The organism is Corynebacterium sp. NML 120412, assembly GCF_002285155.1.
Taxonomy (GTDB): Bacteria; Actinomycetota; Actinomycetes; order Mycobacteriales; family Mycobacteriaceae; genus Corynebacterium; species Corynebacterium gottingense.
In genome coordinates this window covers 1-57,671 of the sequence record NZ_NSGL01000001.1, presented here as the reverse complement: position 1 = coordinate 57,671, position 57,671 = coordinate 1, and the positions used below count along the sequence as shown (strand labels likewise).

Below are 57,671 nucleotides of genomic sequence, written 5' to 3'. Positions count from 1 at the left end.
GCGCAGGGGTGGCAGGTGCTGCGCTTCGCCGAGGGGACTTTAGCCAGGCTGCCTGAGAGCGTTGAGGAGGTGTTGCGCCGGACCCTGTGACAAATTTCGCATAGGAAACAAATACATCGCTCCACGACCTGGGGAAATGCTCACCTGTGCGTTTGCTGTGGTCGACGATGTCACGGCGCCAACCCCGCCCACCGCCGATACACCTCCGCGGCCACTTCCGCGAAGCCGGAATTCTCAGTGCTTAAGGGCTGCATCCTCCGCACCGCTTCGGCTAGCTCCTCCGAAGCCTGCCCAGCAGTGTCACATACAGGCACCCCATGCACCCTTGCACCGGGGACGGAAGCACAAGCAACCAGGGCAGAGAAGGAGCGCACCCGGGCACCCGTATAGGCGCAGTACTCATCGGCAACGGCTAAAAGTTGCTCGGCGCTAAAACCCCTCATCGCGCTTGCCTGATGCGCGATTCCATAGTTTTGTACCCGGGGATGAGGGAGCGTGCGAGGTCGGTGACGGTGGCGTCGTCAAGCAGCCGCGATGCGGAGGTGACCACGGCGCGGCGGGCGGCCTCCTGCTTGGAGCAGCCCCACGCGGAGGCGAGCAGCACGAGCGCTTTGTCCTCGTCTGTGGTGAGCCGGAGTGTCATAGCCATACCACTTTGATACCACTGCTCAGCGCGGCAACGCGTCACAGGGCCGGTAAACTACACGTGAGCACAATAAGAAAGGTGAGCAATGAGCGACGACACCACGGGTGGCGGCAACTTCGACGCCATCCAACCCATTGACATCAATGAGGAGATGCAGACCAGCTACATCGATTACGCGATGAGCGTGATCGTGGGCCGCGCGCTACCAGAGGTGCGCGACGGCATGAAGCCGGTGCACCGCCGCGTCATTTACGCCATGTATGACGCCGGCTTCCGCCCGGAGCGCTCGTACGTGAAGAGCGTGAAGGCCGTGGGCGAGACCATGAGTAACTACCACCCGCACGGCGACAGCGCCATCTACGACACCCTCGTGCGCATGGCGCAGCCGTGGGCGATGCGCTACCCGTTGGTGGACGGCCAGGGCAACTTCGGCTCGCCGGGTAATGACGGCCCGGCCGCGATGCGTTACACGGAGTGCAAGCTCACCCCGCTGGCCATGGAGATGGTGCGCGACATCCGCGAGAACTCCGTGGACTTCGCCCCCAACTTCGACTCGAAGACCCAGGAGCCGACGGTCCTGCCGTCGCGTGTGCCGAACCTGTTGATGAACGGCTCGAACGGCATCGCGGTCGGTATGGCCACCAACATCCCGCCGCACAACCTCAACGAGCTGGCGGAGGCCATCTACTGGATCCTGGACAACCACGACGCGGACGAGAAGGCGACGCTCGACGCGGTGCTGGAGCGCGTGAAGGGACCGGATTTCCCCACCTCCGGCCTGATCGTGGGCGACAAGGGCATCAAGGAGGCCTACACCACGGGCCGCGGCTCGATTCGCATGCGCGGCGTGACCGAGGTCGAGGAGGTGGGCAACCGCCAGGTCATCGTGATCACGGAGCTGCCGTACCAGGTCAACCCGGATAACTTCATCCACAGCATTGCGGAGCAGGTGAACGCGGGCAAGATGGCCGGCATCGCCAGCATTGATGATGAGTCTTCGGACCGCATCGGTATGCGCATCGTCGTGAAGCTGAAGCGCGACGCCGTGCCTCGCGTGGTGCTGAACAACCTGTACAAGCACTCGCAGCTGGAGACGAACTTCTCCGCTAACATGCTCTCCATCGTGGACGGCGTGCCGCGCACCCTGCGCCTGGACCAGATGCTGCGTTACTACGTGAAGCACCAGATCGAGGTCATCGTCAGGCGCACCCAGTACCGCCTCGACGAGGCCGAGAAGCGCGCCCACATCCTGCGCGGCCTGGTCAAGGCCCTCGACGCGTTGGACGAGGTCATCGCGCTCATCCGTCGCAGCCCGACGGTGGACGATGCGCGCCAGGGCCTCATGAAGCTTCTCGACGTCGACGAGATCCAGGCCAACGAAATCCTCGCCATGCAGCTGCGCCGCTTGGCCGCTCTGGAGCGCCAGAAGATCGTGGACGACCTGGCGGAGATCGAGCGCCTGATCGCGGACTACAAGGACATCCTGGCCAAGCCGGAGCGCCAGCGTGAGATCGTGGCGACGGAGCTCAAGGAGATCGTGGACAAGTTCGGCGACGAGCGCCGCACCCGCATCGTGGCCGCCACCGGCGACGTCACGGAGGAGGACCTCATCGCCCGCGAGAACGTGGTGGTCACCATCACCTCCACCGGCTACGCCAAGCGCACGAAGGTGGACGCCTACAAGAGCCAGAAGCGCGGCGGCAAGGGCGTGCGCGGCGCCGAGCTCAAGCAGGACGACGTGGTCAAGCACTTCTTCATCTGCTCCACGCACGACTGGATCCTCTTCTTCACCAACTTCGGCCGCGTCTACCGCCTCAAGGCGTACGAGCTGCCGGAGGCTGGCCGCACCGCCCGCGGCCAGCACGTGGCGAACCTGCTGGAGTTCCAGCCGGAGGAGAAGATCGCCCAGATCATCCAGATCCAGTCCTACGAGGACGCCCCGTACCTGGTCCTGGCCACCCGCGATGGCCGCGTGAAGAAGTCCCGCCTCACGGACTACGAGTCCGCGCGCTCCGCCGGCCTCATCGCCATCAACCTCAACGAGGGCGACGCCCTGATCGGCGCCGCGCTGACGCAGAACGACGATGACCTCCTGCTCGTCTCCGAGCAGGGCCAGGCCATCCGCTTCCCGGCGGATGATGATCAGCTGCGCCCGATGGGCCGCGCGACCGCCGGCGTGAAGGGCATGCGCTTCCGCGGCGACGACCAGCTGCTCGCCATGACGGTGGTGCAGGACGGCGAGTTCCTGCTCGTGGCCACCAGCGGCGGCTACGGCAAGCGCACCGCCATCGAGGAGTACAACCAGCAGGGCCGCGGCGGCATGGGCGTGATGACGTTCAAGTACACCCCGAAGCGCGGCAAGCTCATCGGCGCGCTGGCAGTGGACGAGGACGACCAGATCTTTGCCATCACCTCCGCGGGCGGCGTGATCCGCACCGAGGTCAACCAGATCCGCCCGTCCTCGCGCGCCACCATGGGCGTGCGCCTGGTGGATCTTGGCGACGACGTCGAGCTGCTGGCCATCGACAAGAACGTCGAGGACTCCGGCGAAGAGGAGGCCACCGCGGTGGCGAAGGGCGAGAAAACCCTTGAGGAGGCCCAGGAGGCGACGCAATCGTCGATAAGCGGGGCCCCCGACGACGCCGAGGGTGAGGAGTAGGCGATGGCCGCACGCAAGGTAACCATCCGCAACGTCGGCGCGGGTTCCGTGTTCAAGGTGGCGACGATCCTGGCGCTGATCGGGTTCGTCGCGTGGATGCTGGGCATCACGATCGTCTACTTCGGCCTCGAGCAGGCTGGCGTGATCGAGTCGGTGAACTCGCTGATCGGCGGCGTCGGCGGCGACCAGGCCATCGACATGACCATCGTGCTCTCCGCCGCGGGCCTGCTGGGCCTGATCGGCGTGGTGTTCACCGCGATCATGGCGCCGCTGACCGTGGTGATCTACAACAGCATCGCGGATCTGGTTGGCGGCGTCACCTACACCATGTCCAACCGCGCTCGGTAGGTTCGGCGGGGCTTTGGGGTGCTTATCGACGCCACGTAACCGCCCCAAAAACCCGCCCCCACCAGTCGATTTGGTGGTTATGGCGACGGTGCGTAATATTCTTATCCGTTGCCAGGGCCTATAGCTCAGTCGGTTAGAGCGCATCGCTGATAACGATGAGGTCGCAGGTTCGATTCCTGCTAGGCCCACTGGGACGCTATAATATATAGAGTCTCGGCAATGGGGCATTAGCTCAGTTGGTAGAGCACCTGCTTTGCAAGCAGGATGTCAGGAGTTCGATTCTCCTATGCTCCACAGGACAAACCCTGTACCGTGCGCGGTGCAGGGTTTTCTGTTTCCTCCAACCCTGCTTCCTTCCGGGACCGGAACCGCGGGCGTTTCGGCGGCTTTCTGTGCTGATTTTAAGTTTTTGGGTGGGGTTTGCGCCTATCGGCGGGGGTGGGGCGGAAATGTGGTGTATATCACGCAAACTTTTTTGGGGTATTGTCAGGTTGTAAATGTCGAGGTCAACGCGTTTCTGCGTTGGCTTGGGTGTGGCTGTGCGTGTTGTGGTGGGGTTTTCGCGGTGTCTGTGGTGATAGTGGACTACTTTCCACGAAATTGTTGTGATTGAATGAAAGTCTGTCAGTGTGAAGATCCGTGTTCAGGAGATCTCCAGGCTGCTTCGAATATCTCCGTCAAGTTTTTAAGGATTGAGCCGTTGCAAAACGCACATCTTAAGAAGCGCGTCATGGCCGCGCTTATCTCCACCGCCGTCGTCGCTGGTGGAACTGTCGTTGCTACCCCGTCCGCGCACGCAGACATTGCTGTTACGAGCAAGTATTCCCAGCTTCCTGCAGATGAGCAGCAGGCAGCTGTGCAGTTCAACTCCAACATCCGCTACCAGCAGGGTGCGTTTAATCAGGCGCACCTGATGTACGCCAACAACTTCGGCCCCGGCTGGTGCATCGACTTTGCGCAGCCCGCTCCGCAGCAGGATTCGCCCTACGTGGTGCGCAAGCTCGACGGCGTTTCCGGCCTGTACGGCTACAACGGTGAGCAGGGCGGCAACCTGGAGATCAACCCGGATATTGAGCGCGCCGCCATCGCCGGCACCAAGCGCATGCTTGACGCGTTTAACAAGGGCGACATGGAGCAGGCTGCGAAGCTGAACTTCGCCCTGCAGGCGCTCCTGTCCAACCACAAGGAGACGCTGAACCTGCAGCGCGGCTACATCTACGGTGACTACAAGGAGACCACCGGCGGCTTCCCCAAGATCACCAAGGAGGAGTTCGCACAGTGGACCGGCTTTGAGGTGCGCAAGCAGAGCGGCTCTGTTTCCGGCCAGTCCCAGTACGTCCTGCGCAAGAGCGCCTCCTTCCAGGAAGCGACCAGCAATGTCCAGGACGGCGAGTACGTCACCGTTCTGGTCCCGCGCGACTACAACATCAGCGACGAGCTTGGTAAGGAAGGCACGACCCAGCGCCTCATCACCATCGGTCAGCCGGGCCTGGTTGGCTACGACCCGAACCCGAAGGGCCCGAACGTGACGGTGAAGACCACCACCGTTACCGAGACCCCTGAGGTTGTGACCAAGACCGAGACCGTCCCGGGCAACACCTACACCAAGACGGTTACTGAGCAGCCGGTCACCGAGACCGCACGCAAGACCGTCACCCCGACCTCCACCGTCACCGAGTGGGAGCAGCCGCAGGCTGAGGTGACCAAGACGGTCGAGCCGACCCGCACCGAGACCGAAAACGTCACCCCGCGGACCACGGTGACCGAGGTTGAGCGCGAGGACACCGAGACCGTCACCGAGACCACCACGCTGCCGCAGCGCACCGTCACCGTGCGCAAAGGCACCCCGGTGGTGAAGACCGTGACCGAGAAGGCCACCGCCACCGCAACGGCAACCGGCGACGCGAAGACCGAGGTTGCAACCGTCACGGCTGAGCCGAAGTACGTCACCGAGACGCAGACCCGCCCGGCGACGACCTCCACCAAGACCGTCACCGCCGAGCCGTCCACCGTTACCGCAACCACGACGGTGAAGAACGAGACGCACCAGACGAGCGAGAAGACCATCGAGGTCGAGCGCTTCTTCCGCTCCTACAAGTACGCTTTCAACTTCTCCCAGAAGAAGGACACCCGCGTCATCCCGGTGGAGAAGCTGACCAACTGGAAGATCGACTTTGTCGACGACTCCAACGGCCTGGTCAAGGTGACCAAGTCCAAGGACGGCAAGAGCCTGGACATCACCCCGGTCAAGGAGGGCGAGGGCGATGTGCGCATCGTCGTCGTCGATGGTGAGGGCAACCGCCACGAGTACACCATCCATGTGATCAACAAGGCCGAGAAGAAGATCGAGACCACCGACGTTGTGGTGAACAACCACTACTTCAACGTCTCCATCGCCGGCCACACCCAGACCATCCCGGTCCCGCAGGGCTGGGAGTGGGAGATCACTGAGGGTGGTAACTACATCACCACCAGCGAGAAGGACGGCAAGATCACCGTCAAGCCCAACGATGGTGTCCTCAGCGCTACCGCCAAGATCTCGGTTCACGAGCCGGGCGAGGCTCCGCGCAACGAGAACAACTACATCATCAACATCGCTGCGGACAGCAAGTACGACCAGCACCGCGTGATTGGTAACTCCAACAACTACGTCCTCGAGCTGGACAACATTGCCGGCGAGCCGAAGGTTGTCGAGGGCGAAGACATCGTCGACTCCCTGGAGAAGGACAAGGACGGCAACTGGGTCCTGACCCCGAAGGCCGACAAGACCGGCAAGGTGGTCATCACCGCCAAGGACGAGAAGGGCGACGACTACCAGTTCACCCTGGACGTCCGCCAGGGCACCAACGTGCTCGTCGACGTCGAGACCGCAAACATTAAGCCGAACACCGACGAGGCTGCTGAGCTCAACACCGCCGACGGCGAGTACGAGCTGGAGTTCAAGCAGGGCCAGGACATAGCCACCGTCAACGGCAAGGCCGTCGAGGGCGACACCGTCAAGCTGACCGGCGACACCAACAAGATCCAGGCCTCCGGCGAGGGCGTCATCGTTGCCAACCTCTACGAGATTGTCGACGGCCAGCGCATCCTGGTTGGCGTCTACACCATCATCGCGGGCGACCGCACCAAGGTGGAGACCCAGGAGGTCGAGCGTGAGATCAAGGACCGCCAGACCGTAGAGATCACCAAGGGTGCCGAGGACCACGAGATTGTGGTCGCGGAGGGTGCTGACAACGTCACCACCGCGGTGGTGGAGAAGGACGGCAAGGAGATCACCCGTGTCATGCCGAAGCCGGGCTTCGAGGGCACCGTCGTGGTTGAGGAGCGCCTCGGCGACGAGGTCGTGGTCCGCTACACCATCACGGTGACGCCGAGCGAGGTCAAGGAGCGTAAGCAGGACGTCAAGGCGACTTCCCAGATCAACATCACCCGTGATTCCGACCTGCAGCGCCTGGTCGTGGTCTCCGGCGAGAACCTGCTCAACACCCTGCCCAACGACAAGGACGGCCAGTACACGACCGACTTCAAGCCGGACGCTGAGGGCCAGGTTGTCATCGAGCTGCGCAACTCCCGCGACCTGCCGATCCAGCGCTGGATTCTCAACGTCTCCCCGGTTGCTCCGCGCGAGTACAACTACGAGATCACCGACCGCTCCGAGCTGAAGCTCACCGCGCCGGAGGGCTCCACCTACGAGGTTGTTGAAGGCAAGGACCTGATCAAGGTCACCGAGAACGGCGACCAGATCACCGTCAACCCGGTCGAGGGCGCCGAGGGCAAGGCCGTCGTCGAGTTCACCAAGCCGAACGGCGCCAAGGAACGCTACGTCCTGGACATCACCCCGGTCTCCGGTAATGGTGCCGGCAACGGCTCTAACGGCGAGAGCTCCTTCAAGGTCTCCGAGCTGGGTCACTTCACCGTGACCATCCGCAACGAGAACACCTACAAGGTGATCAAGGGCGAAGAGTTCGTTGACATCACCGAGAAGGACGGCCAGTGGGTCCTCACCCCGAAGGAAGGCACCTCCGGCAACCACGTGGTTGTCGTAGAGACCAACAAGAAGGGTGAGATTGTCAACCGCCACAACATCGAGATCACCGGCCAGGGCAGCGAGCTCTCCTTCCGCGAGGAGCGCCGTGTCCTGGACCGTGACATTGAGACCAAGGTGAACCCGGGCAAGGGCAACACCTTCACTGTGGTTCGCGGCTACGACCTGATTGAGAACCCGGAGCCGGACAAGGCGGGCAACATCAACATCAAGGCCCTGCCGAACAAGTCGGGCACCGTGCTCATTGAGGAGCGCGACAGCAACGGCAACCCGGTCCGCATCATCGAGGCCGAGATCCCGGAGACCTCCGGCGGTTCCTCCATCCCGGCTCCGGAGATCACCTGGAACGAGAAGACCGGCCGCGGCTCCGATGGTTCCATCACCATCGTTGTCGAGGGCAAAGGCGACTTCATCGTTGAGGGCTGCGACAAGGGTGGCAAGTGCACCCAGATCGACCCGGACAAGATCAAGGACAACGGCGATGGCACCCACACCATCGAGCAGGGCGCTATCCCGGGCGGCACCACTGAGATCCACGTGACCCCGGTGGGCAACGGCGTTGTAGATGAGGGCGGCACCATCAAGATCAACGTCAACGTCGATGCCCAGGGCAACGCCAATGCTGGCGCTGGTCAGGGTGATGTGAATGTTGGGTCGTCTGATCCGAAGTGTATTGCTTCGTTGGTTGGCCTGGCTTCGCCGTTGTTGCTGCTGATTCCGTTGGGTGTGCTGTCTCAGGTGAACATCCCGGGTCTTGAGGGTGTGCGTGGTCAGTTGAATGCGGCGATCCAGGATGCGAATGATCGTATTCAGCAGGGTCTGGGTATTTATGATCGTGATCGTGCGCAGCGTGCTGCTGGTTTGCAGGGTGCGTTCTCGGTTGAGAATTCGCAGATGATTGGTGTGGCTGCTGGTGCGCTGGGCGTGATTACTGCTGGTCTGTTGATTGGTGATGCGGTTCTGCGTGCTTGTGGTCAGGAGGAGTCGACGTCTTCGTACCAGTTGGGTGAGGCGACGGATAATGACACTCTGCGTTATGGTTCGTCTGGTAAGCCGGCTGAGTCTGTGAAGTCGGAGGAGGCTGCGAAGCCGGAGGATGCTGAGGCTGCTGAGAAGTAGTTTGTAGCTCCGGCAACCGCCCGTGTTGGTTGGGCCCCGCTGAGGGGTCCACGGCCCGCACGGGCGGTTCTGTCATGGCACTGCGCTTCAAGATGTCGACGGTGCACAACTCGCGTAGTATCGTTAAGTGAAGGGGCCAGGGTGGCGCGGAGGCCGTTCCGAACCACCCCGGAGCCCCTTTTTACTTTTACGAGAAAAAGGGGAGCGGACACGAGGCCTCAATGCGGTCCCGAGCCCCTCCTGACGCGGCCCGTATGTGGCCGCTTTCTGTGCTGATTTTAAGTTTTTGGGTGGGGTTTGCGCCTATCGGCGGGGGTGGGGCGGAAATGTGGTGTATATCACGCAAACTTTTTTGGGGTTTTGTCAGGTTGTAAATGTCGAGGTCAACGCGTTTCTGCGTTGGCTTGGGTGTGGCTGTGCGTGTTGTGGTGGGGTTTTCGCGGTGTCTGTGGTGATAGTGGACTACTTTCCACGAAATTGTTGTGATTGAATGAAAGTCTGTCAGTGTGAAGATCCGTGTTCAGGAGATCTCCAGGCTGCTTCGAATATCTCCGTCAAGTTTTTAAGGATTGAGCCGTTGCAAAACGCACATCTTAAGAAGCGCGTCATGGCCGCGCTTATCTCCGGTGTCCTCGCCACCGGTACCACTGCCGTCATTGCTACCAACGCGTCTGCAGACCAGCTGGTCGTTGACGCATACCAGAAGATGGACGAGGCGCAGCTGCAGGAGCTGATCGCCGAGCAGAAGAACCTCGCCCAGATCCACACTGGGTACGACAACAGCACCCAGACCCTGCCTACTGAGTATGGCCCGGGCTGGTGCATCGACTGGGGTATTAACAACCCGTGGAACAACGAGGTCGGCGGCTACGACGTACGTAAGCTCACCGGTACCTCCGGCCGCGTCGGAGATGGCATGGCCATCGACGAGAACGTCCGTATCGCCGCGATTAACCTGACCAAGTCCATGCTCGCGGACTACGACAAGTACATGAACGGCGATACCTCGGTGCTGCCCATGCTGGAGAAGAAGAACACCTTCCTGCAGGCACTCCTGGCCAACAACCTCGGCGTGCTCAACAACGTTCGCGGCAACATCCAGCAGCAGGATTCCACGCTGTTCTACAGCCTTACCGGTTTCAGCATCGTGCACCAGAACCTTCCGGCTGGAAACCCCAACCACGAGGCCAACTACGTCCTCAGTCCGGACGAGAAAAAGCTGGCGCAGATCAAGCAGACTGTCAAGCCGGGCGAGTTCGTCACGGTGCTGGTTCCCAAGAACTACAACCTGAACCTGGACCCGAAGGCGTCCAAGACCTTCCAGCGAATCATCACGATTCACCAGCCGGGTCTTGACATCTACCCGGACAAGCCGGACTACAACTTCGAGACCGAGGTCGAGGAGACCACGACCCCGCGCTCGACCGTCACCACCACGGTGAACGAGCCGGATCACGAGGCCACCACGACCGTCCCGGGCGGCAACCCGTACACCACTACGGTGACCGAGACCGCTCCCGCAACCGTGACCACCGAGCGTCGCAGCCGCGAGCCGATCACCTCCACGGTGACCACCACTCGCCCGGAGCGCGTCACCACCGTGACCAACACCAAGCCGGTCGAGACCGAGGTTGTCACGACCACCGAGAACGGCACCCCGGTCACCAAGACCGTGAAGAAGACGCCGGAGCCGGAGATCGTCACCGAGACGATCCCGTCCACGGTCGCCACCGAGACCCAGACCATCACCGAGGAGACCGTCACCAAGACGGTCCCGGCACAGCCGGTCACCAAGACCTCCGTGGTTACTCCGGTCTCCACCGTGAAGACCACGGTCCCGGGCCGTACCGGCGAGGTCGTCACCACCGTCACCGGCGAGCCGACCACCGTTACCAAGACCATCAGCCAGAACGACCACTACTACACCGAGAAGGTGTACGAGAAGGTCCGCGAGGTCTACGAGTACTACCAGTTCGCTGGCTTCACCAAGGAAGAGCAGTCCAAGGTCATCGACCTGGACAAGCGCATTAAGGATTCCTGGACCTTCGAGGTCACCGAGGGCTCCGAGTACGTCATCGTCGAGCGTAACGAGGACGGCAAGCTCGTTGTCACGCCGCGCCCGGGCTTCAAGGGCGAGGGCAAGGTCACCATCGTCGTGACCGACTCCGACGGCAACGAGCACGTCTACCGCCTGACCATCAACAACACCGTCAACGTAGATGAGTCCACCCACGTCAAGGTGAACAACTTCTTCTACAACATCAACACCGGTGGCAACGGCGATCGCTTCAAGCTCATCAACATCGACGAGGGCGAGACGCACAAAACCGTCAAGGGCGGCGACATTGCGGTCGTGAAGGACGACGGTCAGGGCCACCTCAAGGTCACCCCGAAGGACGGTGTGACCAAGGGCGAGGTCATCGTCGAGATCACCGACAAGCAGGGCAATACCCGCGAGAACGTGATCACGATCGAGAACAAGGAGTCGCAGTACAACGTCTCCCGCGAGATCCTGAACACCTCCGTGGGCTTCGTCGAGCACCGCGGCGGCAAGGCAGAGATCACCGAGGGCAAGGACGTCATTACTGTCGAAGAGGCCGAGGTCAACGGCGACAAGGTCTGGAAGATCGTTCCGAAGGACGGCGTCACCGAGGGCGAGGCGCACGTTGTCTTCACCGACGAAGAGGGCATCGAGTACAACTTCGACTTCAAGGTCGTCCCGGACCCGAACGGTGGCCCGAAGGTCATCGAGCACGACATCAACTTCGACGGCAACGTCGACGTTCAGCGCAAGGACGGTTACGAGGCCAAGGTCGTTGAAGGCCAGGATCTCGTCGATCTCACCGAGACCGACAAGACCTGGACCGTCACCCCGAAGCAGGACAACGATGATCTGCGTACCAAGGGTGGCAAGGCTGTTGTGCACGTCAAGGACGCGAACGGCCAGCTCGTGGCCGTCGTCACGATTAACATCAAGCCGCAGTCGTTCGAGGTTCCGACGGAGCCTGCAACTCGCGAGCGAGAGATCGTTGACCGCGCAACTGCGAACTTCCACCTTGGCGCGCAGGATAGCGGCCACTGGTTCAAGGTCGAAGCGCTTGACGGCAGCTCGCTGAGCGACCTCCTTCAGAACTCGGAGGACTACGACGGCAAGAAGCTGGAAGAGGATCTGGAGCTCCACTTCAAGCCGGGCGCAGACGGCAAGTTTAAGGTCACCGAGTTCCTCGATTACGGCGAGGACCAGGTCGATGAAAACGCTATTCCGCTCGTTGAGTACACCTACACCGTGAAGCCGTACCAGCCGCGTGAGGCTGAGTACACCATCACCTCTGAGAACGAGATCGACCTGCAGGGCACCAAGCTCAGCGTCGTCGAGGGTGAGGACCTGCTCGAGTCCGTTCCGACCGCCGGCGAGTCCAAGATCAAGATCACCCCGAAGGGTGACGCGAACGGCGACGTCGTCATCGAGAACAAGACCGACGACGGGTACGTCTTCGAGCGCTACACGCTGCACATCACCCCGGGCCGTGGTGCCAACAAGGGCGAGGTCACCGAGAAGAACATGACCTGGACCGGTACGGCGCGTATCAGCAAGGACGAGGGCGACACCTACAAGATCGTCTCCGCCAAGGACGCCGAGGGCAACGATGTCGACGGCAACGACCTCGTCCGCGTGAAGGAAGAGAACGGCCAGTTCGTTGTCACCGGCCGCGCCGGCAAGACCGGTGTCGTCACCATCACCGTGAGCGACAAGCGTGGCGTCTACGCCACTTACAAGCTCAACATCGGTGAGGCTGAGGGCGCGCGCGTCTACAACTACCAGATCTCCACCAACTCGGAGTTCCGCGCAACCCTGGTTGAGAAGTCCAACAAGTTCGTCGTCATCGACGGCGAGGACTACTTCGAGAACCCGACCAACGACGGCAACCAGTGGATCGCCAAGCCGAAGGCAAGCGCTGCGGGCAAGACCGCCACGATCGAGGAGTGGGACGCTGACGGCAACGTCATCAACACCTACAACCTCAAGATCGTCGAGGGTAAGTCCACCGGCAGCCGCGAGGTCCGCGACTACATCGTCATGGGCTCCACCAAGACCGATAAGCCGATGACCAAGGGCAACTCCTTCAAGGTCGTCTCGGGCACCGAGTTCGTGGATGCGAAGTCGAACAACGACGGCACCTTCTCCGTGACCCCGAAGTCCGGCACCGAGGGCAAGACCGTCGTCACCGAGGAGTACGACAAGGACGGCAACGTCGTCCGCAAGATCAGCTCTCTGATCGTCCCGTCCGGCTCCAAGGTTGAAAACGGCGCCATCCTGGGCGAGAACAAGGACCTCGGCGTCAAGATCGATCGCGATGAGAAGACCGGCAAGGTCACCATCAAGTTCGAGAAGGAGGACGGCTCCATCGCTGTCCTCGAGGGTGCCGAGCTGGTCGATCAGGAGACGGATAAGGACGGCAACGTCGTCCTGACCCCGAAGAACCCGAACGGCAACAACAAGGTCATCTTCATTCCGCTGGCTGGCGGCGTCCAGGGCAAGAAGCCCATGGAGGTCGACGTCCAGGTCAACGTTGACGCCGACGCAGGTGCCAACGGTGGCAACGGCAAGGGTGATGTGAATGTTGGGTCGTCTGATCCGAAGTGTATTGCTTCGTTGGTTGGTTTGGCTTCGCCGTTGTTGCTGCTGATTCCGTTGGGTGTGCTGTCTCAGGTGAACATTCCGGGTCTTGAGGGTCTGCGTGGTCAGTTGAATGCGGCGATCCAGGATGCGAATGATCGTATTCAGCAGGGTCTGGGTATTTATGATCGTGATCGTGCGTCGCGTGCTGCTGGTGTGCAGGGTGCGTTCTCGGTTGAGAATTCGCAGATGATTGGTGTGGCTGCTGGTGCGCTTGGCGTGATTACTGCTGGTTTGTTGATTGGTGATGCGGTGTTGCGTGCTTGTGGTCAGGAGGAGTCGACGTCGTCGTACCAGTTGGGTGAGGCGACGGATAATGACACTCTGCGTTATGGTTCCTCTGGGAAGCCGGCTGAGGCTCCGAAGTCCGAGGAGTCCGAGTCTGTGAAGTCGGAGGAGTCTGAGGCTCCGAAGTCTGAGGATGCTGCGGCTGCTGAGAAGTAGTTTGTAGCACCGATAACCGCCCGTGTTGGTTGGGCTCCGCTGAGGGGTCCACGGCCCGCACGGGCGGTTTTTCGTATGCCGGCTACTGCTCCCGCAGCACGCCGCGGACTACGTCATCGAGCCAGTCGACGGCGTAGTCGTACCCGGTCTGCCCGTCCACGTTGAACCCGCCCGCGCTATCGGTGTACCCGAGCTTGTAGTACGACATGTGGCGCGGCCCGAAGTCGCCGGCCTGGCTTGCCGACGCCAGAAGGTTCGCGTTGACGGGATTGCGCCTCGCCGCCTGCAGACCGGCGGCGCTTGCCACCTGGTCCATCAGTTGCGTTACCGCACCATGGGTCGCGACTTGTCTGCGCTCCGTCGGCGTCGGCACGCGCGGCACGACCCCGGCACGGGCGAGCTGCAGGTAGAACCGCTCCGTGGCTTGCGTCGCCCGCATCGTTTCTAGCGCCACGTCGAACCACGCCGTCGCACCCCCACCAGCCTCCTCGTCCGCAGCACCGTCACCCGAAGCTGCCGCGACCGCGCCGCGCAGCCCCTCGAGCGCCGGCAGCAGGTACGTCCAGGTCACGCCCTCCTTCGCCAGGTTCGGCAGCGCCGACAGCAGCGTCACCGCCACGAGCTGCTCGGGCGGGGTGGCCGCCTGCTCCGACCGGGTGGCGCCATCGGCCGCCTGGGCGAAGAGTGCGATCTCTCCGAGGATGAGGGCGGCGGCGGGGGCGTCGAGAAGCGATAGCCCAGACTCGCGCACCGCCTGCTGCACCGGCACGCCCGCGTCCATGCGGCGGGAAAACTCCAGCACGTGCGCGCCCGTCGCCGCGTTGGGCGGGCCCACGGCCTCCTCGCGCATCGCCACATCCGCCAGGTCGCGCAGCGCGGAATCCGGGTCCGTCGAGCACGCCATATCGGCGGGGTTGCACAGCGAGAGCACCTTGCCCTCCAGGCCGGCGAAGCTCAGCGCGCGCTCGCCGGCCAGGCCCACGCGCTCCGGAATCACCCCGGACCCGCCACCGTTGATCAGCTCGCCGCCGCGCGCCAGCACCCCCTTCGGCGCGGGCGCGTACAGCTTGGCGGGCGGCAGTGCCCGTTGCCTATCGACGCTCGCCCGCCCCGGATCCGCAAACAACACCACCCCGGCAATCTGCTCCGGGCCCACCCCGCGCACCTGGCCGTGCGCCGCCCGCGCCGCCGCGTCGCCGATCAGGTGGGCGCCCTGCGAGTAGCCCACCATGATGAAACGGGTCTGCGGGCACGCGCTCGCCACGGTCTCCATCTCGCGCACCGCGTCGTCCGTTCCTTGCGTGACGGACTCGCCGTAGGTCGCCGCCTCCGTGCCCTCGATGCCGCCGCTGGCGCTGCCGAGCGCGCTCAAGCGGCCCAACGAGGCGGGGTAGCGGACCTGGTAGCTGCGCACCGTGCGCGCGCCGAAGTGTTCGGTGAGGTCGGCGGCGGGGGAGGAGTTGTCGTCGAAAAGCGGGGTTAAGCGACAAAATGTGTGCTTTTTGAGCTATAGATTCCCGGTCTTACCTCCGGCTACGGCGGGAAAGTGCTCGTCGAATCGGGATTCCTGGCTTGCAACATGAAGGTCCACCACTCCAGCCATGAGATGTGCTACTGGCACTGGCTGTTAAACCAGCCTGCATGCCAACTCAACACAGAAAGAGAAAACACAACAGACCCCTGTGCCCGGCATGCCAGCACACCACCATAAAAATGGGCACCACCTCCAGCGGAACACAGCGATGGCGCTGCACACACTGCCGACACACCTTCACCAACCCCAACGCGGCAAAGACCAACGCATACCGGTTTGCCATCTTCATCGACTGGATTACCGGCCAGCGCCCCCTCGATGCTGTCGCTGCAGCCCACAACGTCTCCAGGCGCACACTTATCCGCTGGTTTACCTACTTCTGGTTCATCATCGTCCCGTGCAAACCAGACCCGTACCGCGTCTACGACCAACTTTTTATAGACGGCACCTACTTCCACAAAAAATGCCTGCTTGTCGCCGCAACCAGCGATCACGTCGTCGCCTGGCACTGGTGCACACGAGAAACCGCCTATGACTACGCCAAACTCTTCGACCTGATCGCCGAACCCCTCGTCGTCACCACAGACGGCTCCGGTGGCGCGCACAAAGCCATCAAACAATGCTGGCCAAACGCCTCTATCCAACGCTGCCTCGTCCACGTGCGACGCGACACCATCAAAGACACCACACGCCAACCAACACTGACCGCCCACAAAGCACTCCTTCGCCTCGGCAACCAACTGACCCACATCACCACCCGTGAACAGGCAATTGACTGGGCACTTCGCCTCAACCGTTTCCATGACCTCTACGGCGATTGGCTCAAAGACCGCACCTACCGCGACCAAGTCAGCGACAAAGAGATCCCAAAACACGTTCGCGACAACCAGCAATGGTGGTACACCCACCCCAGAGCCCGCAGAGCCTACCGCCGATTCGAACGCCTCTACCAACAAGGCCACCTCTTCGTCTGGCTCACCCCACCAAACGACACCGCAACCGGACTGAAAACCACCACAAACAGCCTGGAAGGTGGGGTCAACGCACAACTTAAACACCTTGCCCGAGCCCACCGCGGCACATTTGACGAACACCAACGAATCATCATGGACTGGTGGCTCTACCTGCACACCCAGCACCACGATGACCCGCTGGCACTAGCAATCGAGCAAAACTTCGGCCACGTCGGCTACGCACGCGCCCGCCAGGCACACATGCGCCAACGCGACCAAGCCAACTCACCCGACGGCCGGCCGAAAGTCTACGACACCGGCATCGACACCGACTTCAACCCCTCCTGGGCCATCCGACACGGCTGGGCAGGACGAACATAACCCCAGCACAACACACCCAAAAACCACCCATCCCACCCCCAAAAAAGCACACATTTTGTCGCTTAAGTCGACACGCCGAGAAAAGCACACATTTTGTCGCTTAACCCGAAAAGCGTGTCGCGGGCTGACGGGTCCCAGGAATGCGAAAACCCCGAGCCCGCCGCTTGCACGACGTGGATCGGGGTACAGCTCGGCGCGAACGGCCGCAGCGGCTGCGCTGTAGCAACAGGGGTAGCCGCAGCGGCGAGCGCAAGCAGGGCGACGAGGGCGGGAACACGTTTCACGCGAAACATATTAGTACCGCGCTGCACGCCTGCGCGTCTACTTGCGCGGCAGAGCCATGAGCGCGGCGCCGATGGCTACGAGCCAGGAGTCCTTCGACAGCGGCAGGCCCTCCTGGGACGGGCGGATACCGTCGTCCTCGGTCATCGCGTCGTTGCCGAAGTACATGGTGAGCAGGCCCGCGCCGAACGTCGCGAGCGCGGCACCCGCGAGGCGGTTGGGCACGAACGGGGCGAGCAGCGCGGCGCCGATGCCGGTCTCGGAGTAGGCGACGAACTTGGCAAAGGTTTCCTTGTCCATGTCCTTCAGCGCCGGGATGCCGGTGACGGCCATGCCGTGGAGGAACTCGGCGGTGCCCTCGTCGGCACCAATCTTGCCGATGCCGGAGTTCAGGATATACAGGCCGGTGGGCACGCGCAGCGCGCCGGAGGCGAGGCGGGTCTTTGACTTCGCAGCCTTCTGTGCCTTGGCGGCCTTGGCGGCCTTCGGGTTAGCGGGGAGCAGGTTGAGCGGGTTGAACATGATGTGTCCTTCCGTGGGGGATGTCGTCCATCAAGATGATACGTCAACAATCCGCCCCCGGCAAAGGCTCGCGGTCTTAGACCGAAAGCTCGGGGTGCAGATCGCGCTCTGGGATCTGGCGCAGCCTGGTCAGGCCCAGGCAGGCGACCACCCACGAGCCTACCGCGATGCCCAACAGCACCAGTGTCGCGCGGATCATGCGAGGATCGCCGCCGTCGGTGCCGAACAGGGCGTAGCGCATGAGGTCCACCGAGTAGCGCATCGGGTCCCAGCTGTGCACCCACTGAATGAACTTCGGCTGCACCTCGGGCGGGTACAGGCCGTTCGACGCCACCAGCTGCAGCGACATGAGCGCCATGGTGAGCAGGCGGCCGATCGACTTACCAAAGATGCAGTTGAGCATGTAGATGAAGGAAACGAACACCCACGACACGCCCACCAGCACCGCCAGCATCACACCCGCGTGCGCCGGCTCGACGCGCAGGATGCACACCTGCATGATCCACAGGAAGACCGACTGCACGCCGGTGACCAGGAACGACGGCAGCAGCGTGTTGAGCGCCACGCGCACTGGCGACGCCCCCGAGTCGATCGCGCGACGCGAAATCGGCTCGAAGATCATGTACAGCACCAGGCCGCCGAACCACAGGGACAGCGACAGGAAGAACGGGGAGAGGCCCTTGCCAAAGAACGTCAGCTCGTCGCCGGCCTGGTTCAGTACGACCGGGTTGGAGGCGGAGTCGACCGCCTTGTTCAGGCGCTCGCCCTCCCACGTCGGCGCCTGCTCCTGCGCGTCGTGGAGTTTGACGCTGAGCTCGCCGGTGCCGTCGTCGAGCTGCACCAGGCCGTCGTTCAGCGCGCCGAGGCCCACGACGAGCTGGTTGGAGCCGTCGGCCAGCTTGGACGACGCGTCCGACGCCGTGTTCGCCGCCACGACCAGCTGCGACGTGCCGTCCTTCAGCTGCGCCACGCCGGCGACGAGCGTGCCGGAGCCGTCCTGCAGCTTGGCCAGGCCGGCCGCCAGCTGCTGAGCCGCGTCGGTGGCGCGGTTCACGCCGCCGCGGTACTGCGCGTTCGGGTCCTGCAGCTCGTTGGCCACCTGGTGCGCGCCGCTCTGCAGCAGCTGCAGCTGGCTCACCAGGTCCGAGTTCATCGCCGTGGCGAGCGGGCCGCCGTGCAGCTGCGCCTGCGTCTGGCGAGCCTGCGCCGCAATCTGCTCCGTGCCCGGGATCGGCGAGGCGTCCAGGTCAGCGATGACCTGGTTCAGGGATGCGTCGATGTCCGCGAACGCCGCCTGCGCCGCGCCGAGCTGGCCGGCCACGCCCGCGATCTTGTCCACGCCGCCCGCAACCTGCGACGCGCCCGCGCCCAGCTTGTCGGTGCCGCCCTGCAGGGTCAGCATGCCTTCGGAGAGCTGGTTCGCGCCGTCCGCCGCCGTGCCGATGCCGGTGTTGAGCTGCTGGGCGCCGTCCTGGAGGCGCGTCACGCCGTCGTCAAGCTGGTGCGCGGCGCTGGGCATCTGCTGCAGCTTCGAGTTGAACTCTTGCATGCCGTTGTCCAGCTTCGTGGCGCCGTCGTCAAGCTTCTGCCCGCCCTCGCCGGCCTTCTTCGCGCCCTCGTTGAGCTGGCCCGCGCCGTCGGCGGCCTGGCCCATGCCGTCGTTGATGGTGTTGAAGCCGACGAAGAGCTGGTCCACCACCTTCGATCCGACCGTGTTGGACACGGTATCCGTGATCACTCGCGAGGCCTGCCCGCCCAGCATCGTCGGAATGAAGCCGTTCGTCTCATTCAGCGTGACGTTGATCTTCGCCTGGTGCGGGTTGTCCTCCTTCACGCTGGTCACGGCCTCGGTGAAGTCGGTCGGGATCTCCATGCCCAGGTAGTAGGTGCCGTCCGCGATGCCCTGCCGGGCCTCGTCGGCGGAAACCACCTGGAAGTTCATGGGCTTTTCCTCGAGCAGCTTATCGACGACCTGCTGCCCATTCTCACCCTCATCCGAGTTCACCAACGCCACCGGCACCTTGTTCAGGTTGCCCAACGGGTCCCAATAACTCCACACGAACAGGCCGCCGAACAGCAGCGGCAGCAGCGTGATAGCAATCAGCGCCAGAGGCGGCAGCTTGCCGTGTAGAAACTTGCGGAAATTCGATCCCAGGTGCAGTCCGCTCATCGGTCCTCCTCGTTCGCACTCGTCACCAACACCGGGACTTCCTCAGCGACCGCGTACAGGTTGTCCAGCAGCTTCGCGCGCAGCGACATGTCGCGGATCTGGTCCACGTCGTCCACGATGAGCAGCTCCGCGTTCGGCCGCGACACCAGCGCGAGCAGAATGCGGAAGCGGAAGCGGTCGAGCACGTTGAGCTCGCCTACCGACGTATCGCTGTCAAGCTCCTCGAGCCCCAGCGGCTCCAGCCAGCGAGCCACGGTGTCGTGCTCGAGCGGGTGGCGCGGCGTCGGCTTGAAAAACGGCTGCGACCACGCGATCTGCTCGCGCAGCAAATCGCGCAGCGGGATCTGCCGGTCGAGCGAATCGATCATGTGCACGCCGGCCAGCGCCGTCTTTTTGAAGCCGGGGCCGTCGACCGTGCCCGAGTGCGGCTTGTAGCGCCCGGCGAGGGTCATCGCGAGCGTCGTGGCGCTTGACTCGCGCCCGACGTGCAGAAAGTTGAAGCCCTCGCTGGCGTCGACGCTCACCGGGTCGTCGCCTTTGCGCAGCACAAGGTCGGTTGCGCTGAGAATTTGTGTCATTGAAAAACTCCAAGTGGAGGGTTGGCTATCACTTAAGACTCCTGCTATGGTGCTCCGCATGTAGCGCGATGTCAAGACGAAACTGTATCGCGCGGGAAGGAGATGCAGGTGCGATCAGATGCGCGCGCGAAACGCGACCAAATCATCACCGCCGCCACCGAGCAGTTCCGCACCCGCCCCAACTCCGCGGTAACGCTCGAGGGCGTGGCGAAGGACGCCGGCGTCGGCATTGCCACCCTATACCGCCACTTCCCGTCGCGGGCGGAACTGCGCCAGGCGTGCGCGCTCCGTTTCATCGAGGACCTGGACGGGTTTCTCGACGACACCCTCGCCGCCTTCGACGACGACCCCGAAGGCAGCTGGGAGCGCTTCGTGTGGCGGCTCGTGGATTACGGGGTGGGCATGCTCGTCGGCGCGCTCGCGTCCGAGCTGCCGGACGGCGTGGAGCCAGACGTGGAGTGCCGCCGCGACGAGTTCTTCGCCCGCGTGCAGGTGCTGCTGGACAAGGCCGCGCCCCACGGCCTCATCGCGCCGGACCAGACGCCGACCGAGCTCGCCTCCGAGCTCATCGTGGTCACCCGCCCCATGGACGCGACCCTCACGGCGCTGTTTCCCGACGTGCGCGAGCGCCTCGTGCGCAACCTCCTCATTGCCTGGCGCGCGGAAAACCCTTAACCAGTATTAGACGCAGGGAACGGGCCCGCGGTTCCCTTCGGTGGGTGTTTTGGGAGTCTTCTCACAAGTGCTTGTTTGCGCTGGTCACGGGCCCGTATGGTGCTGGGTATGGATGTGATTGCAGACCTTGTGGCCCACGACCGCGCCGGCGTTGACTACGTCGCCGCGGCCGTTGGCGTGTCTGCAGATTCGCTTATCGACGCCGGCGTGGCCCCCGACCGCGCCGCCCAGCTAGTCGTTGCCGCCCGCATGTTGTACGCGCCGACGTCGCATTCGCGCTACCAGGCCCGTGCGGTGGCAGGTGCTCGTGAGTGCGGGCATCGGGTGGATACGTTGGCCTATATTGCGCGTGCGTCGCGCTCGATTACAGATGCGACGAACCGGTGGCGGTTTATTGAAACGCTGTGTGCCACCAGTGGTGATTTGGCGTGTGTGCGCCGTGTTGCTGGGCAGTTGAAGCGGGAGTTGTCGCCGGCGCCTGCGCGCACGCCTGGGGTGCGGGTGCGCCAGCATGGGGATGGGATGGCAACGCTTCGTGTGACAGGGCCGGCCCTTGCGGTGCAAGGTGTCTACGATGCGGCGAAAGATGATGTTGCTGGTTGGTTGGCCAATGATTGCCCGAAGGCGGACTACACGGTGCGTGTAACTGCGAATTTGGATCTTGGTGATTACGTGAAGATCATCTCGGGTGCCGGCGACGATGTTGAGGTGCATTTTGCCAACGGGGTGATTTGTTCTGGTGAGGAGTTTGTGCGGATGCAGCTCGAGGAACTGGGTGCGATCATTTTGGTGGGGGCGGCTGATGGGCCGGTCAATGCGTATGATGCGCGGTTTGCGCATCGGAAGCATCGGGAGATGATGTTGGCGGATTCGCTTACGTGTACGTGGAAGGATTGTGATGTGCCGGCGTCACAGTGCGATGCGCATCATATGGTGGAGCATCAGCATGGGGGTGAGACTGAGGTGGGGAATTTGGGGTGGTTGTGTCGGTATCACAATTATCAGGCCGGTCGGCCGTCGCGTGGGCGGACGCAGCGTCGGGATGGGCGGATTGTGTGGGTCTCGCCGTCGGGTCGGGTCACACCGACTGGGGTGGATCACGCCGCGCGGGCGCCGTTTCGTAGCCCGGACCCGCCGGATGATGGGTAGCGTGCCGTCGCTTTCGAGTCAGCGCCAGTGCCCCTGGCGCCAACACGCATGCCTGCCTGTGAAAACGGCCGCAGAAGACGGCGCCGGGCGTTAGAATCAAGGTATGAGCATTCGGTGTAACCACGACGACCGCAACCGCACGGCCGAGGTCCTGTCCGCTGCGCTTGGCCAGGGGCAGATTGACGTGAACGAGTTCGAGGAGCGTTCCTCGAAGTGCGAGGCGGCCACGACTCGCGACAACCTCGTGGCCCTCATCGCCGACCTTGTCGATGACCCCCAGAACCGCCTCTTCGGCCACCGCGAGCCGGCGCAGATCCCGGGCGCCGAGCTCGCCCCGCCTGTTGAGGCTGCGCTCGCACAGGTGCAGGCGGTCGAGCGCGGTCGGAGCGTCTCGCTCGGCGTGTTCGGCGGGTCGAAAGTCCGCGGCGACGCCATCGCGGCCACGCACACGGCGGTGGGCGTCTTCGGCGGCGTAGACATTGACCTGCGCGGTGCGCAGTTGGCGCAGCCGGTGACCACCATCAATGCGGTCGGCGTCTTCGGCGGTGTCGACGTGTACGTGCCCGAGGGCTTCCGCGTGCGCGTCAACGGGGTCGGGCTCTTCGGCGGCCACGACATGCAACTGGCGCCCGGCGTGATCGACCCGGCGGACCTGCCGGATTCCGCGCCCGAGATCGTGGTGCGCTGCTTCAGCCTGTTTGGCGGCGTCGACGTCCACGTGGTCAGGCGCGGCGACCCGCGCCTTTAGTCCTCGCGCAGCGCGTGGCGGCTCTTGCGGGTGGAGGTGCCGCGGGTGGCCTTGCGCTGGTCGTCCTCGAGAGTGTCCAGGGTGGACAGGCCCTCACCGGTGCCCTCGGTGTGGTCGCGGGTGTCGTCGAGGCTGGTGGTCAGCACGGTCGAGCCAGTCGAGCCGGCGGAGTCCTTCGCGTGCGCGTCGGTGGCGGTGTCAGGGGAGTACACGCCGGTGCTCTCCTCGGCGTGCAGGTCGTCCTCCGTGGTGGTGGAGTAGACCAGCTTCGCTTCGCCGGTGCTGGTGCGCGGCTGGGGGGCGGGCTCGGTGGCGTCGTTAAGCTTGTCCTTGAGCCAGAACTGCCAGCACGCCCAGCCGGCGCCGGCGAGCGCCGCGAGGCCGAAGATGCCGGCCGCGATCTTGCCGCCGTTGCCCTTGGCCTTCTTCTTGTGCTGCTTCGCCTCGGCCTTCCAAGCCTTGCGCTGCTCCTCGCGGGCCGGCAGCGCGGCGTTGAAGGCGGCGCGGCGGCGGTCCAAGCGCGTGTGGGCGGCGCGGGTGACGTCGCCGGCTTGGGTACGGGCGGCGTCGTAAAGCTCCTCGAGCTGCTCCTTGTCCGCAAGGTCGTGCAGGGAGTCGATGTTGTTGTTCTTCAGCGTGTCAACGAGCGAATCGTACAGCTCGCGCTTCTTCTTCTCGTCCTGCCCGCGCAGGTACTTCACGGTGTCGGAGATGCCGGTGAGCAGGGCCTGGAAAATTTGCGTGTTCATTGTCGCTCCTCTGTGTAGGGGGTCGAGGTCGGTTCGCCCCAAGGCTACCCAAACCGCCGCCGCACACGCCCGGACCAAGCGTTACGCAAAAACATACCAAGCTGTTCATTTCTGCGATTAATATTCACGAATTTAACGCGCGTGGCCTGCCCGGATGCGCCCCCTCGTTGTGCCCCGAAAAACCGGCCCCTAGATTCTTGGACACCGTTGAAAAACGGCCCCAACACAGAGAAAGGCGGAAACCAATGCGCGGCACTTTTGCACCGACGCGGCTGTCTGCCTCCGCGCCGATCGACCGCGTCGGCGAGGACACCACGCAGCAGCGGCGGCGCACGCGCACCGCGTTGAGCTTCGAGCTGATCCCGCCCCGCCACGGCGCGGACGAGGGCAAACTCGACGAGCTCATCGCCGGCCTCGCGGCCTACCGCCCCGACTACGTCTCCGTGACCAGCTCACGGCGCAGCGACTGGCTCACCGGCACGGCCGCGCTCATCGCGCGCGTCGCCGAAACGACCAACCTGCGCCCGATCGCGCACCTCGCCTGCACCGCGGGCACGCGCGAGGAGCTGGTCACGTGGATTCGCACGCTCATCGACGCCGGCGTCCGCGGCTTCCTCGCCCTCCGGGGCGACCTGCCCGAGACCGGCATGCCAGCGGACCACCTCCAGCACGCCACGGACCTGCTCAACCTGATCCAGGACGTGGAGGACGAGGAGGCGTTCCGCCTGGCCGCCGGCAAGCTGGCGCTGTCGGTGGCGTGCTACCCGTCGGGGCACGCGGAGTCCAAGAACTTCGACGAAGACCTGGACGTGCTGCTGTCCAAGCAGCGGCTGGGCGCGGATTTCGCCATCACGCAGCTGTTTTTCAACGCGCAGGACTACCTCGACTTTGTGGAGGTGGCCCGACTCGCCGGGGTCCGCATCCCGCTCATCCCCGGCATTATGCCCATGACCAGCCTAAAGCGTGTGCAGCGGATGGGCGAGCTCTCCGGCATCGAGGTGCCGGAGTGCGTGGCCCGCACGCTCGCGCAGGCCACGACGCCTGAGGAGGAGTACGAGCTGGGCATGCAGATGTCCGCGCGGCTCGCCAACACCATCCTGGACGCCGGCACCGGCGGCCTGCACGTGTACACGCACAACAACCTCGCTGTGACCCAGGACCTGTTGTCCCGCATCGGGATCCCGCAGCGGGCAGACCACTCACCCCAATAAACCCGAATTACCCGACCCACCCGTTTCCATTGAAAGGACCTACTGTGTCATCCTCGTCACCGTTCCCCAAGGCCACAATCGAGGGCTACCCGCGCATCGGCGCGAACCGCGAGCTGAAGCGCGCGCTGGAGAGCTACTGGGCGGGCCGCATCGACGCGGACACGTTCCGCTCCACCACGCACGCGCTGCGCATTGACAATTACAACCACCTGCGCGACCTCGGGCTGACCGAGGATTACGCCATCGCCGCCGACGTGGCCTACTACGACCAGGTTCTGGAGACGGCGCTGACCGTCGGCCTGATCCCGGGCGGCACCGACCTGGACGAGGAGTTCGCCCTCGCCCGCGGCAACGACACCCGCGTCCCGCTCGAGATGACCAAGTGGTTCGACACCAACTACCACTACCTCGTCCCGGAGATCGCCGCTGGCCAGGACATCGCGCCCGCCGCGGAGCGCATCGTGCGCATCTTCGAGGAGGCCAAGGAGGCCGGCCACACGGTCCGCCCGTTCCTGGTCGGCCCCGTCACCCTGATCGCCCTGTCCAAGCCGGCCGAGTGGTCGCTGTTGCCCTCGCTTATCGACGCCTACGCCACCGTCCTCGCAGCCCTCAAGGACGCCGGTGCCGAGTGGGTCCAGCTGGCGGAGCCCGCCCTGGTCGCCGACCTGTCCACCCCGGACGCGGAGCTGGCGCAGCACCTGCGCGAGGCGTACACGACACTCCTCGGCGCGGACAACCGCCCGGCCGTGTACCTGACCACCCCGTACGGCGCGACCCGCGAGGCGCTGCCGGTCCTGGCGGAGCTCGCCCCCGAGGCACTGCACGTGGACCTGGCGCCGTGGACCCTTGACCAGGACGCCGACTACCCGCAGCGCGTGGCCAAGGCGATCCCGGCGGAGACCCACCTGGTGGCGGGCCTGGTCGACGGCCGCAACGTGTGGGCCGCGAACCTGCGCGAGCGCACCGAGGTCCTCGAGGCCGTGGCCGCCGGCCGCGACGCCGTCTCGGTCTCCACGTCCACCTCGCTGCAGCACGTGCCGCACACCCTGAAGGCGGAGAAGAACCTGCCCGTGGACGTCGCGACCTGGCTGTCGTTTGCCGACGAGAAGGTCGCCGAGATCCAGGCGCTCGTCGCCGGCCCCGAGGCCGCCGAGGAGGCGTTCGCCCAGTCGGATCGTGCGGTCCGGACGAGGGCTGAGAGCGAGAAGATCCACAACGCGGGCGTCGAGAAGCGTGTGCAGGCGCTCCCCGAGGGAGCCGTGCAGCGCCAGCCGGAGTTCTCCGCGCGCCAGGCCGCGCAGCGCGAGGCGCTCGGCCTGCCGACCCTGCCCACGACCACGATCGGCTCGTTCCCGCAGACCCCGGAGATCCGCAAGGCGCGCGCCGACCACAAGGCGGGCGAGCTCGACGACGCCGCCTACCAGGAGGCCCTGCGCACCGAGATCAAGAACGTCATCGAGCTGCAGGAAGAGATCGGCGTCGACGTGCTCGTCCACGGCGAGGCCGAGCGCAACGACATGGTGCAGTACTTCGCCGAGCTGCTCGACGGCTTCGTTGTCACCGAGAACGGCTGGGTCCAGTCCTACGGCTCGCGCTGCACCCGCCCGCCGATCGTCGTCGGCGACGTTTCCCGCGCCGCCGCGATGACGGTCGAGTGGGCGAAGTACGCGCAGTCGCTGTCCGACAAGCCGGTCAAGGGCATGCTCACCGGCCCGGTCACCATCCTGGCCTGGAGCTTTAAGCGCGACGACGTCCCGCTCGCCGTCTCCGCCGACCAGATCGCGCTCGCGCTTGCCGACGAAGTCCGCGACCTCGAGAACGCCGGCGTCAAGGTCATCCAGATCGACGAGCCCGCGCTGCGCGAGCTCCTCCCGCTGCGCGCCGACGAGCGCGCCGCCTACCTCGACTGGGCCGTCCGCGCGTTCCGCCTGGTCGCCCTGGAGGCGCAGCCCGCAACCCAGATCCACACCCACCTCTGCTACTCCGAGTTCGGGCAGATCATCGACGCCGTCGCCGCTCTCGACGCCGACGTCACCTCCATCGAGGCTGCGCGCTCCAAGATGGAGCTGCTCGAGGACCTCGACGAGTCCTTCCACTCCGAGATCGGCCCGGGCGTGTGGGACATCCACTCCCCGCGCGTGCCGTCGCAGGAGGAGATCGCGGGCCTGCTGCGCGCCGCGCTGCAGCACGTGCCCACCGACCGCCTCTGGGTCAACCCGGACTGCGGCCTGAAGACCCGCGGCTATGCCGAGGTCGAGCCGTCGCTGCGCAACCTGGTCGCCGCACGCGATGAGGTCGTCGCTGGCCTGAAGTAGGCGCCGCGCCGAACACGCGACCCGGTGGTGTGGGAACGCACCCCAGGTCGCTTTCGTGTGCCACCCTCCGCCACCCGCGCGCGAAAATGCGTATCCTTGGACCCATGACTGATAAGACGCAGACGATGACCCTGCACACCAACCACGGCGACATCGTGATTGACCTGTTTGGCAACCACGCGCCGAAGACCGTGGAGATCATCACCGGCCTGGCCAAGGGCACCCAGGAGTACTCGGCGGCCAACGCCTCCGGCTCCAACGAGGGCCCGTTCTACGACGGTGCGATCTTCCACCGCATCATCCCCGGCTTCATGATCCAGGGCGGCGACCCGACCGGCACCGGCACCGGCGGCCCGGGCTTCAACTTCGCCGACGAGTTCCACCCGGAGCTCACCTTCGACCGCCCGTACCTGCTCGCCATGGCGAATGCCGGCCCGGGCACCAACGGCTCCCAGTTCTTCATCACCGTCGCCGAGACCCCGTGGCTGAACAACCGCCACACCATCTTCGGCGAGGTCACTGACGAGGCTTCGCGCAAGGTCGTCGACGAGCTTGCGAACGTGCAGACCGGCCGCATGGACCGCCCGGTCGAGGACGTCGTTATCAAGTCCGTCGAGGTCTCCGAGTAAGACCGCTTCGACCCTTGCCCCCGCTCAGTGCAGCGGGGGCACTTTTGTATTTGGAGGCCTGACATGCAGAAGATTGCCCAGCAGTTCTTCCGCGGCGCGCCCGTGAGCGTGGCCATCACCGCGCTGTGCACCCTCGTGTACGCGGTGATGGCGGTGCAGTCGCGCTCGCTGGACAGCGTGGTGTGGGATTCGGTGGGCGCCGAGCTCGTGCTGTGGGGGCCGGAGACGCGGGGCGCGGGGCTCGTGCGCGCGCTCACAGCCGGGTTCGTGCACTTAAGCGCCACGCACCTCGTGCTCAACATGCTCATGCTCGCCGTGATCGGCACCGAGGTCGAGCGCGCCGTGGGCAGCGGCCCCTACGCGGTGGCGTACGCGGCGGGGATCCTGGGGTCCTCCGCCGCGGTGCTCCAGTTCGCGTTCCTCACCCCGACCGCGGGGGCGTCGGGCGCGCTCTACGCCCTCATGGCGGTGTTCGTTGCCATCGCCTATCGACGCCACGTCGACCCCCGCCCCGCCCTCATCCTCCTCGCGGGCAACGTGGTGTACACGCTCGTCGCCTCGGACGTAAGCGTGTGGGGGCACGCCGGCGGGCTGGTTGCGGGGGCGCTGATGGCGTGGCCACTGACGTCGCCAAGCGTGCGTACGCGGTGGGTGGCGGCGTGGGTCGCGCTGGCGGTGTGCACAGTGTGCACAGTGAGCGCGGGGTACGCGGGGTAGCTGACTTGGGGATTGTGGAGAAGTGCGGCGTGTTGTCCACCGGTTATCCCCATGGGGAGTTTTCCACAGATCTATTCACATTGTGGATAGTTACGGGCGTGTAATTCCTCGAACTGGGGGCGGGGTGGCGTCGATTAGCGAGGGCAAAGAGCGTTCGAACAGCCACTTTGTTCGGGTTGTGGAAGTAGTGCACAGGTTTATCCACAGGCTGTGGAATGTGGGGTATGCACAGAGGGATCCACAGCCTGTGGATAACTTCGCCGTTGTGGGCGCAGTAAGAAGCCCGGGCCTCCGTGGTGGAGAGCCCGGGCGGGAGAAAGAATTTCGAAGCGGAACCGCTTAGGCGGTCAGCTTAGAAGGTGCCGTCCAGCTTGCGGCCGAAGTCGGTGACGGTTGCCTCGCGGGAGTCGACGTCCTGGTCGTTGTCGTCGGACTCGTCGCCATCGAGACGGCCGGTCTGGGTCGCGGTGATGTAGTTGTGGATGCGGCCCTCGGAGGTGTTGCCATCGCCGAAGTTGAAGGAAGCAACTGCAACCTCCTCGCCGGACTTGATCGGGTTAGCCAGGGTGACCTCGAAGGTGCGGACGCCCTTCTTGCGGTCGAAGCCCAGGTCGCGGACGTGAGCGCCCTTGTGGCTGTTGGCGGTGATCAGGCGGTCGACGCCCTCCGGGCCCTCAGCGGTCTTGACGTCAACGCGGAAGGTGACAGCCGGGAACTCGCCGTAGTAGCGGTCCTTGCCAACGTTCTTGATGCGCAGCGCAGCGGTGCCAGCGAAGCCGGAGGACTTCCAGGAGGAGGAGGTGAAGTACGGCTCGAGGTCCAGGTCCTGCTGCTCGCGGTCAGCAGCGTCCTCGGCGGTCTCGCCCTCGGTCTCGGTCTCCTCGATGGTCTCCTCGACCTCGGTGTTCTCCTTGTCAGCAACCTCGGTAGCCTCGTCGTCCTCGACGACCTCGGTGCCCTCGTCGGTGATGTCCTTGTTGGTGACGTCAGCGGCCTCGTCGTCGTTGACCTTGGTCACGTCCTCGAGGTCCTCGCCCTCGCGGAGCTTGTTGACCTCGTCCTCGAAGTTCGGGTTTGCATCGTCGACAGGCTTGGTGACCTGTGCGCCCTTGTTCGGAGCCCAGGAAGCAGCCGGGGTGTCGTAGTTCTTGACGCGGACCTCGTTCTTGACCGGCATGTTTGCGATCCACGCGGTCGGGGTCGCCCAGGTGCCGTTCGGGCGGCAGCGCTGCTGGGTACCGGTCATGGTGACGGTGCGGAAGCCGTAGGTAGCCTCGCCGGTGTTGCCGGCCGGAACCTCGTACGGGCCGATCTTCTGGCCGACGGACCAGGACAGGGAGCCGGAGACGTCCCAGCCGAGGGACTTGGCCAGGGTGTAGCCGATGGTGCCCTGCAGGCCGTCCTTGGAGCCGGTGCCGCCGATGTTCAGGGTCTCGGTCTTGGAGCCGTTGACGGAAGCGGAGATCTGCTGGGTACGGGACAGGTCCTGGGTCAGGTTGACCGGGCTGTCGGACAGGTTGGTGGTGGAGATGGTGCCGACCGGCAGGAAGTTGTCGGTGACCTTGTAGACGACCGTGCGGTAGTCCTCGGTGGAGTTGCAGACCGGGCGCGGGTTGAGCACGTTGGCCTTGATGTGATCGGAGCCACGGTAGGTGTGGATGATCGGGAGGGAGTCGTTGGTTGCCGGGGTCTCCGGGCGGGACTCCTCGTTGGTCATTGCGTGAGCGGGGGCGGTCAGTGCGCCACCAGCGATGGCGACGGTAGCCACTGCGGCGAAGGCGGTACGGAAGGCGCGCATGTGGTTTTCCTTTCTGAGATTCGAAGTAAGTGCGATTTCGACGCGGTTGACGTCCTGGTAAGTATTTATAGCGACTTAACTGAGATTGCGCTTAACACGGTGCGAATCCACCCACATCCGGGGGTGGCGAGGACTTGTAGAAACATCCATAGGAATACTAACTATGCAGGTCACAGGAGTTTCGGGAAAATCCGCGAATATTAATGATCACCGCGTTTGCTTACCTATCAATTACTCAAATTCTCAGGTTCGTGCTGAAGGCGAGCAAAAAAGAAGCGGATACCCGCGAGGGGTATCCGCCTGCAGCGTGGCGTCGATTAGCGCCAGCCCATTGTCATGAGCAAACCGACGATCATCCCGGCGAAGCCGATGGCGTAATTCCACGGGCCCAGCTCCGCGAGGAACGGGATCTGGTCGGCAGCAAGGTAGAAGACGATCAGCCAGGCCAGGCCCAGGATCATCAGGCCAAACATGATGACCTTGTACCACATCGGGGTACCGCCGGTGTTGATCTTGACCGGGGTGCGGGTGGCGCCGGAGGAAGCGGTAGTGACCGGCTTCGCGTCCTTGGTGACTTTTGCTTTCGGCATATTCTTGCTCCTTACAGGCCGAGCCCGCGGATTGCGTCGCCCAGCTGGTTCCCGTTGGCGTTCTGGGGCGATACCTTACCAGGCGACTGCGAGGCGGCACTATTGTTCAGCGGGTTGAGCTGGGCCGCGTCGAACTCCCACAGGTTGTAGCCGATGGCCTGGTCCTTGCGGATCGTCTCGCCCGCGCCCACGCCCTGGTGGCCGATCATGCCGGCGTCCACCATCGCGCCCGTGGGCACCGGCGGGCCGGCGACGAGGCGGCCGTTCCAGCCGGCCTCGCGCAACTTCTCATCCGCAGCGTTGACGTCCAGGCGCGTGATCTCCGGCATGATCATCAGCATCCCGTTGGACACGCGCAGCTCCACGGTCGTACCCGCGTTGACCTCGGTGTTCTCGCCGGCCACGGCGAGGACCTCGCCGTCGGGGCGCTCCGAGTCGATCTTGGTTACCGTTGCGCGCAAGTCTAACGACGACAGCGTCGCCGTCGCCTGGTTCACGTCCAACCCGACCAGCGACGGGATCTCCACCTGCTTCGGGCCCGAGGACACGGTGATGGTGACCTTGCTGCCCTTGGACAGCTGCGTGCCCGCGGCCGGGTGCTGGGAGATGATCGCGCCCTCCGGGACGTCCTCGGACGCCTCGTGGCGGATCTCCTCGTTCAGCTCCAGGCCGCTCTCCTCCAGCAGCGCCTGCGCCTCCTGCGGCGCCATGTCGGTGAGGTCCGGCACGTCCGTGACCTCCTTGCCCGTGGACACGCTCACCGTGATCAGGGTGCCGCGCTGCAGCTCGGAGCCGGCGGTCGGGTTGGTGCCAATCACGTCGCCGCGCGCGAAGTCCGGGCTCGGCTCGTCGCTCACAGCGACCTGGAAGCCCAGGCCCTCGAGCTCGGAGACGGCCTCGTCGCGGTGCTTGCCGGTCACGTCCGGGACCTGCGTCAGGTTGACCGGGCTGTCGGACAGGTTGGTGGTGGAGATGGTGCCGACCGGCAGGAAGTTGTCGGTGACCTTGTAGACGACCGTGCGGTAGTCCGCGTCGGCGGCGTGCGCGCCAGGCTGCTGCTGGCCCAGGTCGTGCTCGGCCGCCGCCAGGTGGGTGCGCGCGGCGTGCGTGACGCTGCCGCGCTCCAGCAGCGTGAGGTCCTCGCACATCTGGGTGGCGGACTGGTAGCGGTCGGCCGGGTGCTTCGCCATCGCAGTGAGGATGACGGAGTCGAGGTTCACGGCTTCGTCGTCAGTCAGCGCGTTCGCGGCGTCGGCAGCATTAGCCACGGTGCCGTGCGCGCCGTTGGTGCGGCCCAGCGCGGCGAGGCGCTCGCTCGGCGGCTCCGGGTCCTCCTGAACGTGCATGTACGCCACGCCAAACGGGGACTCGTTCTCAAACGGCGGGGTGCCGGTCACGGCCTCGTACATCACGCAGCCGAGCGCGTAGATGTCGGAGCGGGCGTCCACCGGTTTCCCGCGCGCCTGCTCGGGGGAGAGGTACTGGGCGGTGCCGATCACCGCGGAAGTCTGCGTGTGGACGGAGGAGGAATCGTCCACCGCGCGCGCGATGCCAAAGTCCATCACCTTCACCTCGCCGGTGTTGGTGACCATGATGTTGGCCGGCTTGATGTCGCGGTGGATAATGCCCGCGTCGTGGCTGGCCTGCAGGGCGCGCGCCACCGGGATCAGCAGCGACGCCGCCCGATTCGGCGGCAGCGGCCCGTCCTCGCGCACGATGTCGCGCAGGTTCCGGCCGTTGACCCGCTCCATCACGATGAAGGGGACGGCCACGCCGTCGACGTTTTCCGCGCCCGTGTCGTACACCGCCACGATGTTCGGGTGGTTCAGGCGTGCGGAGTTCTGCGCCTCCAGACGGAAGCGCTCGCGGAAGCTCTCGTCCCGCGCCATGTCCATCTTCAGCATCTTGACCGCTACGCCGCGGCCCAGCACTGTGTCGGTCGCCGCGTAGACATCGCTCATGCCGCCGGTGCCAATTACGTCACCGAGCTCGTAGCGATCCGCGATCATCATTGCGCATTACCTCCGAGGATGGAATCAAGGTCAGGCAATTCTATCTCACCTGCGCCGCTGTCCGTTCCAGTGTCGGCGCCTGCGGACGGGGCGGCGGGTGCCGATGGTGCCGGCGTCGCCACACTTGGCACCTCCTGCGCGCTTGTCGGCGCGCCGGCCGTCTTCGAGCCCTGCGGCGCCGACGGGCGCGCCGCCGAGGTGGGGGCCTCCCGAGAGTGCTTCGGCTGCGTGGGTTCGTCGCTGATGGTCAGCGTCTCGGGGCTCCGCTCGTGGCGCGTCACGGTTTCGCGCTCGCGCGTCGTCGTGTCAGTCTCCGTGTCCTCGTCCTCGCTGGGCGACGGCGTGGATTCCACCGTCTCTGTCTGCGTGACCACGGTCGGGGCCGTGGAAGAGCTCGACGACGCACCACCGCCGATGCCGTCGAGGACGCCGCTGGTCATCGCCCACGCCGCCGCGCCGCCGACGAGCATCAGGCCGAGGATGCCGGCCACGATCGGGCCGGCCTTGGAGGACTTCTCCGGCTCGCGCGCCGGGGCGGGCGCCTCCCGGTAGGTGCCGGCGCGGGAGGAGGCGGGGGCAGGGGGGCGTCGAGAAGCGACTGCTCGAGCGGCGGAAGGCGGGTACGCGCCCGCGGGACGGGTGGTGCGCTCCTCCGCCACGTCGGCGAGCATCTGGGTCGAGGCGGTGGGGGAGGGCTCCGTGGCGATCACCGCGGTCTGGCCGCCCGGCTGTGCGGGGCGCAGGCCCTGGCGGACCTGCTCGACGGCCAGCTGCATCTCGTTGCCGTCGCGGAAACGCTGGCGCGGGTCCTTGCGCAGCGCGATCTCGATGAGCTCGCGCGCCGGGGCGGAGACGGCAATCGGCAGCGCGGGCGGCTCCGCGGACACGTGCGCGAGCGCGACGGACACGGAGGAATCGCCGGTGAACGGGCGGTTGCCCGAGAGCATCTCGTAGCCCACCACGCCCAGCGAGTACACGTCGGAGGCGGCGGTGACCTTCATGCCCTGCGCCTGCTCCGGCGACACGTACTGCGCGGTGCCCACGACCATGCCGGTGCGGGTGAGCGGGACCGCCGCCGCGGCCTTCGCGATGCCGAAGTCGGTGATCTTCACCTGCCCGTTCTGCGTGATCATGAGGTTGCCCGGCTTCATGTCGCGGTGCACCAGGCCCATGCGGTGGATCACGGCGAGGCCGTGCGCCGCCTGCTCGAGCACGTCGAGCGCCAGGTTCTCGTCCAGCGCGCCTTCGCGTGCGATGAGGTCCGCGAGCGACTCGCCGCGGATGTACTCCATGACGATGAAGCACATCTGCGCGCCGCTCGGCGACTCCAGCTCGCGGTAGTCGTAGGTGGCCACGACGTTGGGCGAATTGATGCCCTCCGCCGCGAGCGCCTCGTTGCGGAAGCGGGCGAGGAACTCGTCGTTGGAGCTGAACTCCGGCCGCAGGACCTTGAGCGCCACCTCGCGGTCGTGCGCGGGGTCGTCGGCAAGCCACACCGTGGACATGCCGCCGTGGCCGATTACCCACTGCAGTTGGTAATCGTCGCCGATGAGCGACTGCAGTGCTTCGCGGTTCTCAGTGTTCATCGTTCGTATCCTTCTGCTGGGTTGTATTGCTTATCGACGCTACGCAGCCATCCATCACTGCCCCTCCTCCGGAGCCGGCGCCGCGGGTGCCGCGCGCAGGACCGCGCGCCCGAGCGGGCCGGAGACCTGGCCGCCCGTGGCGCCGTTGCCCAGGTGCCCGCCGTTCTTGACCACGACGCCGACCGCGACGTCCTTCGCCGGGTCGAACGCCACGTACCACACGTGCGGGGCGGCGCCCTCGGCGTGCTCGGCGGTGCCCGTCTTGGAGGCGAAGCCATTGCCGTCGTAGCCCCAGGTGGCGCGCTCGGAGGCGTACATGAGCTCCGTGAGCGTGCCCGCCTCCTCGGGGGTGAGCGCCTCGTTGAGCAGCTCCGGTTTGGTCTCCTCCACGGTGCGCAGGTCCGGGGTGACCACGCGGTTGACCACGTACGGCTTCATCCGCTTGCCGCCGTTGGCCACCACGCCCGCCATGACGGCGGCCTGCAGCGCGGTCATGGTGACGTCGCGCTGGCCGATGGCGGACTGGCCCAGCTCGGCGGCGCCTGGGATGTCGCCCAGCGAGCCGTCCGCGTTGGGGATGCCCAGGTCGTAGTGCTCGCCCACGCCGAAGTCAGCGGCCGCCTTGCGCAGCGGGTCCGCGCCCATGTTCAGCGCCATCTGCACGAAGGCGGTGTTGCAGGACAAGGAGAACGCGGTGGTCAGCGGCACCTGGCCGCCGCCCGCGCAGGCCTGCCCGCCGTAGTTGGTCAGCGGCACGTTGGTGCCCGGCAGCGTGATTTGCGCGTCGCCGGTGAGCATGGACTGCGGCGTGTAGCCGGAGCGCAGGCCCGCGGCGGTGGTGATGATCTTGAAGATGGAGCCCGGCGGCAGCTGCTCCTGCGACGCGTGGTCCAGCAGCGGCTGGCCGGGGTCGTTGGTGAGCTGGGCCCAGGCATCGTTCGCGGTGGCCGGGTTGGCAATCTGGTTCGGGTCGAACGAGGGCGTGGACGCCATCGCGAGCACCTGCCCGCTCGAGGGGCGCAGCGCCACGATCGCGCCGTTGTAGCCGTTGTTGGACAGCTGCTCGTAGGCGAAGGGCTGAAGGTTGGGGTCCATGGACAGCTCGACGGAGTTGCCCACGGCGTCCTCCTCGTGGCCGGTGCGCATGAAGCGGGAGTTGCCCTGGCCGTCGCCGGTCAGCGCGCCGTTGTAGGCGGACTCGACCTGCGAGGTGCCGTAGGTGTCGGACACGTAGCCCACGATCGGGCCGAACGAGTACGGCATGTTGGGGTAGGTGCGCTGGTAGAAGCCGTTGTCGTCGCGGTGGGACTCGGCGAGCACCTGCCCGCCCGCGCTGATCTGGCCGCGGTTGATCTGCTTCAGCTCCAGGAACGTGCGGGAGTTGTGCGGGCTCTGCGCGTACTCTTCCTCGCGGAAGTTCTGGACCACGGTGAAGTTGACCAGCAGCGCCACGGTGAGCAGGAGCGAGAGGATCGCCCCGTATTTCAGTGACTTGTTCATCGGGCGCTCACCGCCTCGGCCACGCCGGTGCCCGGGTGGGAGGCCACCGCGGAGGCGTCGTACTCGGTGGGCGTGTTCGCGCTGTTGGAGATGCGCAGCAGCAGTCCGACCAGGATGTAGTTGGCCATAATGGACGATCCGCCCGCCGACATGAACGGCGTGGTCAGTCCGGTCATGGGCAGCATCGCGGAGATGCCGCCCGCCACCACGAAGATCTGGATGGCCAGGGTGAGCGCGAGTCCGGAGGCGAGCAGCTTGCCGTAGGAGTCGCGCAGCTGCATCGCGGCGCGGAACCCGCGGGTGACCAGCACGGCGAACAGGCACAGCACGGCGGCGATGCCCACGAAGCCGAGCTCCTCGCCCAGCGCGGCGAGGATGTAGTCCGAGTGCGCGACGGGGACGAGCTCGGGGTGGCCGTAGCCCAGGCCGGTGCCGGTCATGCCGCCCCAGCTCAGGCCGATGAGCGCATTGGCCGGCTGGTTGCCGGCGCCGTCGAAGTCCTCGAACGGGTTGATGAAGTTGGTAAAGCGCGTCTGGATCTTCTCGCTGACCTGGTAGACGGCGTAGCCGCCCACGGTCACCAGCCCCAGGCCGATGACCAGCCAGGACGTGCGGCCGGTGGCAAAGTACACCATGCCCAGCACGGTGGCGAACAGCAGCAGCGCCGGGCCGAAATCGTTGGACACGCCCATGATGAGGATGGCGATGGCCCACACCGCCAGAATCGGCGCGAGGTCGCGCAGGCGCGGGAACGTCATGCCCAGGAAGCGCTTGCCCGCCACGGTGAACAGGGCGCGCTTCTGTGCGAGCAGCTGCGCGAAGAAGATGAGCAACAGGATCTTGGAAAACTCGCCCGGCTGGATGGAGAAGGGGCCCAGCCACAGCCAGATGCGCGCGTCCGCGTAGCCCTCCGGCTGCGGCCACACGAGCGGCAGCGCAAGCAGGATCAGCCCGGCCAGGCCGAGCAGGTAGGAGTAGCGCGACAGCGACTTGTGGTCGCGCACGATCGCCAGCGTCAGCACCATGAGCACGACGCCGACCAGCGACCACAGCACTTGCCGCTCCGCCAGCGGCCCGTAGCCGGGTCGTTCCGCCAGGTCGAGGCGGTAGATGATGACCAGGCCGAGCGCGTTGAGCAGCGAGACCACCGGCAGGATCACCTGGTCGGCGCGCGGCGCGAGCAGCGTGAGCGCGACGTGCGCGATCGCGTACACGCCAACGAAGCCGCCGACCAGGTACAGCATGTCGTTCGACAGTGTTCGCCCCTGGCTCATCTCCAGCCCGAATACCATGAGCAGCAAAAGCCCCGCCGAGCACAGCAGCAGGAGGAGCTCGAGGTTGCGCGAGAATAGCCGCTTCACGTCAGCTCACCGTCCTGCAGGTCTCGGGGTCTTCATGCTTATCGACGCACACCGGCAACGCCTCACCCGCCATGCGGTAGAGCAGGCCGAGGACGTCGTCGTACGTGCCGCCGCCAAAGTTCTCCGGCACGGAGCGCTGGCTCTCGGGAAGGTCGGATTGGTTGAACACGTGGCAGTCCTCCGGCGTCGAGTCGGCCGAGACGATGCGCAGCCGGTTCCGGTTGTCCAGGCAGGCCTGCTGGATCGGCGTCCGGTCGTCGCGGTAGCCGTGCTCGATGACGTAGTGGCCGTCGCTCGCCGCGGAGACGAAGTACTGGTCAGACGCGCGGTGCTGCACGAACATCAGCCCGGCAGCCACGAGCGCGATCGCCAGCACGAGCGCGCCGACTACCCACGGCCAGACGGTTCGTTTGCCTCGAGGATGATCCTCCTCGTCGGCATCTTCGGCACCGTCGGAGCCGCCGGTGCCGCCGGAGCCTCCCGCGCCGCCGCGGTCGCCCGCGCTGCCGGCCATCTTGGTGGCCTCGCGGTGCTGGTTCGGCGGGATGGTCTCGGACTTGCGCATGATCGCCGCGGCGCGGCTCGCGGACGAGTCCGGGTGCGACTGCTCGAAGTCCGGCGCCAGCGCGCCGGCCTGCACTGGCGCGGTCGGCAGCTCCGGCGCGTCCTTGTCGTCGGTCTCGACGACGTCTGCGACGACCACGGTGATGTTGTCCGGCCCGCCGGAGCGAAGCGCCAGCTCAATGAGCCGCTGCGACGCGACCTCCGGGGTGCCCTGCCCGAGGGCCACCGCGATGGTCTCCGGGGTGACCGGGTCGGACAGTCCGTCGGAGCACAGCAGGACGCGGTCGCCCGGCTGGGTGTTGATCATCTCCAGGTGCGGCTCGACCGGGCGCCCGGTGTACGCCTTCAAGATCAGCGACTTCTGCGGGTGGCTCGACACGTCGTCCGGGTTGAGCTTGCCTTCGTTGACCAGCGACTGGACGAATGTATCGTCTTCGGTGATTTGGGTCAGCGTGCCGTCGCGAAGCAAATAGCCCCGGGAGTCTCCCACGTGGATCATGCCGAAGCCGAGGCCGTTGAACATGAGCGCGGTGAGCGTCGTGCCCATGCCCGCCTGCTCCGGGTGGTGCTTCACGGACTCGGCGATCGACGCGTTCGCGTCCTCCGCCGCCGCCCCGAGCAGGGCGAGCATGTCCGCGTCGCCGGGGTCGCGGTCCAGGTGCTCCATGTGCTCGACCATGAGCTGGGAGGCGACCTCGCCGGCTGCGTGGCCGCCCATGCCGTCGGCAAGCACGAGCAGCTGCGGGCCCGCGTATGCCGAATCCTCGTTGTTGCCCCTGACCAGGCCGCGGTCGGACGCGGCGACGTAGTTTAAGCGCAAACTCATGGCATCAGCCTCACAATCGTGCGTCCCATCTTTATATCCGTGCCCACAGACACCCTTTCCGGCTGGTCAATGCGCGTGCCGTTGACAAACGTGCCGTTGCGCGAATCCATGTCCTCGATGAACCACTCGCTGCCGCGGCGGAACAGGCGCGCATGCGTGGAGGACGCGAAATCGTCGCCGAGCTGGAAGTCGTTGTCACCGGCCCGCCCGATAGTTAAGTCCTCCAGGCTGGCAATTTCCATGTGGGAGCCTTTGAGGGGCCCCTCAACTACCGCAAGCTCTCGTGCCTTCTCGCGGCGGATGGGAGCGGAGCTCTTCGCTTGTCGACGCACCGCCCCCGCAGCCCGCACCACATCCTTCCGCTGCACCCACAGGACGAGCAGGATGAACACCCACAGCAGTGCGAGCAGGCCGAAGCGGGCGCTGAGAATCACAGCGGAATCCATGGGGCTCCTTTACGGGGTTGCGGTCTTAGGGGCGGAAGAACTCGGTGCTCGGGTGGGCGTCCACCTGGGCCTCCGGGACGTCCTGGTGTGCGTCCGCGGCGGCCGCAGCCTGCGCGAGCGGCTCCACGATGCGCACCTCGATGTGCGAGTGCCCCAGCGTAATCACGTCGCCGTCCGCGAGCATCCAGTTTTCCACCGGTTCCTCGTTGACGGTGGTGCCGTTGGTGGACTGCAGGTCCACCAGGACGGCGACCTCGCCGTCCCACGTGATCTCCGCGTGCTGGCGGGACACCCCGGTGTCCGGCAGGCGGAAGTCCGCGTCGTTGGAGCGGCCCAGGATGTTGGAGCCCTCGTGCACGAGGTAGGTGCGCGAAGACCCGTCCTGCAGCAGCAGACTCACCGTCGGGGTGCCGCCGGTGGCGGCGGCATCTGTCGTCGGCTCATTCATGTGATCCTCCTGATGGTTGTGATCCGTGGGAACCTGGCTGGCTGCGTGGCGGCGCCGCTTCTTTTTCGGCTCCGCCACGATCGCGTCGAAGCCGCTGACCACGTCGGGCTCCTGGTCGATGTAGGACGACACGCGCAGCTGGCCAGTCCGCAGCCCAGACTCCTCGGCGATACGCACGACGGCGGGCCCGTCCAAAAACCAGCCCAGGTTGCGCACGTACCGCATGAGTTGCTCTGCGAGGTCCGCGGGCAGGTCGCGCTGCTGCGACAGGTTCTCCAGGTCCTTCGACGACACGCCCACCGCAAACACGTTGGGGGAGACGTACTCGTCGCGGTCCGTGACCACGACGGAGTCCTGCGCCTCCTGCTTCACCAGCTCTTCAATCTCGGCCGGCACGACCTTGCCGCCAAACAGCGCGGCCATGGAATTGTCCAGGCCACGCTGCATGGATGAGTCCAGCTTGGCCAAACGATCCATGACACCCATACTGCCCGCACCTCCTTCCCAGCGGCTCTCATTTTGTTCTCACTGATGTCCTATAACCAAGCAAGTATAAATGCGCAGCGCCCGCAGACCTAGTTCAAAACGCGAAAATGCGGTGTGAACTGGCGATTTGGAGGTATGTTGGGGCGTGGTGTTATATTAATCAAGTCGCCCGCCCGGGTGGCGGAATTGGCAGACGCGCTGGCTTCAGGTGCCAGTGTTCGATAAGGACGTGCGGGTTCAAGTCCCGCCCCGGGCACAACCGGAAGGCCCCGCGAGAGCGGGGCCTTTTCGCTTGTTGACGTCCCCTTCTTGCCGCACACACCCAATTCCGGCACCTCCCACGCAGTCACCGCTTGTACCTGCCTGTTGATTTCCGCATCGGGCATGTGCTTGAGGATCCAGTTTCGCGCGGCAGTCACCCGGTCGCCGCCGGTATGTAATGCTCGCCCGATCAGCCGCGACTGGCGAGCAACTTGTTGACTGCGGCGGCGCCGGTGCGTGTCGTAGGCAGAAAAGTCCGTGCTGCCTGCGCGCAGCAGCCGGGCGAGGACTGCAGCGTCTTCCAAACCCTGGCACGCGCCCTGCCCGAGGTTTGCCGTCATGGCGTGCGCCGCGTCCCCGATCAGCACGACCTTGGTGTTGTAGTAGCTCGCGAGCGGTTTCGCCAACTCGTGGATGGGCAGGTACTGCACCGAGTGCTCCGGGCTGGCGAGCAGCAGGGCGGGGATCGGGTCGTGCCACTGCCCGAAGGTCGCGTGCAGCTGGTGGAGCGCTTGGGCTCCGGGCTGGGCTTCTGGGCCGGAGGTGACGGCGAACCAGGAGGTGTGGCCGTCGTGAAGCGGGACGGCCCCGAAGCGGGCGCGAGCGCCCCAGGTCTCGAACCCGGCGTCAAGCGGTACCCCTTCGGTGATTGCGCGCCACGTGTTGTAGCCGGCGTAGGTCATGGCGGGGTCGGCGAAGCAGCTGGTCCGCACCGCGCTGCGGATCCCGTCCGCGCCCACCACAACGTCGAAGCACTCTTCGCGGCCGTCGGCGAAGGCGACCGTGCCGGACTGCTTATCGACGCCTACCGCCCCCGCAGAGGTTCGGACGCGCGAACCTGGGATACCTGCAAGGAGGAGCGCGTGGAGTGTGGCGCGGTCGAGCGCGAGCGAGGCACGCGTGATCTCCGGGGAGATGCGGGTGAGCCAATCTCCCCGTGGGTTACGGATCCTGCCTTGCAATGGCGCTTGTTGCTGCTGCAGCGCGCGGAAATCTGCGCCTATACCTAAGGCGTCGAGGGCGGCAAGATCGTTCGGCGCGAGCGTGTGCCGGCGCCTCCGCTGCGGATCTGCGCATGCTCTTCGTAAACCTGCACGTCCATGCCCGCCCGGTGCAGCGCCGCCCCCAGCGCGAGACCGGCAATGCCAGCGCCGATGATGCCTATCCTCATGGGCTACGAGCCTAGTGGCCGTGGAGCGGAGTCCGCGGCCGCAGACTATTCACACGCGAATCAGTTTGCATGGATGCTGGTTGCGGATGCTAAGCACAGATTCTCGATACAAAAAGGTGCGCCTTTCGTGAATGCAGGACAATTAGGTCCGCTGCGAGGCTGATTGGGAGACGTAAGCCTGTCGTGCCCGACGTGTTCGTCAAATGTGCCGCGGTAGGCTCGGGCGAGGTGATTGAATTGTGCGTTCACGCCGATTTCCAGCCTGTTTATGCTCTTCAATGGCGTTGCATCGATAGCGCATCCAAATACCTGAAGTGGTGGATCTTCGCGACGGAGACCGTGGAACTTAGTTTCAGCGAATACTTTTCTGGTCTGTCTCTGGGCAGGGCCGGGAATCTATAATCAAACGCACACGTTTTGTCTCTCGCCCCTGGAATACGTGGGTTTCTGAATGTGTCATGCGGAGAGTTGTACTTTTAAGTACTCTGATCTTTGTCTTGAAAAGCTTGGAATTTCGCTGTGAATCCCTTGTTGGGGTTTGGATGGATCGAGAGGACATATACATGAGTACATCGGGAAATGAGCGCCGGGGCTTCCGTCGGAAGCTGATTGCCGCACTGAGCACTGTGACGCTTGCGGTATCGGGCGCGGTAGTCGCGCCTCATGCGGGCGCCTACGTTGAGAAGGAAGATTCCTTCCTCAGCGGCAACCCTGACAACAACGATAATGAGCTGCAGCCGAAGGTGTCGGTGAACGTTACCCCGACTGATCAAGAGGTGCAGCCTGGAGACACGGTGGAGCTTGAGTTCACCGGCTCCTTCGAAGCTCCTTTCCCGCCTAGCGGTAGCGAGCCGGGTCCGGGCGAGTCGGACATCAAAGGAGCGACAATCGCCCTGCAGTTTTCTGACCAGCTTGAAGCGGAACCGCAGATTGACCCGTCGGCGTTTGTTTGGAAGAGCGGCGAGAAGCGGAACGCTGAGGTGAAGCCCGCAGGCGGAGGCTACATCGTAGACTTTGGTTACATCAGCGCGAATGACTCCTTCACTTACAAGGTGCCGGTCAAGGTTTCTGAAGACATTGAGCCAGGCACAGAGTTCTCCCCTGCGACGATTGAGGCTACGGCGCGTATCGCGCCCGAGAACCAATTCCCAGACCGGAATGATGCCCGTTTTATCGCCGACCCGAATGACCGCTGCACACTCATTTCGAAGTCCTCTTACGTGTCTCAGAACGGCAAATATGGTGGGTGGCTGAGTGACCTTTGGCTTGGGACTCGCTCCCCGAATGCGGAGCTCGGCGAGGCTGAGTTGAAATTCATCGTGGATGGCCAAGACGTTACTTCCCAGATTATGAAGCGCGCTCAGCTTCATACTCCGGACTCACCCGAGCACCAAGACATGCCGCAAATTGTTGAGGCGCGTGACGCGGGACTGCCGGGCCGCGACTGGCGTCAGGTGTACGACTGGGGATTGAAACCAAGCGACGCCGTCGTCCCCAAGGATTGGCCCGGTGAGTTCTTCCTGCCCAGCGGTACTATTGTTGAGGTCACCCAGCCGGTGAAGGATACTTCTCCGCAGTGCGCGGCGGGTGCAGACCCGGTTGTTACTCACGACGTCTATATCGGCCAGGTAGTCACTGACCAGGTGGCTTTGGTCGAAAAAAGCAACACGCTTCGCGTGGTGGAGCCGGATGAAAAGCCGACTCCTCAGCCGGAACCGACAACGTCGACGTCGACGGAAACCACTACGGAGACCACCACCGAAACGACCACTACCACCGAGACTTCGACGACCACCGCAGCGACGACCACGGTGACTCCGACGGAGACTGCCTCCACGGTTACGACGACGCTGACAAAGACCGCCCCGGCGGTCACGACTACGCCGACTGAAACGGCCCCGGCGGTCACGACTACGTCGACGGAGACGGAGTCGGAAAAGACCACGACCACCGCGACCTCCACTGAGACTGAAACCGCGACAGAAACCACGACCGCCACTGTCACCGAAACCGAGGGCTGCGACTGCGAGCCGACCACGGTGACGGAGACGACTACGGTGAAGGAGCCCGTTCCTACCACCGAGCAGGTCACCACCACCGAGAAAGCACCGGAGCGTGGCACCATCGGCGATCGCGTGTGGCTGGATGAAAATGGTGATGGCAAGGAGGGTCCGGGCGAGAAGACTGGTGTCCCTGGCGTCACGGTGGTCGTTACCGATAAGGACGGCAACGAGGTCACTCGTACTGTTTCGGACGAGGACGGCAATTGGAAGGTTGACGTTGATCCGGGTGAGTACACCGTCACTTACAAGCCGGGCAATTACGTCGCTAGCGACGAGCGCCTCATCGAGCGCACCGTGAAGATTGAGCCGGGCGAAGAGAACTTCGACATTGACCTCGGCGTGCTGCCGGGCGGTGCCATCGGCGACCGCGTCTGGAACGACGAGAACGGCGACGGCGTGCAGGACGAGGGCGAGAAGGGCGTGCCGAACGTTATCGTCGAGGTCTCCCGTGAGGGTGAGCCGGCCCGCACTACCTACACGGATGAGCAGGGTAACTGGCGTATCGACGGCTTGACCCCGGGCGTGGATTACGAGGTTCGCTTTATCAAGCCGCAGGGTTGGGAAGTCACCGGCAAGGTGCCGGGTGCGACCGACGAGGAGGGCCTGGTTGCAAAGGCAACCCTGAAGCCCAAGGAGTATAACGACACCTATGACCTGGGCCTGAAGGCAGTGAAGCCGGATTGCGACTGCGAGCCGGAGACTCCGGGCACCATTGGTGACCGCGTGTGGCTGGATGAAAATGGTGATGGCAAGGAGGATTCGGGCGAGAGGACTGGTGTCCCTGGCGTCACGGTGGTCGTTACCGATAAGGACGGCAACGAGGTCACTCGTACTGTTTCGGACGAGGACGGCAATTGGAAGGTTGACGTCACTCCGGGCGAGTACACCGTCACTTACAAGCCGGGCAATTACGTCGCTAGCGACGAGCGCCTCATCGAGCGCACCGTGAAGATTGAGCCGGGCGAAGAGAACTTCGACGTTGACCTGGGCGTCCTGCCGAAGGGCACTGTTGGTGATCGCGTCTGGAACGACGAGAACGGCGACGGTGTGCAGGACGAGGGCGAGAAGGGCGTGCCGAACGTTATCGTCGAGGTCTCCCGTGAGGGTGAGCCGGCCCGCACTACCTACACGGATGAGCAGGGTAACTGGCGTATCGACGGCTTGACCCCGGGCGTGGATTACGAGGTTCGCTTTATCAAGCCGCAGGGTTGGGAAGTCACCGGCAAGGTGCCGGGTGCGACCGACGAGGAGGGCCTGGTTGCAAAGGCAACCCTGAAGCCCAAGGAGTATAACGACACCTATGACCTGGGCCTGAAGGCAGTGAAGCCGGATTGCGACTGCGAGCCGGAGACTCCGGGCACCATTGGTGACCGCGTGTGGCTGGATGAAAATGGTGATGGCAAGGAGGATTCGGGCGAGAGGACTGGTGTCCCTGGCGTCACGGTGGTCGTTACCGATAAGGACGGCAACGAGGTCACTCGTACTGTTTCGGACGAGGACGGCAATTGGAAGGTTGACGTCACTCCGGGCGAGTACACCGTCACTTACAAGCCGGGCAATTACGTCGCTAGCGACGAGCGCCTCATCGAGCGCACCGTGAAGATTGAGCCGGGCGAAGAGAACTTCGACGTTGACCTGGGCGTCCTGCCGAAGGGCACTGTTGGTGATCGCGTCTGGAACGACGAGAACGGCGACGGTGTGCAGGACGAGGGCGAGAAGGGCGTGCCGAACGTTATCGTCGAGGTCTCCCGTGAGGGTGAGCCGGCCCGCACTACCTACACGGATGAGCAGGGTAACTGGCGTATCGACGGCTTGACCCCGGGCGTGGATTACGAGGTTCGCTTTATCAAGCCGCAGGGTTGGGAAGTCACCGGCAAGGTGCCGGGTGCGACCGACGAGGAGGGCCTGGTTGCAAAGGCAACCCTGAAGCCCAAGGAGTATAACGACACCTATGACCTGGGCCTGAAGGCAGTGAAGCCGGATTGCGACTGCGAGCCGGAGACTCCGGGCACCATTGGTGACCGCGTGTGGCTGGATGAAAATGGTGATGGCAAGGAGGATTCGGGCGAGAGGACTGGTGTCCCTGGCGTCACGGTGGTCGTTACCGATAAGGACGGCAACGAGGTCACTCGTACTGTTTCGGACGAGGACGGCAATTGGAAGGTTGACGTCACTCCGGGCGAGTACACCGTGGAGTACCTGCCGGGCGATCACACCCCGTCGGATCCGAGCCAGGTGAAGCGCACTGTCACGATCGAGAAGGGCGAGAAGCGTCTCGACGTTGACCTGGGCGTCCTGCCGAAGGGCACTGTTGGTGATCGCGTCTGGAACGACAAGAACGGCGACGGCGTCCAGGACGAGGACGAGAAGGGTCTTTCCGACGTCACCGTGCAGGTCATTCGCGACGGCGAGCCGACCCGCACTACCACGACTGACCAGAACGGAAACTGGTTCATCGAGGGGCTCGACCCGAACAAGGAGTACGAGGTCCGTTTTATCAAGCCTGAGGGTTGGGAAGTCACCGGCAAGGTGCCGGGCGCAACCGACGAGGAGGGCCTGATTTCCAATGTCACCCTGAAGCCGGGCGAGCGCAACGACTCCTACGACCTTGGCCTGCGCAAGACCAAGAAGATCGTGGAGGAGGAGCCGACGGTGCCGGCCACCCCGACTCCGGGCGTGCCGTCCGCGCCCGGCGGTGTGCTTGATCGTTGTGTGGCCAACGCGGTCGCCTCGCCAATTCTCTACCTGGTGCCGGTCGCACTGCTCGCGGCAGTAGGCGGCCAGGTGGGTGCGCCGTACATGGACGCGATCAACCAGCAGGTTGCCAAGATCAACGCCGAGATCCAGGCGCAGTTCAGCCGCAACACCCCGGACTGGGGCACTGGCAACCGTGGCAACGACAATGACCAGTTCGGCGAGCTGCGCGCGCAGATCGACGCTGCAAACCGCCAGCTGCAGCAGCTCGCAGCCGACCCGAACGTTCGACAGGTCGGCACCATCGCCGCCGCGATCCTGGGCGTAGCTGCCCTGGGCGGCGTGCTCTACGACTGGTGCTCGAACGAGAAGGGTGAGGCCTTTACCTCGCTGAAGGGCTCCTCTGCTGGCAAGCAGGACTAAACCGTTCCTCCCCAAACCGGCCCGGTGCGCAATGCACCGGGCCGGTTTTGCGTGAAACCAGTGCTTGCCCGGACCCGACACCTCGCCTAAGCTCACTTAAAGTCATTATGACTATAAGTGACGCGGGAGGTGAGTCCATGTTCGGTTTGCAAAGGCTTAACGTGGCCGAGCGCCAGAGGCTCGGACCGATGGTGGCGGTGTCCACAGTTGCGTTTGCGCTGCACAACCCAACTGGAACACCCACTGAACTCAACGCAGACAGTGGGCTGTGGATCCCGCTGGTGCGCCGCGTGCGCGACCCGTTTTACGGTGCGTGGGCGCTGCCCGGCGGGCCGACGCAGTGGAACCAGACGTTGGGCGAAACCGCGCGCGAGACGCTCGTTGCGGCCAGTGGTGCCACACCGAACTACCTGGAGCAGCTCTACGCCTTCGGTTCTGTGGAGCGCTCCGCGGAGGCGCAACGCATGGTCACCATCGCGTACTGGGCCCAGTTTCGACCCCAGGATTTCGCTGGCACTGAGTTCCCCGACGACCCGAACATCGCCTGGTGGAACACGCGCGAGCTGCCGGAGCTGGCCTTCGACCACGCGGAGATCATCCGCGCCGGGATCACGCGCCTGCAAAAGCGCGCAGAACAAACCCTGATCGCCCACCGCTTCCTCGAGGAGTCCTTTACCCTCACGCAGCTGCGCCGGGTGCACGAGGCGATCGGGGGGAAGGGGCTGGATCCGGCGAATTTTCGTCGGCAAGCATTGGCGAGCGGAGAGCTCGAGGCCACCGGCACCACCGAAGCTGGTACCAAGCACCGACCGGCGAAGTACTACAGATTCATTAGCGAGAAAGAGTAAGAACCATGCCTTCAGTTGCCGATTTGATCACGCAAAAGGCGGCCCAGGAAGCCACCTGCGACACGGAGCTGCCCGCCGAGCCGTGGCAGACCGCCCAGAACGCCTCCTACGGGCCGGGTGCCTCGCGCGGCGACACGTTCGCGCCGCTGCCCACACCGCAGGCACCGCTGCCGGCGCGGTATACGCAGGCGGGCCCGGAGGAACTCGACGCGATGATTACCGCGGCGAAGGACAAGCTGGGCGAGCGGGTGAAGATCCTGGGGCACTTCTACCAGCGCGACGAGATCGTGAAGTTTGCGGACTTCATCGGGGACTCTTTCAACCTCGCCCAGCAGGCGAAGGCGCACCCGGAGGCGGAGGCCTTCGTCTTTTGCGGGGTGGATTTCATGGCGGAGACCGCCGACATCCTTTCCGGGGCGGACCAGGCCGTGGTGCTGCCGAACCTGAACGCCGGATGCTCGATGGCGGATATGGCCAACCTCGCGCAGGTCGAGGCGTGCTTCGACCAGCTGCACGAAGCGCTGCCCGGCGAGCAGATCGTGCCGGTGACGTACATGAACTCGGCCGCCGACATCAAGGCCTTCTGCGGCCGCAACGACGGCGTGGTGTGCACCTCCTCGAACGCGGCGACCGTGCTCAAGGAGGCGTTCGAGCGCGCCGAGCGCGTCGTCTTCCTGCCGGATCAGCACCTGGGCCGCAACACGGCGCGCGCGATGGGCATTACGGACGAGCAGATGTGCATGTGGAACCCCAACGAGCCGCTCGGCGGCAACACCGCGCAGCAGCTCGCGCAGGCGAAGGTGATTCTGTGGAACGGCTTCTGCTCCGTCCACCGCCGCTTCACAGTCGAGCAGATCGAAAAGGCGCGCGCGGAGTACCCGGGCGTGCACGTCGTGGTGCACCCGGAGTGCCCTGCGCCGGTTGTCGACGCCGCCGATTCCTCCGGTTCCACCGAAGTCATCCGCCGCGTGGTGGAGAACTCCGCACCCGGCGATGTGATCGCCATCGGCACCGAGATCAACATGGTCAACCGCCTCGCACAGCAGTACCCGGACCGCACGATCTTCTGCCTAGACCCGGTAGTGTGCCCGTGCTCGACGATGTACCGCATCCACCCGGCGTATCTGGCGTGGACGCTCGAGTCGCTGCTCGAGGGCCGGGTGGAAAACCAGATCGTGGTGCCGGAAGCCACCGCGGCCGACGCACGCGTGGCGCTCGAGCGGATGCTGGCGGCGAAGCCATGCTGACCCCGGAACTCATCAACGCCGCTGTCCGCGCCGCGCTCGCAGAGGACATGCCGTGGGGTGATGCGACCGTCGAAGCCGCGATTGCTCCCGACGCCCGCCTGCGCACCGCGCTGGTGGCCCGCGAAGAGGGCGTCTTCGCCGGGGGAGAGGTGGTCCGCGCGGCGTTCGCGGCCACGGACCCCCAGATCACGGTCACCGAGCTTTCGCCCGAGGGCACGCATTTCGACGCCGGCCAGCGCCTCGCGCTCATCGAGGGTCCGGCCCGCGGCATCTTGAGCGCGGAGCGCGTCGCACTGAACTTCGCGCAGCGGATGTCGGGCATCGCCACGCTGACAGCCCGCTACGTCGCCGCGGTCGAAGGCACCGGCGCCCGCATCGTGGATACGCGTAAGACCACCCCTGGCCTGCGCGCCTTTGAGAAGCACGCGGTGCGCGCCGGCGGCGGCCACAACCACCGCTTCAGCCTCTCGGATGCGGTGATGGTCAAGGACAACCACCTCGCCGCGCTCGGCGCCACGGGTCCGCGCGGGATCACGGAGGCGCTGCGCACGATCCGCGCTCGCGTCAGCCACACCACGCACATTGAGGTGGAGGTCGATTCGCTTGCGCAGATCGAGCCGGTGCTCGCCGCGGGCGTGGACAGCATCATGTTGGATAATTTCTCGCCCGCCGAGTTGCGCGAGGCAGTCTCGCTTATCGACGCCCACGTGCCCACCGAAGCCAGCGGCAACGTCAACCTCGACACCGTCGCCGAGCTCGCCGCCTGTGGGGTGGACGTGATCTCGGTGGGCAAGCTCACCCACAGCGCCCGCGCGCTCGACCTGGGCCTCGACAGCGTCGATGAGGTCGATGAGGTCGATGAGGTCGCAGACGAGTGAGCGCCTACCTCGACGCCGCCGCCACCGCCCCGCTTCTGCCCGAGGCCCGCGCCGCGATGCTGCAGGTCTATGATGCGGCCTGCGCGAACCCCTCGAGCGTACATTCCGCGGGCGAGCGCGCCGCGAACGTCCTCGAGTCGGCCCGCGCCACGATCGCCGAGGCCTTCGGCGTGCACCCGGCGGGCGTGGTGTTCACCTCCGGCGGCACCGAAGCCAACACCCTCGGCATCATCGGTCGCGCCCTGGCCGCCCCGCGCGGCCGCCACATCATCACCTCAGCCATCGAGCACTCCTCGGTCCTGCAAAGCTGCGCCGCACTCGAGCGGATCCACGGCTTTGCGGTGGACTACGTGCCCGTCGACAAGCATGGCCGGATCGCACAGACCGACCTGGACCGGCTTTTGCGCCCGGATACCACGCTCGTCGCGCTTGGCCTGGCCAACAGCGAGGTCGGCACGGTCGCCAATGTGCCCGAAGTCCCCGCGCAGGTGGCGCTGCACCTCGACGCCGTGCAAGCCGCCGCGAACTTGCCGGTCGATCTCTCCGCGGGCGGCTGGCCCGGTCCGCGTGCGACCACGGTGGCGCTGGCCTCGCACAAGTTCGGCGGCCCGGCCGGTGTCGGCGCGCTGCTTCTGCCGCGCGACGTGCCGCTCGAACCCGTCATCTACGGGGCGCCGCGCCGGCACGCAGAACGTGGCGGGGATCGCCGGGTTCGCCGCGGCGGTACAAGCGCAGCCGGCGCGCGCCGGGCAGCGCGCGCTGGAAGTGATGGCGTCGCGGGATGCGTTGATCGTGGGCGTCGAAAAGCATGTGCCCGGCGCACGCCTGACCGGGCACCGCACCGAGCGGCTGCCCAACCACGCCTCCTTCGTCGTCGAGGGCATCAGCGGCGAGGCACTGCTCGTCGCGCTCGACGTCGCGGGGTTTGCGGCAAGCTCCGGCTCGGCCTGCCGGGCGGGCAGCGCGGAACCCTCACCGGTGCTCACCGCGCTCGGTTACTCGCCTGAGCTTGCCCAGTCCGCGCTGCGCTTCAGCCTGCCCGCGCCACTTCCGTCAGACACGATCGACGCGATCGTGCGGGTAATGTCGGAGCAATGACTCTCTACCCGCGACCTTTGCAAGCGGGCGACACCATCCGCGTGGTCGCCCCGTCCCGTTCGCTCGCGTACGTGGAGCAGGGGGAGGCCGGGCGCTACGTGAAGCAGTTGGCGAACGCGCGGCTCGCGGACCTTGGCATTAGCGTCTCGTTTGGCGAGAATGTGCGCGAGTCCGACATGTTCTGGTCCTCTTCGGCCGAATCGCGCGCTGCGGACCTGCACGACGCGTTCGCGGACCCGAGTGTTGCCGGCATTATGAGCGTGATCGGCGGCTTTACCAGTAATGAGGTCCTGCCGCACCTGGATTTCGACCTCATCGCGGCGAACCCGAAGTTCATTTGCGGCAACTCGGACATCTCCGCGATCGCCAACGCGGTCTACGCGCGCACCGGCGTGGCCACCTACATCGGCCCGCACTGGTCCACGCTGGGCATGCGCGACCACTCCGAGGTTACGCGCGCCGGGTTCGAGCACGCCGCGTTCGGCCTGGACCCGATCGAGTGGCAGCCGGGCACCTGGTTCACCGACGACGACTGGTTTATCAACCAGGACGGCCGCGTCCGCGAGCCCGACGACGGCTGGTGGCCCATCCAGAGCGGCACGGCGCACGGCGTGGCCCTCGGCGCGAACCTGGGCACGCTCGGCCTGCTCGCCGGCACCGAGTTCATGCCCTCGCTCGAGCGCGCGATCCTCTTCGCCGAGGTGACGGGCAAGTACAGCGTGATGGATTTCCGCCGCGAGCTCGTCTCGCTGCTCCAGATGCCGGATGGCGAGGGCATCGAGGGCGTGGTCATCGGCCGCTTCCAAACCGCCAGCCGCGTCACGCGCGCGATGCTCGAGGAAACGATCGCGTCGATCCCGGAGCTGGAAGGCAAACCCGTGGTGGCCAACGCCAGCTTCGGCCACACCAACCCGCTGCTCACGTTCCCCGTGGGTGGGGAGGCGCAGGTGCGAGTGCTTCACGACGCCTCCATACGCTTCCCCCGCCTTGAAACCTAAACGGACGGTCATTACAGTTTCGGCGCGTGACACATTCCGCCTCCGCCCAACGCTGGACCTTCTTCGCCGTCGTCTCTACGGGCCTGCTCATGATCGGCCTGGACAACTCGATCCTGTACACCGCGCTGCCGGCCTTGAGCGCTCAGCTGCACGCCACGCCCGCGCAGTCCCTGTGGATCATTAACGCGTACCCGCTGGTGCTCTCCGGGCTGCTGCTGGGCACCGGCACGCTTGGCGACAAAATCGGCCACCGCCTCATGTGGCTCATCGGCCTGGGCATCTTCGGGATGGCGTCGCTAGCCGCGGCGTTCGCGCCGGGCGCGTGGTGGCTCGTCGCGGCGCGCGGCCTCCTCGGCTTCGGCGCTGCGGTGATGATGCCCGCCACGCTCGCGCTGATCCGCCTCACCTTCCCCAACGAGCGGGAGCGCAACACTGCCATCGGCATCTGGGCCTCCGTCGCGGTCGTCGGTGCCGCGCTCGGTCCCCTGGTCGGCGGCGCGCTGCTCGAGCACTTCTGGTGGGGCTCCGTCTTCCTCATCAACGTGCCGATCGTGGTCGTCGCGCTCATCGCCACGCTCGCCCTCGCGCCGGAGAACGTGCCCAACCCGGAGAAGCACTGGGACATCGTCTCCTCCATCTACGCCTTGTTCGCGCTCTCCGGCCTGACCATGACCATCAAGGGCGTGGCCAACCCGGACCGCTCGGCGGCGGTGGTCGGGGGCGCGGTTGTCGTGTGCCTGCTCGCGGGCTGGCTGTTCGCGCGCCGGCAGCGCCGGCTGGCGGACCCGCTGCTCACCTTCGACATCTTCCGCTCCCGCCTGTTCTCCGGCGGCGTCGTCGCGGCGGCCGGCGCGATGTTCGTCCTTGCGGGCGTGGAGCTGATGACCTCGCAGAAACTGCAGCTGGTCAGCGGTTTTTCCCCGCTGCACGCGGGCGCGGTGATCACGGCGATGGCCGTCGCGGCGATCCCGGCCTCCGTGGTCGGCGGCGCGAACCTGCACCGCATCGGCTTCCTCCCGCTCATCGGCGGCGGCTTCCTGGGCGCGGCGGCGGGCACCGCGCTGCTCATCGCCGGCGACTCCGCCGACGGCCTCGCCCTCGAGCTCGCCGCGCTCGTCCTCCTCGGGTTCTCCGCCGGCTCGGTGATGTCGGTGAGCTCGATCGCCATCCTCGGCGCCGCGCCGCGGCACCGCTCGGGCATGGCCGCGGGCGTCGAGGAGGTTTCGTACGAGTTCGGCACCCTGCTCACCGTCGCCGTCACCGGCTCGCTCCTCCCGCTGTGGCTCGAGCGCCGCTTCCCGCAGGGCATGGAGGCGCTGTATAGCGGCCCACCCAGCCCCGCAGCCGCCACCGCCTACGCGGACGCCTACCACGCGGTCCTGCTCCTCCTCGCCGCCGCGGCCCTGGCGTTCGCCGCGGCGACCTGGTGGTGCTTCCGCGACAACCCGAAGTCTGGAGAGCTCCATGCCGCGTAAAAGCAAGCGCGCCGAGATCCTGCGCGCCGCCTACGCCATCGTTGCTGGACCGGGCGGTATTGAGGCGGTCACGTACGACCGGCTCGCCGCCGAGACGGACCTGTCCAAGTCCGGCCTGCTCTACCACTTCCCGTCGCGCCACGAGCTCCTCGTCGGGCTGCACGAGTATACCGCGGGCCTGTGGGAGGACAAGGTGCGCGCCCGCGCCGGCGGGGACGCCGCCGACCTCGCCCCGCGCGAGCGCTACCGGGCGATGCTGGTGACCATGAGCGAGCACGAGCCGCTCGCCGAGCTCCTGGTCACCCTCCACGCCCACACCCACCCCGACTACACGCGCCCGTGGTTGGAGGTGGAGGACCGGTGGTTGCCGCGCCCCGACGACACGGCCACGGACCCGGACCTCCTGGCGGCGTCGGTGCTGGCGTCGGGGCTCTGGGCGCACGACCACATCTACGCGAGGCCGCTGGCGGAGGGGAACCGGGCGGTGATCGTCGAGAAGCTGCTCCAGCTCCTCAATTAAATACAACTTTAGTTGGAGTAAATGTTAGGTTAGTGCCATGCCGAAGAAATGGAGCCCGCACGCCTGGCACCGGCGCGCGTCCAGGCCCGTGATGGGCTGGATGGTCGTGTTCATCGTGATCGGGCTTGCGCACCCGCTCGTGCCCGAGCCGCGGTGGCTGCTCATCCACGTGTTCACGCTGGGCATCCTGACCAACTCGGTGGTGCTGTGGTCGCAAAACCTCACCGAGCGGTTCCTGCAGCAGCGGCTGCCCGACAGCGCCCGGCCCGCGCAGCTGCGCCGCACCTGGGCGCTCAACGCGGGGGTCGTGTGCGTGCTGGTGGGGCAGTTCCTCGCTGGGTGGTGGCGCGGGCACTACGTGCTGACCTGGGTCGGCGCCGCGATCGTCGCGGGAGTGCTGGGCTGGCACTCGTGGCAGCTGTACGCGCAGGTACGGCGCGCCGGGCGCGACAAGCGGCTCCGGCCGGTGGTGCTCGGCTACGTGGCCAGCGCGGTGTTTTTGCCCGTCGGCGTGGCGTTCGGCTCCGCGCTATCGTTCGGGCTGCCTGGCGACTGGCAGGAGCGCGTCCGGCTCGCGCACCTGGTCACCAACGTCGGCGGGTTCGTGGGGTTGGCGGCGCTGGCGTCGCTGACCGTGCTGTTCCCCAGCATGTGGCGGGTCAACGGGATGCACGACCGGGCGGGAGTCTCGGTGCCGCTGGCAGTCGCGGGCGTGATCGTGGCCAGCTGCGGCGCGCTCGCGGGGCTGGACTTCCTGGCCAGCGCGGGCACGGTTGTGTACGTCGCCGCGTGGCTGTGGACGTTCCACGGCTTCCTGGTCAACGTCCTCGACGTGCTTCGCGACCCCCGCGGCCGCGTCACCTACGCCGGCCTGAGCGTCTTCGCGTCGCTGATCTGGCTGATTGTCACGCTCATCTGGTTCGCCGTCCGCCTCACCACGCCGGACCTGCCGACGCTCGCGCTCATGCTCGGCTTCGCCGCCCAGCTCCTGATCGGCACGATGAGCTACCTGCTGCCCACGACGATGGGCGGCGGCCCGCGCGCCGTCCGCGCCGGCCTGGCGGAACTGTCGCGCGCCGCGTACTTCCGCGTCGTCTTGTTCAACGGCTCGCTCGCGTGCTGGCTGGCCACGGACAATTCGTGGCTGCGCGTGGCGATGAGCGTCCTCTGCTTCGGCGTGCTCGTCGCGTTTTTGCCGCTCATGGCCCGCGCGATCCGCGCGCAGGTTGGGGTGCTCAAAGGCAAGGATTCGCTTATCGACGCCACACCCACCCAACACCCCGCCACCCAATCCGCCGCCGCGCTCGTCGTGTTGGGCGTGCTCATCGCCGTGCTGAGCTGAAAACCCCCAAACCGTATTAGACGCAGCAACCCGGCCCCCGGTTCCATTTTTGCGGGAACTGGGGGACTTCTCACATTTCCCCATTTTCGCTGCCGTTTCGGATATTGTTGCTGCCATGAACGCACTCGCACAGCTCGCCCGGTTTGACCGCAGCGGTTTCGACTTCGTCGCCGCTGCGGCGGGCAAGTCTGCCCGCGAGGTTCGTGACGAGGGGGTCCAGTACGACCGCGCGAAGCAGCTGGTCGCGGCGGCGCGCACGCTGTGCGGCCGGACGTCCCACTCGCGCTACCAGCAGCGCGCGCACGACGGGGCGCGGGAGCACGGGCACCGGATCGAGACGCTCGCGTACATCGCGCGCACGGCGAACGGGATCAAGGACGCGACGAAGCGGTGGCGCTACATCGACACGCTGTGCAACACGCCGGGGGACCTGTCGCTGATCCGGAAGCGCGCGACGGAGCTGAAGGAGGAGCTGCAGCCGCGCGCGCCGCGCACCGCGTGCGCGCGCGTCACCCACCACGGCGACGGCCAGGCCACCCTGCGCGTGACCGGCCCCGCGCTGGACGTCCAGGCGGCATACGACGCTGCGAAGAACGACGTCGCCGCCTGGCTCGACCAGGACTGCCCGCGGGCCGACTACCTGCTCAAGCTCAGCGTGAACCTGGACCTCGGCGACTACGTCCGGATCGTCTCCGGCGCCGGCGACGACGTGCAGATCCGCTTCGCCAACGGGGTGGTCATGTCCGGCGAGGAGTTCGTGCGGCAGCGGCTCTCGCAGTTCGGGCACATCATCCTCGTCGGCGCGATGGACGGGCCCGTCAACGCCTACGACATGCGCCTGGCCACGCCGAAGCACCGCGAGATGATGCTTGCGGACTCAGCGACGTGCACGTGGAAGGACTGCGACGTGCCGGCCTCGCGCTGCGACGCCCACCACATGACCGAGCACCAGCACGGCGGCGAGACCGCGGTCCACAACCTGGGCTGGCTGTGCCGGTACCACAACTACCAGGCGGGCCGCGCCTCCCGCGGGCGAACGGAGCGGCGGGGCGGGCGGATTGTGTACGTCTCGCCGTCGGGAAGCGTCACGCCCACCGGCGCGGACCACGTGGCCCGCGCGCCGTACCGCACCGTCACGGACGGACCACAAACTGGCCGCGCTGGCCCTTCTCCGCATCCGTCATCTGGTGGTTGACAAAGCTGTAGGTGCCCGGCTCGTCGAAGGTGAACTCCACGAACCCGCCCTGTGCGGCGAGGAGGTCGAGGGCCTGGGAGCCGGTGTCGTCGGCGTCGCGAAGCGAATAGGCACCTTCCTTGTACACGGTGTCGAAGATTTCTCCGACGACGTGGAAGCTGACCGGGTTGTCGGGCCCGACGTCGAGGACCCAGACGCGGACCGTGTCGCCGACGTGCGCCTCAATCGGGTGCTCGACGTACTGGTTCGGCGTGCCGTTGAACGCGGTGGCGTCGTACTCGCCGGCGGGGATGCTGTCGTCGTCGTGGTAGATCTCGTGCGCGACCAGCGCGTACTCCGCGTCGACGGGGCTGAGGTCCGGCGGGTCGATGATGAGGGCGCCGGCCATCCCCTTCGCGATGTGCAAGCTCATCGGCATCGTGCCGCAGTGGTACATCCAGATGCCGGAGCGCCGCGCGGTGAACTCGTAGACCACCTTGTCGCCCGGCGGGATCTCGCGCATCACCTCGTCGGGGCTGACTTCGCCGGCGTGGAAGTCGATCGAGTGGCTCATCTGCCCGTGGTTTTCCACGGTGATGCGGAACCGGTCGCCCACCTTGCCGCGCAGCGTTGGCCCGGGCGCTTGGTCGGCGAAGGTCCAGGAGTCGCCGTCGTCGTGTACCACCCAGGTCTCCTCGTGGAGTTCGCCGCTCGCGGGCTGCAGCGAGGCGTCGCGGGCAGTGCCTATCGACGCCTCCTCTTCCCCCTTCCCGCTCGTCACCACATCAAAGGTCATGCCCATGGCTTTGTGCCCCGCGATCGTGCACCAGCCCTGGGTGTCCTCGGTGAAGACGCCGAAGTCGTGGGTGACGGTCTCGCCGGGGTCGATGCGGCCGCTGTGCTCGCCGCCGAGCTTCAGGTCGTGCTGCTGTGTGTCCGAGTTGGTGATGTTGAGGACGAGCCGGGTGCCCGGCTCCACCGCGACGCTCGCGGGGACGAACGACATGCCCTGGATGTCCACGTCGATGGTGGTGGCGTCTTCGCTGCTCACCGCCTGCGTGCTGGTGGTGTCGGAGCCACTGAACGCGAGCGTGAGCCCGACGACGACGGCGACCACGAGGGCGATGAGCCCCCAGGCCAGGGATTCGGTTCGTTTCATGGGACAGCTACCTTTCTTGCGTGGAGCGCGAGCCCTACTCCCAGTATGGCAAGCCCGATCCGCGGGCTGACCAGGGCGACGAGCGCGCCGCCGTTGACCACGCCGACTTTGATGAAGCCGTTGCCGGGCTCGCGCGCGCCGCGGGCGAGGA

Annotated in this window: 39 protein-coding genes, 3 tRNA genes and 3 pseudogenes (1 of these 45 running past the window's edge); 27 read left to right on the top strand and 18 right to left on the bottom strand. The window is 65.5% G+C overall.

What is annotated here, in order from left to right; translation table 11 throughout:
• Window positions 1-90 carry the final stretch of a hypothetical protein gene (locus CKJ84_RS00225; protein WP_143340173.1) on the top strand. Its footprint begins 858 nt before the window's first position, so the window shows 90 of its 948 coding nt (coding positions 859-948); its start codon lies off the left edge, out of view; it ends in the stop codon at window positions 88-90.
• 349 nt (window positions 91-439) lie between these two features.
• On the opposite strand, the gene CKJ84_RS00215 is transcribed toward CKJ84_RS00225, so the two are convergent.
• The gene (locus CKJ84_RS00215) at window positions 440-649 is read right to left on the bottom strand and encodes a CopG family transcriptional regulator (protein WP_095535524.1); all 210 of its coding nucleotides are present in this window, start codon (window positions 647-649) and stop codon (window positions 440-442) included.
• 82 nt (window positions 650-731) lie between these two features.
• Here CKJ84_RS00215 and gyrA point away from each other — a divergent pair, with 82 nt between their 5' ends.
• The 6 genes from gyrA to CKJ84_RS12140 all read left to right on the top strand — a co-directional run bounded on the left by gyrA (window position 732) and on the right by CKJ84_RS12140 (window position 13,939).
• On the top strand, window positions 732-3,305 hold the full coding sequence (gene gyrA / locus CKJ84_RS00210) for a DNA gyrase subunit A (RefSeq protein ID WP_095545558.1): 2,574 nt from the start codon (window positions 732-734) through the stop codon (window positions 3,303-3,305).
• A gap of 3 nt (window positions 3,306-3,308) precedes the next feature.
• On the top strand, window positions 3,309-3,653 hold the full coding sequence (locus CKJ84_RS00205; RefSeq protein WP_095278682.1) for a DUF3566 domain-containing protein: 345 nt from the start codon (window positions 3,309-3,311) through the stop codon (window positions 3,651-3,653).
• Window positions 3,654-3,767: 114 nt separating this feature from the next.
• A tRNA-Ile gene (locus CKJ84_RS00200) sits at window positions 3,768-3,841 on the top strand.
• Between the two features lie 33 nt (window positions 3,842-3,874).
• A tRNA-Ala gene (locus CKJ84_RS00195) sits at window positions 3,875-3,947 on the top strand.
• A gap of 406 nt (window positions 3,948-4,353) precedes the next feature.
• Window positions 4,354-8,817 (top strand): hypothetical protein, encoded by a 4,464-nt coding sequence (locus CKJ84_RS12145; protein ID WP_158221652.1) that lies wholly within the window; start codon window positions 4,354-4,356, stop codon window positions 8,815-8,817.
• A gap of 577 nt (window positions 8,818-9,394) precedes the next feature.
• Entirely contained in the window at window positions 9,395-13,939 is a 4,545-nt protein-coding gene (locus CKJ84_RS12140; protein ID WP_158221651.1) for a hypothetical protein, read from the top strand.
• 82 nt (window positions 13,940-14,021) lie between these two features.
• Here the strand turns inward: CKJ84_RS12140 and CKJ84_RS00180 are convergent.
• Window positions 14,022-15,371 (bottom strand): annotated as a pseudogene (locus CKJ84_RS00180) (cutinase family protein); the annotation flags it as partial.
• A gap of 209 nt (window positions 15,372-15,580) precedes the next feature.
• On the opposite strand from CKJ84_RS00180, the gene CKJ84_RS00175 reads away from it, so the two are divergent.
• Entirely contained in the window at window positions 15,581-16,807 is a 1,227-nt protein-coding gene (locus CKJ84_RS00175) for an IS1249 family transposase (protein WP_095545554.1), read from the top strand.
• A 321-nt stretch (window positions 16,808-17,128) separates the two neighbouring features.
• Here the strand turns inward: CKJ84_RS00175 and CKJ84_RS00170 are convergent, their stop codons facing one another.
• The 3 genes from CKJ84_RS00170 to CKJ84_RS00160 all read right to left on the bottom strand — a co-directional run bounded on the left by CKJ84_RS00170 (window position 17,129) and on the right by CKJ84_RS00160 (window position 20,359).
• Window positions 17,129-17,611, bottom strand: a complete 483-nt coding sequence (locus CKJ84_RS00170) for a hypothetical protein (RefSeq protein WP_233125417.1) — start codon at window positions 17,609-17,611, stop codon at window positions 17,129-17,131.
• Window positions 17,612-17,687: 76 nt separating this feature from the next.
• Window positions 17,688-19,781, bottom strand: coding sequence for a YhgE/Pip domain-containing protein (locus tag CKJ84_RS00165; RefSeq protein ID WP_095545553.1), 2,094 nt, complete (start codon window positions 19,779-19,781; stop codon window positions 17,688-17,690).
• Window positions 19,778-20,359 carry a hypothetical protein gene (locus tag CKJ84_RS00160; protein WP_095535518.1) on the bottom strand — a complete coding sequence of 194 codons (582 nt, stop codon included), beginning with the start codon at window positions 20,357-20,359 and terminating at the stop codon, window positions 19,778-19,780. Before CKJ84_RS00160 ends, CKJ84_RS00165 begins: the two co-directional genes overlap by 4 nt.
• 108 nt (window positions 20,360-20,467) lie before the next feature.
• Here CKJ84_RS00160 and CKJ84_RS00155 point away from each other — a divergent pair, with 108 nt between their 5' ends.
• From CKJ84_RS00155 to CKJ84_RS00145, 3 genes are all read left to right on the top strand, one after another.
• Window positions 20,468-21,034, top strand: coding sequence for a TetR/AcrR family transcriptional regulator (locus CKJ84_RS00155; protein ID WP_095546354.1), 567 nt, complete (start codon window positions 20,468-20,470; stop codon window positions 21,032-21,034).
• A gap of 108 nt (window positions 21,035-21,142) precedes the next feature.
• Window positions 21,143-22,183: an HNH endonuclease signature motif containing protein gene (locus CKJ84_RS00150; RefSeq protein WP_095545552.1), complete on the top strand. Its 1,041-nt coding sequence runs from the start codon at window positions 21,143-21,145 to the stop codon at window positions 22,181-22,183.
• 103 nt (window positions 22,184-22,286) lie between these two features.
• Complete coding sequence (locus CKJ84_RS00145; RefSeq protein WP_095545551.1) at window positions 22,287-22,931, top strand: DUF1707 domain-containing protein; 645 nt, start codon at window positions 22,287-22,289, stop codon at window positions 22,929-22,931.
• Here the strand turns inward: CKJ84_RS00145 and CKJ84_RS00140 are convergent.
• Window positions 22,928-23,680, bottom strand: coding sequence for a hypothetical protein (locus CKJ84_RS00140; protein WP_095545550.1), 753 nt, complete (start codon window positions 23,678-23,680; stop codon window positions 22,928-22,930). The two genes, CKJ84_RS00145 and CKJ84_RS00140, sit on opposite strands and share 4 nt — an antisense overlap.
• Before the next feature lie 245 nt (window positions 23,681-23,925).
• Here CKJ84_RS00140 and CKJ84_RS00135 point away from each other — a divergent pair, with 245 nt between their 5' ends.
• From CKJ84_RS00135 to CKJ84_RS00120, 4 genes are all read left to right on the top strand, one after another.
• Window positions 23,926-24,891 carry a methylenetetrahydrofolate reductase gene (locus tag CKJ84_RS00135; RefSeq protein WP_095275321.1) on the top strand — a complete coding sequence of 322 codons (966 nt, stop codon included), beginning with the start codon at window positions 23,926-23,928 and terminating at the stop codon, window positions 24,889-24,891.
• A gap of 44 nt (window positions 24,892-24,935) precedes the next feature.
• On the top strand, window positions 24,936-27,206 hold the full coding sequence (gene metE / locus CKJ84_RS00130; protein ID WP_095545549.1) for a 5-methyltetrahydropteroyltriglutamate--homocysteine S-methyltransferase: 2,271 nt from the start codon (window positions 24,936-24,938) through the stop codon (window positions 27,204-27,206).
• A 104-nt stretch (window positions 27,207-27,310) separates the two neighbouring features.
• Window positions 27,311-27,835: a peptidylprolyl isomerase gene (locus CKJ84_RS00125; RefSeq protein ID WP_095537976.1), complete on the top strand. Its 525-nt coding sequence runs from the start codon at window positions 27,311-27,313 to the stop codon at window positions 27,833-27,835.
• Between the two features lie 63 nt (window positions 27,836-27,898).
• A complete protein-coding gene (locus CKJ84_RS00120) occupies window positions 27,899-28,552 on the top strand; it encodes a rhomboid family intramembrane serine protease (RefSeq protein WP_095535823.1) in 654 nt (217 codons plus the stop codon).
• 352 nt (window positions 28,553-28,904) lie between these two features.
• Here CKJ84_RS00120 and CKJ84_RS00115 read toward each other — a convergent pair whose 3' ends face one another.
• From CKJ84_RS00115 to CKJ84_RS00075, 9 genes are all read right to left on the bottom strand, one after another.
• Window positions 28,905-30,350 (bottom strand): hypothetical protein, encoded by a 1,446-nt coding sequence (locus CKJ84_RS00115; protein WP_095545548.1) that lies wholly within the window; start codon window positions 30,348-30,350, stop codon window positions 28,905-28,907.
• Between the two features lie 317 nt (window positions 30,351-30,667).
• Window positions 30,668-30,940 (bottom strand): cell division protein CrgA, encoded by a 273-nt coding sequence (gene crgA / locus CKJ84_RS00110; RefSeq protein WP_095275316.1) that lies wholly within the window; start codon window positions 30,938-30,940, stop codon window positions 30,668-30,670.
• 11 nt (window positions 30,941-30,951) lie between these two features.
• The gene (gene pknB / locus CKJ84_RS00105; RefSeq protein WP_095546353.1) at window positions 30,952-32,949 is read right to left on the bottom strand and encodes a Stk1 family PASTA domain-containing Ser/Thr kinase; all 1,998 of its coding nucleotides are present in this window, start codon (window positions 32,947-32,949) and stop codon (window positions 30,952-30,954) included.
• Window positions 32,949-34,538: a serine/threonine-protein kinase gene (locus CKJ84_RS00100; protein WP_095545547.1), complete on the bottom strand. Its 1,590-nt coding sequence runs from the start codon at window positions 34,536-34,538 to the stop codon at window positions 32,949-32,951. The genes pknB and CKJ84_RS00100 overlap by 1 nt, the downstream gene beginning before the upstream one ends.
• A 54-nt stretch (window positions 34,539-34,592) precedes the next feature.
• Window positions 34,593-36,038, bottom strand: a complete 1,446-nt coding sequence (locus tag CKJ84_RS00095) for a penicillin-binding transpeptidase domain-containing protein (protein WP_095545546.1) — start codon at window positions 36,036-36,038, stop codon at window positions 34,593-34,595.
• A complete protein-coding gene (locus tag CKJ84_RS00090; RefSeq protein ID WP_095545545.1) occupies window positions 36,035-37,399 on the bottom strand; it encodes an FtsW/RodA/SpoVE family cell cycle protein in 1,365 nt (454 codons plus the stop codon). Before CKJ84_RS00090 ends, CKJ84_RS00095 begins: the two co-directional genes overlap by 4 nt.
• 1 nt (window position 37,400) lies before the next feature.
• A complete protein-coding gene (locus CKJ84_RS00085; RefSeq protein ID WP_095545544.1) occupies window positions 37,401-38,789 on the bottom strand; it encodes a PP2C family serine/threonine-protein phosphatase in 1,389 nt (462 codons plus the stop codon).
• The gene (locus CKJ84_RS00080) at window positions 38,786-39,235 is read right to left on the bottom strand and encodes an FHA domain-containing protein (protein ID WP_095275311.1); all 450 of its coding nucleotides are present in this window, start codon (window positions 39,233-39,235) and stop codon (window positions 38,786-38,788) included. The genes CKJ84_RS00085 and CKJ84_RS00080 overlap by 4 nt, the downstream gene beginning before the upstream one ends.
• Window positions 39,236-39,260: 25 nt before the next feature.
• Complete coding sequence (locus CKJ84_RS00075) at window positions 39,261-40,169, bottom strand: DUF3662 and FHA domain-containing protein (protein WP_095535829.1); 909 nt, start codon at window positions 40,167-40,169, stop codon at window positions 39,261-39,263.
• A 171-nt stretch (window positions 40,170-40,340) separates the two neighbouring features.
• On the opposite strand from CKJ84_RS00075, the gene CKJ84_RS00070 reads away from it, so the two are divergent.
• Window positions 40,341-40,425, top strand: a tRNA-Leu gene (locus CKJ84_RS00070).
• A 265-nt stretch (window positions 40,426-40,690) separates the two neighbouring features.
• On the opposite strand, the pseudogene CKJ84_RS12650 reads toward CKJ84_RS00070, so the two are convergent.
• Window positions 40,691-41,113 (bottom strand): annotated as a pseudogene (locus CKJ84_RS12650) (FAD-dependent monooxygenase); the annotation flags it as partial.
• On the opposite strand from CKJ84_RS12650, the gene CKJ84_RS12390 reads away from it, so the two are divergent.
• The gene (locus tag CKJ84_RS12390) at window positions 40,994-41,440 is read left to right on the top strand and encodes a hypothetical protein (protein WP_233125416.1); all 447 of its coding nucleotides are present in this window, start codon (window positions 40,994-40,996) and stop codon (window positions 41,438-41,440) included. The pseudogene CKJ84_RS12650 and the gene CKJ84_RS12390 overlap by 120 nt on opposite strands.
• Here CKJ84_RS12390 and CKJ84_RS00060 read toward each other — a convergent pair.
• A complete protein-coding gene (locus CKJ84_RS00060) occupies window positions 41,437-41,601 on the bottom strand; it encodes an NAD(P)-binding protein (protein ID WP_095545542.1) in 165 nt (54 codons plus the stop codon). The two genes, CKJ84_RS12390 and CKJ84_RS00060, sit on opposite strands and share 4 nt — an antisense overlap.
• A 563-nt stretch (window positions 41,602-42,164) precedes the next feature.
• Here CKJ84_RS00060 and CKJ84_RS00055 point away from each other — a divergent pair.
• The 10 genes and pseudogenes from CKJ84_RS00055 to CKJ84_RS00010 all read left to right on the top strand — a co-directional run bounded on the left by CKJ84_RS00055 (window position 42,165) and on the right by CKJ84_RS00010 (window position 56,382).
• Window positions 42,165-46,781, top strand: coding sequence for an SdrD B-like domain-containing protein (locus CKJ84_RS00055; RefSeq protein ID WP_143340288.1), 4,617 nt, complete (start codon window positions 42,165-42,167; stop codon window positions 46,779-46,781).
• 137 nt (window positions 46,782-46,918) lie between these two features.
• Entirely contained in the window at window positions 46,919-47,629 is a 711-nt protein-coding gene (locus CKJ84_RS00050) for an NUDIX hydrolase (protein WP_095545540.1), read from the top strand.
• A 5-nt stretch (window positions 47,630-47,634) separates the two neighbouring features.
• Window positions 47,635-48,876: a quinolinate synthase NadA gene (nadA, locus tag CKJ84_RS00045; RefSeq protein ID WP_095545539.1), complete on the top strand. Its 1,242-nt coding sequence runs from the start codon at window positions 47,635-47,637 to the stop codon at window positions 48,874-48,876.
• A complete protein-coding gene (gene nadC / locus CKJ84_RS00040) occupies window positions 48,870-49,754 on the top strand; it encodes a carboxylating nicotinate-nucleotide diphosphorylase (RefSeq protein ID WP_095545538.1) in 885 nt (294 codons plus the stop codon). The genes nadA and nadC overlap by 7 nt, the downstream gene beginning before the upstream one ends.
• A 56-nt stretch (window positions 49,755-49,810) precedes the next feature.
• Window positions 49,811-50,852, top strand: a pseudogene (locus CKJ84_RS00035) (cysteine desulfurase family protein).
• Complete coding sequence (locus CKJ84_RS00030) at window positions 50,849-51,850, top strand: S66 peptidase family protein (protein WP_095545537.1); 1,002 nt, start codon at window positions 50,849-50,851, stop codon at window positions 51,848-51,850. The pseudogene CKJ84_RS00035 and the gene CKJ84_RS00030 overlap by 4 nt, the downstream one beginning before the upstream one ends.
• A gap of 89 nt (window positions 51,851-51,939) precedes the next feature.
• Window positions 51,940-53,325, top strand: a complete 1,386-nt coding sequence (locus CKJ84_RS00025) for an MFS transporter (protein ID WP_095546352.1) — start codon at window positions 51,940-51,942, stop codon at window positions 53,323-53,325.
• Window positions 53,315-53,845 carry a TetR/AcrR family transcriptional regulator gene (locus tag CKJ84_RS00020; RefSeq protein ID WP_095275308.1) on the top strand — a complete coding sequence of 177 codons (531 nt, stop codon included), beginning with the start codon at window positions 53,315-53,317 and terminating at the stop codon, window positions 53,843-53,845. The genes CKJ84_RS00025 and CKJ84_RS00020 overlap by 11 nt, the downstream gene beginning before the upstream one ends.
• Before the next feature lie 37 nt (window positions 53,846-53,882).
• Window positions 53,883-55,187 carry a copper oxidase gene (locus CKJ84_RS00015; protein ID WP_095545536.1) on the top strand — a complete coding sequence of 435 codons (1,305 nt, stop codon included), beginning with the start codon at window positions 53,883-53,885 and terminating at the stop codon, window positions 55,185-55,187.
• A gap of 115 nt (window positions 55,188-55,302) precedes the next feature.
• Window positions 55,303-56,382, top strand: a complete 1,080-nt coding sequence (locus tag CKJ84_RS00010) for an HNH endonuclease signature motif containing protein (protein ID WP_095545535.1) — start codon at window positions 55,303-55,305, stop codon at window positions 56,380-56,382.
• Here CKJ84_RS00010 and CKJ84_RS00005 read toward each other — a convergent pair.
• Window positions 56,321-57,520, bottom strand: a complete 1,200-nt coding sequence (locus CKJ84_RS00005; RefSeq protein ID WP_095545534.1) for a multicopper oxidase domain-containing protein — start codon at window positions 57,518-57,520, stop codon at window positions 56,321-56,323. The two genes, CKJ84_RS00010 and CKJ84_RS00005, sit on opposite strands and share 62 nt — an antisense overlap.
• Window positions 57,521-57,671: the final 151 nt, after the last annotated feature.

Coding starts and splice junctions, on each gene's coding strand:
- CKJ84_RS00100 (WP_095545547.1), bottom strand. CDS start 34,538: ATGAACACTGAGAACCGCGAAGCACTGCAGTCGCTCATCGGCGACGAT.
- CKJ84_RS00050 (WP_095545540.1), top strand. CDS start 46,919: ATGTTCGGTTTGCAAAGGCTTAACGTGGCCGAGCGCCAGAGGCTCGGA.
- CKJ84_RS00170 (WP_233125417.1), bottom strand. CDS start 17,611: ATGTTCAACCCGCTCAACCTGCTCCCCGCTAACCCGAAGGCCGCCAAG.
- CKJ84_RS00075 (WP_095535829.1), bottom strand. CDS start 40,169: ATGGGTGTCATGGATCGTTTGGCCAAGCTGGACTCATCCATGCAGCGT.
- CKJ84_RS00215 (WP_095535524.1), bottom strand. CDS start 649: ATGGCTATGACACTCCGGCTCACCACAGACGAGGACAAAGCGCTCGTG.
- CKJ84_RS00205 (WP_095278682.1), top strand. CDS start 3,309: ATGGCCGCACGCAAGGTAACCATCCGCAACGTCGGCGCGGGTTCCGTG.
- nadA (WP_095545539.1), top strand. CDS start 47,635: ATGCCTTCAGTTGCCGATTTGATCACGCAAAAGGCGGCCCAGGAAGCC.
- CKJ84_RS00175 (WP_095545554.1), top strand. CDS start 15,581: ATGCCAACTCAACACAGAAAGAGAAAACACAACAGACCCCTGTGCCCG.
- CKJ84_RS00015 (WP_095545536.1), top strand. CDS start 53,883: ATGCCGAAGAAATGGAGCCCGCACGCCTGGCACCGGCGCGCGTCCAGG.
- crgA (WP_095275316.1), bottom strand. CDS start 30,940: ATGCCGAAAGCAAAAGTCACCAAGGACGCGAAGCCGGTCACTACCGCT.
- CKJ84_RS00145 (WP_095545551.1), top strand. CDS start 22,287: ATGAGCATTCGGTGTAACCACGACGACCGCAACCGCACGGCCGAGGTC.
- nadC (WP_095545538.1), top strand. CDS start 48,870: ATGCTGACCCCGGAACTCATCAACGCCGCTGTCCGCGCCGCGCTCGCA.
- CKJ84_RS00025 (WP_095546352.1), top strand. CDS start 51,940: ATGATCGGCCTGGACAACTCGATCCTGTACACCGCGCTGCCGGCCTTG.
- gyrA (WP_095545558.1), top strand. CDS start 732: ATGAGCGACGACACCACGGGTGGCGGCAACTTCGACGCCATCCAACCC.
- pknB (WP_095546353.1), bottom strand. CDS start 32,949: ATGATCGCGGATCGCTACGAGCTCGGTGACGTAATTGGCACCGGCGGC.
- CKJ84_RS00060 (WP_095545542.1), bottom strand. CDS start 41,601: ATGAGGATAGGCATCATCGGCGCTGGCATTGCCGGTCTCGCGCTGGGG.
- CKJ84_RS00030 (WP_095545537.1), top strand. CDS start 50,849: ATGACTCTCTACCCGCGACCTTTGCAAGCGGGCGACACCATCCGCGTG.
- CKJ84_RS00085 (WP_095545544.1), bottom strand. CDS start 38,789: ATGAGTTTGCGCTTAAACTACGTCGCCGCGTCCGACCGCGGCCTGGTC.
- CKJ84_RS00125 (WP_095537976.1), top strand. CDS start 27,311: ATGACTGATAAGACGCAGACGATGACCCTGCACACCAACCACGGCGAC.
- CKJ84_RS00095 (WP_095545546.1), bottom strand. CDS start 36,038: ATGAACAAGTCACTGAAATACGGGGCGATCCTCTCGCTCCTGCTCACC.
- CKJ84_RS00165 (WP_095545553.1), bottom strand. CDS start 19,781: ATGAGCGGACTGCACCTGGGATCGAATTTCCGCAAGTTTCTACACGGC.
- CKJ84_RS00080 (WP_095275311.1), bottom strand. CDS start 39,235: ATGGATTCCGCTGTGATTCTCAGCGCCCGCTTCGGCCTGCTCGCACTG.
- CKJ84_RS00160 (WP_095535518.1), bottom strand. CDS start 20,359: ATGACACAAATTCTCAGCGCAACCGACCTTGTGCTGCGCAAAGGCGAC.
- CKJ84_RS00150 (WP_095545552.1), top strand. CDS start 21,143: ATGGATGTGATTGCAGACCTTGTGGCCCACGACCGCGCCGGCGTTGAC.
- CKJ84_RS00010 (WP_095545535.1), top strand. CDS start 55,303: ATGAACGCACTCGCACAGCTCGCCCGGTTTGACCGCAGCGGTTTCGAC.
- CKJ84_RS00005 (WP_095545534.1), bottom strand. CDS start 57,520: ATGAAACGAACCGAATCCCTGGCCTGGGGGCTCATCGCCCTCGTGGTC.
- CKJ84_RS00140 (WP_095545550.1), bottom strand. CDS start 23,680: ATGAACACGCAAATTTTCCAGGCCCTGCTCACCGGCATCTCCGACACC.
- CKJ84_RS00135 (WP_095275321.1), top strand. CDS start 23,926: ATGCGCGGCACTTTTGCACCGACGCGGCTGTCTGCCTCCGCGCCGATC.
- CKJ84_RS00055 (WP_143340288.1), top strand. CDS start 42,165: ATGAGTACATCGGGAAATGAGCGCCGGGGCTTCCGTCGGAAGCTGATT.
- CKJ84_RS00115 (WP_095545548.1), bottom strand. CDS start 30,350: ATGCGCGCCTTCCGTACCGCCTTCGCCGCAGTGGCTACCGTCGCCATC.
- CKJ84_RS00120 (WP_095535823.1), top strand. CDS start 27,899: ATGCAGAAGATTGCCCAGCAGTTCTTCCGCGGCGCGCCCGTGAGCGTG.
- CKJ84_RS00020 (WP_095275308.1), top strand. CDS start 53,315: ATGCCGCGTAAAAGCAAGCGCGCCGAGATCCTGCGCGCCGCCTACGCC.